Source organism: Empedobacter sp. 225-1 (assembly GCF_030328185.1).
GTDB classification, from domain to species: domain Bacteria; phylum Bacteroidota; class Bacteroidia; order Flavobacteriales; family Weeksellaceae; genus Empedobacter; species Empedobacter stercoris.
The window spans coordinates 1-57,671 of record NZ_JACALO010000014.1 but is presented as its reverse complement, the minus strand read 5'-3'; the positions used below and the strand labels follow the sequence as shown (position 1 = coordinate 57,671).

The following is a 57,671-nucleotide window of genomic DNA, read 5'->3' as shown; positions in this document are numbered from 1 at the left end:
AAAAGTATGTTCGCATGTAGTGGTGCTTAATCAAGGAAAAATGTTGTATGCCGGTTCTGTAGACCAAATGAATTCGAGTTTTGGAAGTATTGAAGTTGCTGCACAAAATATGGAAAGTTTAGAATACGCCTTAAAAACTTTCTCTTTTGTTTCGAAAGTAACCAAAGAAAATAACAAACTTTTAGCTGTGCTTGCAGAAGAAAAAGAACCTGCAGAAATTAACAAAATGCTTTATGAACAAGGAATTGTCGTGAATCATTTAGTCAAACGCAAAGAATCTTTAGAGCAACAATTTTTCCAACTTATCCAAAAACAAAATTAACATGATCAGATTATTCAACATAGAATGGAACAAATTATTCTACAACAAAGGAACGAGAATCTTCATCATTTTATATTTCTTGATGATTCTTTTAATGGGAATTACACTACCTAATTTCAAACCAATGATGAATGGAGTTGAAATAGATTTCATTAAACTTGGTGCATTAGAGTTCCCAGTAATTTGGCACAATATCACATGGTTAGTTGCATTCGGAAAATTCTTTTTAGCCATTATTGTTATTAATAATATTACCAATGAATATTCTTTCGGTACATTCAAACAAAACACAATAGACGGTTTATCTAAAACAGAATTTATCAATTCAAAAGTCTTAATGAATGTTCTTATTTCATTGATTTCAACTTTTTTAGTTGGTGTATTGGTTTTTGGATTAGGCTCTTATTTTAGCGAAAAATTTGATTTCGTGAACGGTATTGAGTTTTTAGGTGGATATTTTATTGAAATCTTCGCTTATATCGTATTTGCCATGTTTTTATCATTTTTATTAAAGAAAAGTGCTTTTGCAATTTTATCTTTAATTGTATTAAACATCGTAGAATCTGTTGTAAAAGCTATCGAATTTTTAGTTCGATTTGGAAAACAACCACCAAGTAATCCTGAAGAAATAAAGCTATTATCAAATTATTTACCTTTAAATTCAAACGGAAAAATCATCGATTATCCTTCAGTAGATATACAACAAGCCTTGATGAAAAGTAAATTATTTGTTCCAGATTCTATTCAATGGGAATATTTTGGAATCAATGTTTTTTACATCATTTTATTTTTAGGTTTATCCTTATTGATTATTAAAAAAAGAGATTTGTAAATCATTTCTTAACTCAAAAATTCAAAAATCCTATTCAACTCGAATAGGATTTTTTATTTCACTTCGCACTTCCACTTTTTAAGTTGTTTGTTTATCTTTGCAACTATGCAAATGACAAATTTCGAGGAGCTAAAAGCTCTTTTAAAATCAACACCAAAGAAAATTGCAATTTTACCGCACAAAAATCCTGATGGAGATGCGATAGGTTCTACTTTGGCTATGTATCATTATTTAAAACAATTGGGGCATACTTGTAACATTGTTTCGCCAAATGATTTTCCGAAGTTCCTAAAATGGATGCCTTCAGCGAAGGAGATTGTGATTGCAGATTATAAACCAAAAGTTGCTGAAGCAATTATACATCAAGCAGAATTAATTTTTATCTTAGACTTTAATACGGTTAAACGAATTGACGATTTAGGAAACTGGGTTGAACGTTCGAAAGCACCAAAAATATTAATCGATCATCACCGAGAACCCGATACGTTTGATTTTATGTATTCGGATATTGAAATGCCTGCGACTTGTCAAATGGTCTACAATTTTATCGAAGCAATGAATGATTTAGACAAAATCAATAAAGGTATAGCTGAATGTATTTATACTGGAATAATGACTGATACAGGTGGTTTCCGTTTTCGTAATACATCTGCAAATACGCACAGAATTGTCGCTGAATTAATCGATAAAGGTGTTGAAGTTGACAAAGTAGCTTCGTATGTAAATGATTCGCAAACACAAGGTCGTTTAAAATTATTGTCTTTGACGTTAAATAATCTCACTTTTTTACCAGAACATCGTACAGCTTTTATGTTCTTAAAACGTGAAGATTTGTTGCAAAATGGTTTTCAGAAAGGAGATACAGAAGGCTTTGTTAATTATGGGTTAAGTGTAGAAAATTTTATTTTCTCAGTTATTTTTATCGAAGATACACATCATAATTTCATTAAGATTTCGTTACGTTCGAAAGGAGATTTTGATGTCAATGAATTTTCTCGCAAACATTTTAATGGTGGAGGACACATGAATGCAGCCGGAGGTAGATCTGATTTAAACATGGAAGAAACGATTGCATATTTCCAATCACTTTTAACAGAATACCAAGAAAAATTAGCCAATATCGTGATTTAATGAAAAAAGTTATTTTATTCACTTTCACCATCTTCGCATTGATGAGTTGTGATCAAAAAGTGATACAATATCCTGTTTCCTATTCCAACGACGATTTTATGAAGCGTTCGCAAGAACGTGGAAAATTATTGCATCAAGAAGAATTGCAATGGTTTGATGAGTATATGAAAACATCTGACTTAAAATTTGTAAAAACTAATTCTGGATTTTGGATTTCGAACAATGGACAACGAACTCCTTTAACAGCAAATAACGGAGATTATATCGAATTTGAATACCAAGTAACTGATCTTGATAATCACATTTTATATTCTTACAACGAAAATAAAATTCAGAAAATAATTTTAGGAAAAGCTGATATTGCAAGAGGACTGCATGCTGGTTTGCAATTAATCCAAGAAGGTGAAAATGCAAAATTATTGTTACCTTCGTTTTTAGCTTATGGAGGTTATGGTGATACTCAAAAAATAGCGCCAGACACTCCTATAATTATGGATGTAAAAGTCTTAAAAATTAAAAAACACTAAAAAATAGCGCCAGACACTCCTATAATTATGGATGTAAAAGTCTTAAAAATTAAAAAACACTAATAGACACAAAAAAGACGATAAAGTAAAATGAGAAAAATATTATTAATCTTAACGATCATCACTACCCTTGTTAGTTGTGGCGTTAAAATTCCAAAATCGATGAGTAAAGAAGAATTTAAAAGTTTAGAAGACGGATTGTATGCAAAAATGACAACCAATCATGGTGCAATGACAATCAAATTATACGAAGAACAAGCGCCAATGACAGTTGCAAACTTTGTTGGGTTAGCTGAAGGAACAAAAGAAAATAAAGCAAAGGCAAAAGGAGTTCCTTTTTACGATGGAATTATTTTTCACCGTGTAATTAAGGATTTCATGATTCAAGGAGGTGATCCAGATGGAAGAGGAACAGGAGGACCTGGTTACGATTTCGAAGATGAGTTTGACGCAACTTTAAAACACGATAAAAAAGGAGTTTTATCTATGGCAAATTCAGGACCAGCAACAAACGGATCTCAATTTTTTATTACAGAAGTTCCAACTCCATGGTTAGACGGTCGTCACACTGTTTTTGGACAAGTTGTTGAAGGTTTAGAAGTTGTTGATTCTATTGCAAATGTAGAAAAAACAAGAGACGATAAACCAGTTGTTCCAGTTACTATTGAGAAAGTAGAAATCGCTCGCAAAGGTGATAAATATGCAAAATATAATGGTGCTGAAGCATTTGATGCTGCAAAAGCAAATCATGCAAAAAAACAAGCAGAAGCAGAAGCTAAATTAAAAGCAGAAAAAGACGCAGAAATTGCTCGTCAAAAGGAATTAGAAGCGAAAGCATTGTCTACTCCATCTGGTTTAAAATACGTTATTTTAGAAGAAGGAAATGGAGCTAAACCTGTTCAAGGAGATCCAATTCAAGTTCACTACACTTTACGTTTAAACGATGGTGAAAAATTAGATTCGTCATTTGATCGCAATCAACCATTAGACGCAACAGTTGGAGTTACAGGATTAATCCAAGGTTGGATGGAAGCTTTAACAATGTTCAATAGAGGTGCAAAAGTATTCTTAATCATTCCTGCAGAATTAGGTTATGGTGCAAGAGGTGCTGGAGGAGTTGTTCCACCAAACGCAACTTTATACTTTGACATGGAAGTATTAGATAAATAAACATCCACTTATTATAAGTAGAAAAGCCACTCAACCGAGTGGCTTTCTTATTTAACAAAAATTATGATTACTTAAAATTAATTTTTCCTCCTGCTAATTTTTTCTGATTTTTTTGTTCAGGATCACCATAAACATCAATTACACCACCCGCTCTTGTTTTTGCATCAACAGATTTTGTAGAAGTTGTTTCGATAAAACCACCTGCATTAGTTGTAAGCGTTGAGTGTTCTGCTGATAAAGTTTTTGAGTAATATTTTCCTCCTGAATTAGCAACAACCGTCTGAAATTCTGCATTTCCAGTTAAAATAACTTCTGCACCGGAATTAATTTTAACTTCTAATTTATTGATATCAACTGGTAATTTAATCGAAGAACCTTCGTTAGAAGTTAGATTTAAAGATTGAGATTTCAATTTGTCGTCAGAATAAATGCGAGAACCTTGACTGGCTTGAATTTCGTACAACGATTTATAGTAAACCTTTACCGTCGCTTCACCTCCCTGCATCAACTTAGTTCCTGTCATTTTAATTTTCAGTTCACCTTTGTTGTTTTCTACTTGCACATCACTCGCATTCACTCCGTCAACTTCGACTAAATTTTTATCAGAAGAAATTAATTCAACAGGTATTTTATCATAAACCTTTAAGATATTAAAATCCCCAATATTTATTTCTTCTTGTGCAAATACAAACGAAGAACCGAATAAAGCTATTGCTGATAATACTATATTTTTCATAAAAAAAGTTTTCTAATTTGGTCTTGATATTTACACAAATTTCAAACCAAACTAGAAAACTTATTAATTTTATGCTTTATTGTAACTTCTATTTTGCTTCTTCAGCAGTTAACTCTGCAATACGAACAATAATTTCAGTTGCTTTTTCCATAGATTCTACAGGAACATATTCATACGGTCCGTGGAAGTTATGACCACCAGCAAAAATATTAGGACAAGGTAAGCCCATAAAAGACAAACGTGCACCATCTGTACCACCACGAATAGGTTTGATATTTGGAGTAACACCACTATCTTTAAGCGCTTGTTCTGCAATTTCAACAGATTGGAATTTTTCTTTTACTTTCTCAATCATATTAAAATATTGATCAGAAACCTCTGCTGTAATCACTTCGTGATCAAAACGTTCTTGAATATCTGCTGCAATCTGCAAGAATAAAGCTTTTCGCGCTTCATATTGCTCCATATCGTGGTCACGGATGATATACACCATTTTTGCTTCAGAAACATTTCCAGTTATTTTAGCTAAATGGAAAAACCCTTCACGTCCGTCAGTTAATTCAGGCACTTCATCACTTGGTAATTGTGCAGCAAATTCCATTGCAATATTAGATGCATTGATCATTTTATCTTTTGCATAACCTGGGTGAACAGATTTCCCCTTTATTGTAACAATACCAGAAGCAGCATTAAAGTTTTCGTACTCTAATTCTCCTATTTCAGAACCATCCATTGTGTATCCCCACTCTGCTCCAAATTTTTCTACATTAAAGAAATCAGCACCACGACCAACTTCTTCATCTGGTGTAAATCCTATTGCAATACGTCCATGTTTAATTTCTGGATGAGCGATCAAATATTCTGCAGCTGTTACAATTTCTGCAACACCAGCCTTATCATCAGCACCTAACAAAGTTGTTCCGTCTGTAGTGATGATGGTTTGACCTTTATATTGAGTTAATTCAGGAAATTCGTTTGGAGATAAAATCATTGATTCGTTCAATTTGATATCTCCTCCATCATAGTTTTCCCAAATTTGAGGTTGTACATTTTCTCCTGAAAAATCTGGTGAAGTATCCATATGCGAAACAAATCCAATTGTAGGCACTTCGTAATCTACTGTAGAAGGCACATAACCGAAAACATAGCCATTTTCATCAATCGAAACATCTTCTAAACCGATTTGTTTTAATTCGTCTACTAAATAATTTGCTAAATCCCATTGACGATCTGTACTTGGAAATTTATCTAAGAAAGCCTCACTTTCAGTATAAGTTTTAACATATTTCAAAAAGCGTGTTACCAACTTTTCTCTCCATTCTGTTTGCATTGCGTTTTAATTTTTGTCAAAATTACTAAATTATCTACCTTTAAGGCGCAAATAAACCAAAAAAATGAGTGCAACTACTTTTAAGATTATTGAATGTCCACGTGATGCCATGCAAGGACGCAAAGATTTTATTCCAACCGATACTAAAATAGATTACTTAAATCGTTTATTGACTGTTGGTTTTGAAGCCATTGATTGTGGAAGTTTTGTTTCTCCTAAAGCAATCCCGCAAATGGCAGATACAAAAGAGGTTTTGGACCATATTGATAAAACAAATTCGAAGTCTAAATTGTCTGTTGTTGTCGCAAATAGAAGTGGCGCGATGAAAGCTGCGGAACACGAAAAAGTAGATATTATTGGATTTCCATTTTCTATTTCAGAAAATTTTCAACAATTTAACACCAACAAAAGTCGCGAAGAAGCTTTTGAAATGATACAAGAAATCAATCAAATTGCAAATAAAAATGATAAACATATGTTAATTTATCTGTCTATGGCATTTGGTAATCCTTATGGCGAAGTATGGAATGGAGAAATTGTGAAAGATTGGTCGAAAAAAATGGCTGATATCGGAATTTCATCTATTAATCTTTCAGACACAATAGGCGTTGCAGATGAAAAAACAATTGTTGATTTGTTCCAAAATTTAATTCCACATTATCCAGAAATTGAATTCGGTGCTCATTTTCATACTGTTTATACCGATTGGCATACAAAAGTGAAAGCAGCTTATAACAATGGTTGTCGTCGTTTTGATGGTGCTATAAAAGGTTTAGGCGGATGTCCAATGTCGAAAAGTGATATGGTTGGTAATATGCCAACCGAAAAGTTGATTAGCTTTGCGAATGAACACAAAGAAAAGCATGGATTAAATCTTTTTGATTTTGAATCGGCTTGGAATGTTTCATTAAAAACATTTGGATTAATTTAGTCTTAACAATAAACTAAAAAATCAATTCTTTTGTTAAAGGAAATTAAAATATGTTGGACTTTAACAAAAAAAGTTAAATTTGCTCATTGATAAGTTTTTTATCAAGCATATAATATTAAAATGAAATTAAAGTATATGAAATTTAAATCGAGTATGATGTTGTTAATTGCAACATTATTGACGGTAAATACTTTTGCACAAACAGCAAAATCAACACCACAACGTCTGGCTAAAGTAGATGGTATTGCTGCTGTTGTAGGAGATCAGATTGTTTTAGAGTCTGATGTAGATCGTGATTACTTAATGTCAAAACAACAAGGAATGCAAGTTGAAAACAAATGTGATTTCTTAAACGACATTATGTTAGACAAAATGTTGGTTGATCGTGCAAAACAAGATACTTTAATTAAAGTGACTCAAGACGAAGTAACACGTCAGTTAAATGGTCAAATCGAAGGTTTGATTGCACAAGCTGGAGGTGAAAAACAAATTTTAGACTATTTCGGATTCCGCACAATGGCGGAAATGAAAAACGAAACTAAATATATCGTTGAAGATAATATTTATGCGCGTCAGAAAAGAGAAATGGTTGTAAAAGGTGCAGATGCTACACCAGAAGAAGTACGTTTGTTTTTCGAAAAACACCAAGGGGAATTACCTGATGTTAAGGACGAACTTTCTATTAGCCATATTGTGATGTATCCTCAGATTTCAGAAGAAAATCAACAAAAAATCATTGATCAATTAAAAGAAATCAAAAAAGAAATTGAAGAAGGTGCTTCATTTGCAACAAAAGCAATTTTATATTCAGAAGATCCAGGTTCTTCGAGCAATGGTGGTGAATACAAAAAGGTTTCTCGTGGTAAAATGGTAAAAGAGTTTGATGCAGTAGCGTTTAACTTACAAGAAGGTGAAATTTCTGATCCATTCAAAACTGATTTTGGATACCATATTATCAAATTAGAAAAACGTCGTGGTCAAGAATTAGACTTACGTCACATTTTAATTACATTGAAACCTACTGAAGAAGAAATCAAAACAGCTAACAATAAATTAGACTCAATTCGAGTATTAATTAATGATGGTAAAATGACTTTCAAAGATGCAGCACTAAGATTTTCTGATGATAAATACACAAAATTTAACTCAGGAAATATCATGAACCAAAACTCTGGCGATGATCGTTTCGAGAAAATGGCTTTACCATTACCAATGTTTACAGCTGTTGCGACATTAAACGAAGGAGATATCTCACAAGTTTTCGAAGATGATTTCGACAATAGAAAAGCGTTAAGAATCTTAAAGGTTAACAAATTCTATCCAGAACATAAAATTAATTATGAAGATGATTATTATCGAATTCAAAAATTTGCTGTTCAAGACAAAGAACGTACATTATTGATGGATTGGGTAAAACGTCAAGTTGGTGATGCTTATGTAAAAATTGGAAAAGAATATCAAAGTTGTGAATTTCCGATTGATTGGGAAAAGAAAAACTTAAAATAAAACAAAAAACCTCTCAAAATTGAGAGGTTTTTTTGTTAGGTTTAAATTCTAAATATTTTATTTTGTAATTCGCAGCTGAGATAGCCAAATTAATTTATTTGGATCAAACCCTTCTTTCTTTGCTGAATCTAAAAATCGATCTTTTACTTTATCCGATATTTCTTTTTTACGCGATAAAATCCATAGCTTTTTATAATCTTCGTTTGCTACTAATGCATTATTATAATGGTTACAATATGTACAGCAGATTGTGGATTGGGTAGCAGAGTTGCGGGTGATTCATCAAAAAAAGGAAAACAAAATGTTTCCCTTTATATTTCAATTTTCCCTCAAAAAAAAAATTATAAAAATACTTTTGATTAAATCATGAGCATTATTCGTATGTAAAATTATTTTTTATCTACTCCGATCGAAAAAGATTCTCTCATTTTTTGACGAGATTCATCTTGTAATTTTTTGAATTCTTCTTGACTTATTTCTTTCCCATTTATAGGCTTTACTTTTGAAAGTTTCTTTGGTTTCAAATTAATTTTATCAGCTTCATAGGTCATAATCGAGCTAAATTTATTTCCCATTTCGCTTACCGTTTTTAGAATCAGACCTGGCAAACCGTTTACTTGATTTGGTCCTGCATCAACCTTAATATCTGGCGCAAACCAAGCTGCAATCTGCTTATTTTCATCATTTCCAACAGCTTTCACTACTTTGTATCCCAAAATTGTATCTTCAATATCTGTAATTTTCCATTGATAATCTTTGTGTGGCGTCACAACGATATAATTTTGTTTGTCTAAAACGACTTCTTGACGAAACTCTTTTTTATTTATTTCATTAGTCAAAGCTTTATACTCTCCTCCAATATTAAACGTAAAAGATCCCATTGTTGCATTTTGATCATTATTAATGGTTTCTATTTTTTTGTAAACGGACTGATGATCACTATATTCTAATTGATAATAAATATTTGGAGACCCTCCAATTTTTATTGTACCTCCTCCTTTTTGTGCTTGCTCTCTTTCAAACTCCTTTATTTTTTCTTCATCATGCTTTATATCATATTTATAATCGACAATAAGCTTTTCTTGCCCAAAACCAAAATTCGAAAAAAGTAAAAATCCAGCTAGTAATAATTGTTTCATTATATTGTAGTTTTTAATTAATACTCTAAAATAATTTTTATTTTTTAATTCTACAATAATAGAACATATAATTAACACAATATTGTGAAAAGAAAAAAATCCAACCGAAGTTGGATTTTTTCTATATAAATTAAAATATGTTTTAAATTATCTCAAAGTGTTTCAGTGCATTCCATATTCCGTGATTATCTGCAGAAGTTGTATAATAATCAGCCGCTTCACGAACATTCTCTTTCGCATCGCCCATTGCTACGCCTATTTTACAACCTTTCAACATACTAATATCGTTACCACCATCACCAAAAGCCATTGTTTTAGTTAAATCTAAATTATCGCGTTCAGCCATTCGCTCTATTCCACGCATTTTACTAATATCTTTCGGGTTTATATCAGCAAAATATTCTATCCAACGTGTACTAAGACTATTTTTCATAATATTATTCATCAAATAGGCTTCTTGTTCTTCATCGACAAAAAAGTTCATTTGCATGATATTATCTTTTGGTAAAGTTCGCGGATCAACAACTTCAGGAACTTCCATTCCAAAATAAGCAAACGATTTTTCTACATTTTCATTCACACGATTGATACTGAACGCATCTTTGGTCATGTATGAAAAGGAAAAAGGATTTTCTTCGTCATATTTCAACAAAGCCTCTATATCATTGGGATTGATATAATCTACAAAAAAAGTTTCACTTTTTTCATTCGAACACATTCCACCATTGTTATTGATATAACCGTCAAAACCATAGGTGAAAATATGATCCGGCATATCTGCCATATTTCGTCCTGTAGCAATGTATATTTTTTTGTTTTTCTGTTTCAATAATTTTAAGGCTTCGATTGTAGAATCACTTATTTCATGGTTTTCAAAACCTTGCAAAGTCCCATCAAAATCGAAGAAAAAAGAGTCTATCATAATTTAGTTTTATCTCATACAAATTTAAAAAAGCAACCTTTAATTGGTTGCTTTTGTAGTTTATTTTAATGCTAATTTAATAATTTCTATTGCTTTATTGGTGTCTTCTTCAGAAATATTGAGATGTGGACGCATTCGCACCGAGTTTTCTCCACAAGGGAGAATAATCAGATGATTTTCGAAACATGTTTTAATAAACGCTGAACGATCTAAGTCCGAATTAAAATCAAATGCGATAAATAATCCTAATCCTCGAACCGAATGGATTTTCTTCGTTTCTTTTGCAATCTCATTCAACTTCGATAAAATATATTTTCCTTTTTCTGCTGCATTTTCTACTAATTTTTCTTGTTCTATCACTTCTAAAATTAACTTAAAACGCAACATATCAATGTAATTCCCTCCAAAAGTTGAATTGATACGACTTGATTCTTTAAAAACATTATTTGGAATTTGATCCAACTTTTCTTTGTTGGCTAATATGCCACAAACTTGTGTTTTCTTACCAAACGAGATAACATCTGGAACTACATCATAATGCTGAAAAGCCCACATTTTACCTGTCATTCCCATCCCTGTTTGGACTTCGTCAAAAATCAATAAAATCTCTTCTCTATCACAGATTGCTCTTAATTTTTGAAAGAATTCTTTTCTGAAATAATTATCTCCTCCTTCACCTTGAATAGGTTCTATGATAATACACGCAATTTTATTTTTTCGTTGTTCCAAAGCTGTTTCTATCTGCGCTATCGCTCTATTTTCTGACTCAACAACTTTACCAAGATTATCTTCTGTAACTGGGTAAATACGTTTTGGATTCTCAATTCTTGGCCAATCAAACTTCGGAAAGTACTCATATTTACGAGGATCTTTGGTATTTGTTAAAGATAAAGTATAACCGGAACGCCCATGAAAAGCTTGCTTGAAATGAATTACTTCGCCTGCCTCCTTCTCTATTCCTTTCGAAAAGTTAAGTCTTGTTTTCCAATCAAATGCAGTTTTTAGTGCATTTTCAACTGCCAACGTTCCTCCCGAAATAAAGAATAAATACTGTAATTCTTTTGGCATTGCAACACGCTCAAACGTATCAATTAAATCGGCATAATCTTTTGTATAAATATCTGACATTGCAGGTTTATTGACTGCATTTCGTCCTAAAAAATCAATTTTAGCCATTAAATGTGGGTGATTATACCCAATTGCAGTCGAAGCAAACATCGAAAATAAATCCAAATATTCTACTCCATTTTCATCCACCACATAAGAACCATGCGATTTGTCCATGTCCATTACAATTGGATATCCGTCTGCTAATATATGTTTTGCTAATCTTTCGTGTACTGTACTCATTTTTTTTTAATTTAAAAGTCAAACTTAATTCCTTGCGCTAACGGCACTTCTGTCGAATAATTAATGGTATTCGTTTGTCGTCGCATATACGCTTTCCAAGCATCTGATCCAGACTCGCGGCCACCACCTGTTTCCTTCTCACCACCGAAAGCACCTCCAATTTCGGCACCAGACGTACCAATATTTACATTTGCAATTCCACAATCAGAACCTTGTTGACTTAAAAATAATTCAGCTTCACGAAGATTATTTGTCATGATTGAAGATGATAAACCTTGAGCCACATTATTCTGAATTTCAATTGCATTTAACACATCTCCCGAATATTTGATTAAGTATAAAATCGGTGCAAAAGTTTCATGTTGTACTATTTCAAAATGATTATCAACCTCAGCAATAACGGGTTTCACATAACAACCACTCTCAAAACCATTTCCTTCTAAAACACCTCCTTCAACGATGATTTTCCCACCTTCTTGGTTGATTTTTTCTATTGCTTTCGAATACATCTCTACAGCTTGTTGATCAATTAATGGTCCAACATGATTCGATGTATCCAAAGGATTTCCAATTTTAATTTGTTTGTAAGCATTTACTAATGATTCTTTTACTTTATCATAAATCGACTCATGAACAATTAGACGCCTTGTCGTTGTACAACGTTGTCCTGCCGTACCAACAGCTCCAAATACAGCCGAAGTCAGCATAATCTTAAGGTCAGCATCTGGTGTAACAATAATCGCATTGTTTCCACCTAATTCTAAAATTGTTTTACCTAAACGAGCAGCAACCACTTTGTTCACTTCAATTCCCATTCGCGTAGAACCTGTTGCAGAAACCAATGCTACACGACGATCTGCTGCAATCAATTCACCGATTGATTTATCACCCATCACCAAAGAAGAAACGCCTTCTGAAATATCATTACTTTTTAAAACTTCTGCTAAAATGTGTTGACATGCAACTGCACACAAAGGTGTTTTCTCGCTCGGTTTCCAAACGACAACGTCTCCACAAACCAATGCCAAACATGTATTCCAAGCCCAGACAGCTACTGGGAAATTAAAAGCTGAAATCACACCAACAATTCCAAGTGGATGATATTGATCGTACATACGATGCAATGGTCGTTCTGAATGAATAGTCGAACCATACAATTGACGTGATAACCCAACAGCAAAATCACAGATATCAATCATTTCCTGCACTTCTCCTAAACCTTCTTGATATGATTTCCCCATTTCATACGAAACCAATTTTCCCAAAGAAGCCTTTTTCTCACGAAGTTTATCCCCAAACTGACGAACTATCTCCCCTCTTTTTGGAGCAGGAATCATTCGCCATTCTTTAAAAGCAGCTTGAGCTTTCGTGATAACTTCTTCGTAATCATCTTTTGTAGATGATGCTACTTTTCCTATTAATTTTCCGTCTACTGGCGAGTAAGAAGAAAGCTCTTCACCTTTTCCAAACCAAGTACTTCCTGTCGATGTTCCGAGATTTTCGGAAGAAATACCCAATTCTTTTAATTCGTTTTCTATCATTTTTTTGTGTTATTTTGTGGTTTTAACTTTTACCTAAATTAGTCAAAAGTTTCATAATCTAAAATTTTTAATAAATATTATTCAGAATAATTTTTAATTTACTGAATAATCTTTAGATTTAATAAAATAAAACCGCATAAAATGAATTTAACTACAGATTATTTTAAGATTGATGATTTGTTAACTGAAGAACATAAATTAATTCGTCAATCTGTTCGAGATTTTGTGGACAACGAAATAAAACCTGTTATAGATGATGCTGCACAACATCATAAAGATATCCCTGATTTAATGAAAAAATTAGGTGCAATTGGTGCATTAGGTCCATACATACCAGAAGAATATGGAGGCGCTGGTTTAGATCAAATGTCCTATGGATTAATCATGCAAGAATTAGAACGTGGCGATTCCGCTGTACGATCTGCTGCATCTGTGCAATCTTCTTTGGTCATGTATCCTATTTATGCATTTGGTTCTGAAGAACAAAAACGCAAGTATTTACCAAAATTAGCTTCTGGAGAATTCATCGGAAGTTTTGGATTAACAGAACCTAATCACGGCTCTAATCCAGGCGGAATGGAAACTCGTCTAACAAAAAATGGTGATCATTATGTGTTAAATGGAGCAAAAATGTGGATTACAAATTCGCCAATTTGTGATATTGCTGTTGTTTGGGCAAGAGATGAAGAAGGAAAAATAAGAGGTGTAATTGTAGAACGCGGAATGCCAGGTTTTACAACACCAGAAACATTAAACAAATGGTCATTAAGAGCTTCTAAAACAGGAGAGTTAGTTTTTGAGAATGTAAAAATAGAAGAAAGCCATATTTTACCAGAAGTGAATAGTTTACGTGGCCCTTTATCATGTTTAAACTCGGCTCGATACGGAATATCTTGGGGTGTAATTGGCGCTGCAATTGATTGTTACGAATCTGCTTTAAACTATTCATTACAAAGAACTCAATTTGGAAAACCGATTGCTTCTTATCAATTACAGCAAAAAAAATTAGCCGAATTTATTACAGAAATTACAAAAGCTCAGTTGTTATGTTGGCGATTAGGTACATTGAAAAATGAAAACAAAGCAACGCCAGAACAAATTTCTATGGCAAAGCGTAACAATGTAAAAATGGCTTTGGACATTGCAAGAGAGTCTCGTCAAATCATTGGTGCAATGGGAATTGTTGGTGATTTCCCTATGATGCGACATGCTGCAAACTTAGAATCTGTTATTACGTACGAAGGTACGCACGATGTTCACTTATTGATTACTGGTGCAGATATCACAGGAATTAATGCATTTGTGTAAGAATATTTTTCATACTAATAGATAATTTTATAGGTTTACAATTCGTTTGTAAACCTTTTTTAATTATCACACATGAAATCGAAATCAATTTTATTTATTATGTTTTGTATTCAAGCGATTGCTTTGAATGCACAAGAAACCTACAAAATTACCTATGAACGATTTTCAAATGGTAAAAAAGTAATCGAAAGCAATCCAATACAAGTATTAGCTAATACGAAAGAAACCATTATTGGTAAGCAAGAAAGCTTTCATCACACGACAAACTATCCTGATGAAATGGTTTATTACACCAAAACAAATCCTTCTGTTATTTCATTGGTGACACAATTTGATTCGGTTCATTCTATTATCTCTAATGATTCAATTGCTCTAAATAAATCGGTTTTTACAATTACAAAAGAAACCAAACGTATTTTAGGTTTGCGTTGTAAGAAAGCAACAACCTCTATCAACTCAAACACTATCGATGTTTGGTTTGTCGATAATATGGACATCAATGCTGCGCCAACAATAGTGGGACTGAGTTTGGGATTTGTGTTAGAGTTTACACGTAATAATAATATGACCATTCGAGCATCGAAAATAGAACGTCAAAAAGAACCTATTCCAAGCCAATATATTGCAAAAGAATTACTACATGAACCTGTCGATATCTTAACTTATAAAGATATTATCTGGAAAAGTAAGTTTGTAGACATTCCACTTTTAACCAATCAACAGATAAATTTCAGCAATAACTTCCTATCAAACGATTCGATTTATCGCTTTGTTAATGGAACTGTTGTGGTCAGAAAAATAAAACTTCCATTAATTAAAGAAGGAAGTCAAATTTTCTTAAATGTTACACAACAATCAAATGGAGATGCTTATGACCGTACAGGTTCGGTTTTTTTGATCCCGCGCGATTCTAAAATCACGTTTATGGATGCTTTGCAAAAAGGAATCAATCAATTGCCTGTATACACTGCGCCAAACAACAAGAAGTATCAAGGTTATTTTTTAACAGAAAATTATACACCAACTATTGAATTGATGCGATTCTTTACACCTTTTGGCATTAATAAATTTAATCACATACAACTGAAAGGTCAATCATGGGAAACAGAAGCAAGGTACCGTCAAGAGATCACAGAATTGCAACGATTATTGTCTAATCAAGAGGTTTTAGTTGGATTTTTTATCGGAAATTATGATCAAGGTGGGCATACAATTTCAGCCAATATCACAGTTCATCCTTCCAATTCTTCAACTCTTCCAAACAAAAAAGTGCAACCTATTTTCAACACAACAAACATCATGGAAATGGCAGGTCAAGAATACCCTTCTTTGTTTGATAATCCGAATGGTTTTACAGTTGAATTTACTCTGAAAGAAGATTATAACAATGCAAAATTACGCTTTACAACGACTGGACATGGTGGTTGGGAAAACGGAGACGAATTTGTACCAAAGGAAAATAGTGTTTTTCTTGATGGACAAAATGTGTTCAATATCATTCCTTGGCGACAAGATTGTGGGTCGTATCGTGCTTACAATCCTGCTTCGGGAAACTTTGACAATGGGTTATCTTCCTCTGATTACAGCCGTTCTAATTGGTGTCCAGGCACAGTTACAAACCCATTTTTTATAGATTTAGGGAACTTAAAAGCGGGAAAACACAGCTTGCAGGTTAAGATTCCTCAAGGAAAACCAGAAGGAAACGCGTTTAGTTATTGGAATGTTTCGGGGGTTCTTTTAGGAGAATAAACTGATAGTGATTTGAAACCTGCGCTACTTTTACCAAAAACCTGCGCAGAAGTTTACCAAAACCTGCGCAGGTTTTTACATGAACATCAAAAGCCCTGTAAATACAGGGCTTTTGATTCTATAAAATTTATGATATTTAACTAAAAACTACATGTTTCTTCTGTACTGACCACCTACTTTGAATAAAGCATCTGTAATCTGCCCAAGAGAACAAACTTTGGTCACATCCATCAACGCTTCAAATATATTACCGTTCTGAATAGCGATTTGTTGTACTTTCTCTAACCATACTTTTGCTTGTTCTTCTTTCGATTGATGCAAGCGTTCTTTCGTTTTAATTTGGAATTGTTTTTCCTCTTCTGTTGCACGAATAACCTCTGCCGGAACCACTGTTGGCGAACCTTTAGAACTTAAGAACGTGTTTACACCAATAATTGGGAACGTTCCGTTGTGTTTCAACGTTTCGTAATACAACGATTCTTCTTGTATTTTAGAACGTTGATACATCGTTTCCATCGCGCCTAAAACACCTCCACGCTCTGTAATACGATCAAACTCTTGTAAAACCGCTTCTTCCACTAAGTCGGTTAACTCTTCGATAATGAACGAACCTTGAATTGGATTTTCGTTTTTCGCTAAACCTAATTCTTTGTTGATAATCAACTGAATAGCCATTGCTCTACGTACCGATTCTTCTGTTGGCGTTGTAATCGCCTCATCGTACGCATTGGTATGCAACGAGTTACAGTTGTCGTAAATCGCATATAATGCTTGCAACGTTGTACGAATATCGTTGAAATCAATTTCTTGTGCGTGTAACGAACGACCAGATGTTTGAATATGATACTTCAACATTTGCGCTCTTTCGTTCGCTCCGTATTTATTCTTCAAGGCTTTTGCCCAAATTTTACGCGCCACACGACCAATTACTGAATATTCTGGATCGATACCATTTGAGAAGAAAAACGATAAGTTTGGTCCAAACGCATTGATATCCATTCCGCGAGATAAATAATATTCCACATACGTAAATCCATTTGCCAACGTAAACGCCAATTGTGTAATTGGATTCGCTCCTGCCTCTGCAATATGGTAACCCGAAATAGAAACCGAATAGAAGTTACGAACATTTTGATTGATGAAATACTCTTGAACATCTCCCATCAAACGCAACGCAAACTCAGTACTGAAGATACATGTGTTTTGTGCTTGATCTTCTTTTAAAATATCTGCCTGAACCGTTCCACGAACTTGTGCCAACGTGTTTTTCTTAATTTCAGCATACACCTCTGCAGGTAAAACTTGATCTCCAGTTACACCTAACAACATCAATCCTAAACCATCGTTCCCTTCTGGTAAATCGCCATTGTAACGTGGTCTTTCTAAGCCTTTGTCTTCGTAAATAGCTTTAATTTTCGCTTCCGTTTCTGCTTCTAAACCATTTTCCTTGATGTATTTCTCACAGTTTTGATCGATAGCCGCATTCATAAAGAACCCTAACAACATAGGTGCAGGACCGTTAATGGTCATCGAAACCGATGTCATAGCATGTGATAAATCGAAACCAGAATACAATTTTTTTGCATCATCTAAACAACAAATCGAAACACCTGCATTACCAATCTTACCGTAAATATCAGGACGATGCCCTGGATCGTTTCCGTATAAAGTCACCGAGTCAAAAGCTGTTGACAAACGCTTCGCTGGCATGCCTTTCGACACATAATGAAAACGTCTGTTAGTACGTTCTGGTCCACCTTCACCTGCAAACATACGCGTTGGATCTTCTCCTTCGCGTTTAAACGGATATAATCCCGACGTAAATGGAAACTCTCCTGGTACGTTTTCTTGTAAAACCCAACGTAAAATATCGCCCCAAGCTTCGTACTTTGGCAACGCAATTTTAGGGATTTGTAAGTGCGATAACGACTCAGAATGTGTCTGAATTTTAATCTCTTTATCGCGAACTTTAAACGTATAAACCGGATTTTTATATTTATTTACCTTTTCATCCCAAGTTGTAATAACTTCCCAGTTGAAAGGATCTAAGTTCATTTTATATTTATCAAATTCTGCTAAAAGAACTTTTACTAAATCAGCGTTGTCTGTCCCAGTAACTTCGACTCCATGCGGAGTGACAGTAGGCATTTTACCAGAAAGCGTTTCGATTGTTTTGAAAAAACCGTACAACTTCTGTGCAACTTCTTTTTGAGAAACTACTTTTGCATCGTAACCTCTATTATTTTCAGCAATTTCAGATAAATAACGAGTACGAGCAGGCGGAATCACAAAGATTTTCTCTGACATCTCCTTTGTAATTTCAAAAGTAGATTTCAAATCAGCTCCCGTTTTTTCAACCACTTTATCAATAATAGACTTGTATAATTGATTCGTTCCTGGATCGTTAAATTGAGAGGCTATTGTTCCAAAAACTGGCATTTCATCAGGATTTACATCCCACAGATTATGATTGCGTTGGTATTGTTTTTTCACATCGCGTAACGCATCTAAAGCACCACGTTTATCAAATTTATTGATCGCAACAATGTCAGCAAAATCTAACATGTCGATTTTTTCTAACTGCGTTGCAGCACCAAATTCTGGTGTCATGATGTACAATGATGCATCCGAATGATCTAAAATTTCGGTGTCCGATTGTCCAATTCCTGAAGTTTCTAAAATAATCAAATCATATTGCGCCGCTTTCAAAACCTGAATCGCTTCCTCTACATATTTAGACAAAGCTAAGTTTGATTGACGAGTTGCTAACGAACGCATGTACACACGAGGGTTGTTAATTGAATTCATACGAATACGATCGCCTAACAACGCTCCTCCTGTCTTCTTTTTTGAAGGATCAACTGAAACCAACGCAATTGATTTCTCTGGAAAATCAATTAAAAAACGACGCACTAATTCATCAACCATAGAAGATTTCCCTGCTCCACCTGTTCCAGTAATTCCTAAAACTGGTGCCGATTTATCTGCTACTTTATCATAGTCAAAGGCTTTTAAAAAGTCCTCTTCGCGATTTTCTGCTAACGAAATTAAACGAGCAATCGTTGTGATGTCTTTATCTTGTAACGATTGATACACATCTTTTCCGTTTGGTAACTCTAAAGCAGCTGTAGGGAAATCAGATTTCTCAACCATATCGTTAATCATTCCTTGCAAACCTAATTCGCGCCCGTCATCTGGAGAATAGATACGTGTAATTCCGTAATTCATCAATTCCTTGATTTCCGAAGGTAAGATAACTCCACCTCCACCACCAACGATGCGGATATGACCTGCTCCTCTTTCTTGAAGCAAATCGTACATATACTTAAAATATTCGTTATGACCACCCTGATATGATGTCATAGCAATTGCATTTGCATCTTCTTGAATGGCTGTATTTACAACATCTTCAACAGATTTATCGTGACCTAAATGTATAACCTCGCAACCTGTTGCTTGGATAATACGACGCATGATATTAATAGCAGCATCGTGCCCATCAAACAAAGCAGCAGCAGTTACAATACGCACTTTGTTTTTAGGATGATAAGCCTCTTGTATAGGATGTACAAACTTTTCTTTCTTTTCTTCTTGAGTAATTTGTGACATTTATTTGTGATTTTGATTTTTAATGACTCTTGCTAAGATACTATAATTTTTAAACTAAAAATATACCTATAAATTATCATATCAAGTAAAATAAACAAATAACATTGACAGGTTCATAAATTTTCTTTTGATTTTATTGCAATATATCATTAACTTTAAAAGCACTAAACTGAGTTATATGAATACTTATACTTTGAAAAACCTTTCTGAATTTTCTGAATTGAATGAACAAATGATTACATTATGGAATAAGAAGTATAAGCTTTTTACGGAAGAAAAAATTAATCAAAATACTTTATTTGATCACGAAAATTTAAAGAAATTAATGCTGATCTCTTTTCTTAATGAATCAAATAAAAAAAATACGATTGAGAAATTGAGTTTAAAGACAATTTCCGAATTACAAGTTATTTGTGAATTTGAGATACAAACTTATCTTCAAAATAATAAAAATTATCGTCCATTAATTAAACTAATGGTTTGTTCGTGTTTTTCGTATGATGCGAAGTTTTTTGATACAGTCTTAACCATTTGCTTCAAAAAATTAGGCATTGGGATTTGTTGTAACGACATTGTATTTCCTTTTTTGAGTCTTATGTCAGAAATACTTGCAAAGTATTCAATACAAGAATCATTGATTTCATTTTCTAATAATTTAATTCGAAAACATCTTTTTTATCTTATTAAATCAATAAATCAAACAGAAACGAATAATCGCAAATGGATGTTGTTTTTACCACAAGATGAATTTCATGATTTAGAACTGTTATATTCTTATTTATTTTTAAAAATAAACAATGAAAAAGGAATTTATTTAGGTGAAAATCAAAGTTTAAAATCTATTATAGAATGTTTGGAACATCTAAACATCACCCATATCGTTATTTACATCAGTGAAAATTATAATATAAATACGCTAACAGATTATATCATCACTATCAAAAAAAAATATCCTACAATCACTATTTTTTTAACAAGCTATAAACCTTTAAAAGAGAAAATAACAGATAAAATCCCATATATTAATATCAATTCTCCTCAGATGTTTAATGCATATCTAAAAAAAATTATGATGATGTAATTGGCTATTTTATTTTCCAATCAATTGGCTGAATATTTTTAGCTTCTAAAAATGAATTGGTTTTAGAAAAAGGTTTACTTCCCCAAAACCCTCTGTAAGCTCCTAATGGAGACGGATGTGCAGATTCGATCACAAAATGTTTAAAACGATCTATTTTTGCACCTTTTTTTTGTGCATAGGCTCCCCATAATATAAACACTACGTTGTCTTTTTTATCTGAAAGCTGTTGTATCACAGCATCTGTAAACTTTTCCCAACCTTTCTTTTGATGTGATCCAGGATTTGATGCTTCAACGGTTAATGTTGCATTCAATAAAAGAACACCTTGTTTTGCCCAAGGTTCTAAATTACCTGAAGTAGCAATTTCAATGTCCAAATCATTCTTTAATTCTTTGTAAATATTGCGTAAGCTTGGAGGTAATTTAATTCCATCTGCAACAGAAAAAGACAATCCATTCGCCTGTCCTTCCCCATGATAGGGATCTTGCCCAATTAAAACGACTTTAACATTGTCAAATGATGTATTATCAAAAGCAGAAAATATTTTGGATGCGGGAGGGTAAATTGTTTTTGTTTGGTATTCATCTCTAACAAAATCAATCAATTTTATAAAATAATCTTTCTCAAATTCATCCTTCAATACTTCTTTCCAAGTCGCATCAATCTTCACATCCATTTTTCACTTTTATTACGGAAACAAAATTATGCGTAAATTTGTATCAATGCAAATATCAGAACAAACTTTAAAGGATTTAGAATTTAATGCGGTACAAAAAGAAATCGCAGAATTTGCTTATACAGAAAAGGTTGAAGAATTTATTCATCAATTAAAACCTTATGAAGATCACCAAATTTTGGTGCAGGACCTTCAGACGACAAATGAATATTTGAAAACATTTGAAACGGGAAATCGTTTTCCTTTTTCAGAATATTATATTTTAGATGAAAATCTGAGTCGATTAGAAATCGAAAATTATTATTTGCCAGCCGAAGAATTTTTCAAAATCAAGGCCAATACACTTCAAGTAAAAGAAATCTTGAAATATTTGACGCTTTTTCATGAGTACACACCTGTTTTATTCGAGAAAGCTTCGACGATTAACTACGAAAAAAATATCGTAAAATTAATTGATCAAGTATTCAATAAATTTGGAGAAATAAAAGATGATGCAAGTCCAGCTTTAAAAATTGTACGTGATAGACTTCGTCATTTAAATGGTCGTATTACCGAATTATTTAACAAGTCGATGAGTTATCATTCTGATTATCTGGATGATATTCGTGAATCTGTTATTGGAAATCGTCGAGTTTTAGCTGTAAAATCTGCGTTAAGAAAACGTGTAAAAGGTCAATTTTTAGGAACATCAAAAACAGGATCAATTACATTTATTGAGCCAGAGAGTGTCCTAAATCCTCGTCGCGAATGGGAAGAATTTAAAGAAGAAGAAAAACATTTGATTATTCAAATTTTATTGGATTTAACTGCTCAAATTGCGGAATACAAACCTCATCTTGAAGAATATCAAACGTTTTTGGAATACATTGATTTTACACAAGCTAAAGCAAATTATGCGTATTTAATCAATGGTATTTTACCCGAAATTTCAGAAAAGAGAATCATTAAATTAGTGGATGCGTTTCATCCGGTTTTGTATTTAAACAATAAAAGAAAAACACAAAAAACAATTCCACAAAGTTTAGAAATAAACGAAGATTGCCGAATCATTATTATTTCTGGACCAAATGCAGGGGGAAAATCCATCACATTAAAAACAATTGGTTTATTGCAATTGATGATTCAAAGTGGAGTTTTAGTTCCTGTAAAAGAAGAAAGTCAATTTGGATTTTTTGATCAAATTTTTACCGATATTGGGGATAATCAGTCGATTGAAAATCATTTATCAACCTACAGTTATCGTCTAAAACAAATGTCGTATTTTTTGAAAAATGCAGATGACAAAACATTATTATTGGTTGATGAATTTGGTACGGGCTCTGACCCTGAATTAGGTGGTGCATTAGCAGAAGTATTCTTTGAAGAGTTTTATGAACGAAATTCTTTTGGCGTTTTTACAACGCATTACACCAATATCAAATTGAGTGCTGAAAGCTTACCAGAAGCGATAAATGCTTGTATGTTGTTTGATAAAAAAACGCTCGAACCACTTTATCGTTTAGAAATTGGGCAAGCTGGAAGTTCGTTTACATTTGAAGTAGCAGAGAAAAATAAAATTCCTTACCGTTTGATTAATCGTGCGAAGAAAAAAGTTGAAAGTGAAAAAGTAAGTTTAGATAAAACTATTTTAAAACTTCAACAAGAAAAATTCGAAATTCAAAAAACGAAAGATCATGTTGAAGAGTTACGCGAAACGAATATTGAACATAATGAAAAATTAGAACTAACGAACGAAAAAATTCAGCAAAAATTATATGATTTCCAACAATTATATGATCGTGAACAAAAACGTTTGAAATTGGGTGAACGTATTTCGGACATGGCTGATTCTTACTTAAAAACGAAGAATAAAAAACAAATGATTGCCAATTTCTTGAAGTTGATTGAAATGGAAAATTCGAAAAAGACGAAAGAAGTTCAACAGTTAAAGAAAATCGAAAAAATTGTAGAGAAAGAAGTTAAGCGAGAATTAAAAGAAAATTCAGAAACAATTTCTCAACAAAAACAAGTCATTGAACAGAAAGAAAAAGCTGAAACGAAGAAAAAAATTGAGGCATTGAAAGTTGGTGATCGTGTCAAAATTCATGGTTCATCGAGTGTTGGAACGATAGATAAATTGAAAAAAGATACCGTTTTTGTAAATTACGGCTTATTTACAACTCAAATCAATGTCAATGAAGTATATAAAATTTAGTTTTTTCATTTTATTATTAAGTTTTCAGTCTTGTTTATGGCAAGAAGATGACAGCAAACATTATTCTTGTTCTTTTACAGTTGATGTAACAGATTGGAACAAAACCTTGAATAATTGCAAGTATACCGTCACTATCAACAATAGAGGAATGATGAATGAGAAAGGTATTTTTCAATTTAAATTTAAAAATGCTTCAAAAATTTATTCGAAACATTCGGCTATATATACAATTCAAGAAGGGATTAATACTATTCCGATAGAAATAAGTAATTGTAATTTTGCAGATGAAATAATTGATGTTTGTTTTATGCAATATAAATAAGGACTTCTAAATTGAAGTCCTCATTCTTTTAATCTTTCTCTACGCCTTGATTTATTATTCCTCCAGATTTTCCCATTGATTTCTCTATCTCCTTGTCATATTCTTCCTTGGTTACTTTCTTCGATTTATTTGGTATTTCTATTTTCCCTGCGTATGGTTTTAAATGAATTGCCGTAAAACTAACATTTGTATCCATATCACTTATAAATGGTAATTTGAATTTAATTTTTAAAATTAACCCCGGTAATCCGTTAAAACGAGAAGGTCCGTCACGAAAAGGTAAATCTGGTGCGTACCACGCTTCCACAGTTTGTGTAGAATTGGTATATATTGCTTTTCTGACTTTGTAACCTAAGATTGTTGATTCTTCTTTACTCAATATCCAAGGGAAAGACTGAATTGAATCTTTAATAAACAACTTCGGTTTCATTATACTATTTTCATATAACTCTTTTGCATTGAAATCTTTAAAAATAGTTGCGCTTATATTAGTTGTCAATCCAAAAGAAGTTCCTCGATTTTGTTCATTATTGATCCGTTCAATTTCTGTGTAATTTGATTTTAAATTATTCACAACCAACTCAAAATAATAGCGTTTATTCTCAGAATTAGAAAGCATTTCCTCTTGTTTTACAGATAATTGCTTTAAATTACTTTTGTCAAACTCTTGACGAACTTCATACTCTACACGAATGGCATCTTGCGAAACTCCAATTATTGGCAGAAGAATAAATAAATATTTTAGCATTTTTGTATCATTTTAGCTCTACTAATATAGAAATAAAATTTAAATCATTTTAAATAATCTTCAACATAAGGAATATCATTCTTTAAGGTAAAAAATCTCCGTAAATTAGCGTAAAGATAAGATGAACGCTTGATTTCATTAGGAGTTTAGTAGAATTTGATTTAATGATTTTTATTAATTCTATGTTATAAATAATATTTATAGTTTAATCTATAATTGAAATTAAAAATCTATTGACTATTGAAATTATCGGCCTAAATTTGCATCAGTAAAAGAGATAAAAACTTTAATTAGTTTTATCAAATTTAGAATTATTAAACAAAATATAAAAACTAAAATTATGTCATTAGTAGGAAAAAAAGCGCCTTTATTTACAGCGCCAGCAGTAATTGATGGAGACGAAATCGTAGAAAACTTTTCAATGCCAATCGGAGAGAAAAATATCGTTTTATTTTTCTACCCAAAAGACTTCACATTTGTTTGTCCAACAGAATTACACGCTTTCCAAGCTAAATTAGCTGAATTCGAAAAAAGAGATGCTGTTGTAATCGCTGCTTCTTGTGATTCAGAAGAAACTCACTTAGCATGGTTAAACACTGCTAAAGATAACGGAGGTATCGAAGGTGTTACTTACCCAATCGTTGCAGATTTAGCTAAAACTATTGCTATGGACTATGGTGTATTAGCAGGTGAGTATGTGTACAACGAAGAAAACGATTCATTAAAATTTGAAGGAGCTCCAGTTGCTTACCGTGGTACTTTCATCATCGACAAAAATGGAGTTGTTCGTCACGAAACAATCAACGATTTACCATTAGGTCGTAACATCGATGAGTATGTACGTTTATTAGACGCAATTTTACACGTTGAGAAATACGGTGAAGTTTGTCCAGCTAACTGGGAAGAAGGAAAAGATGCTATGAACGCTACTAAAGATGGTGTAGCTTCTTACTTAGCTTCTCACTAAAAAATAACTTGGAATCTTAGAATTCCAAAATTCACGGAGAGGCTGTCTAAATTTTGACAGAAGATTTTTAACTGATTTATTTTCAATGTAAAATCACTAAGTTAATACCTTAGACAGCCTTTTTTATATCCAATTTTTAACACTTTAAAAATTAAAAAAATGTTTGCAGAATTAGAACAAGATAACTTAGCACAAGTAGTTGCTGATAACAATATCGTAATTGTACAATATGGTGCTGGATGGTGCGGAAACTGCCGTTTGGTAAAACCAAAATTCAAAAAATTAGCTGCTGAATACGAAGGTCAAGCAGAATTTTTATATGTTGATGCTGAGAAATTAGTAGAATCAAGAAAATTGGCTGAAGTTCCAAATTTACCAACTTTCGCTGTTTTCAAAGGAGGAGTTAATGTAGGACAAGTAACTGCATCTAAAATTGATGCTGTAAAAGAATTGATCAATGAAGCTGCCGGTATTTAAAAATTTAGCAAAAAACGTTTCGATTGAAGCAATGGAAACGGCTTTAGAAGTTTTAGAAGTTTATGCTGATTCTCCAGCGGTTAAAGAGCCAGAGCAAGAAGTAATCGGTGAAATGATTTCTAACATTTGTGGAGCAATGGAAATGAAACAAATGATGGAAGAAGAAGGAATGGACGAGCGTACTGCTGCCAATACTTTCATGCAACGTGTGATGGGTTCTATCGATAAATAAGATATTACACACTTTATATAAAAAAAGGATTTCGAATGAAATCCTTTTTTTTATTTATTTTGTCCAGAACTAAAATAAGTTGACACTAAATCAACTTATTTTTTTAGAATTTGTTTTGTAGTAACATTTCCTTTATTGTCGATTAATTTTAAAATATAATTTCCTTTTGAGAAATTTCTAATATCGATTTTAGTTGTTATCGAAGATTGATGGATTAATTTTCCACTGATATCATAAATTTCTACTTTCGATAAAATATTATCCGATTTAATGTAAACAAAATCTGTCGTTGGATTTGGGTAAATTTCTACTGATGAATTATTAATATAATTCTGTGATGTAGATAATTTTGCATCTTTGATAATAACAATTTTATTGTCTGAAGTGTTAAATGCATAGCATCCTTTTCCACAGTTAATTATAGATCCTGTGTAACCAAAAGCTTGAGAAATTGGTAAATTATCAGCCAATAAAAATGTTTCGGCATTGAATCGTTTGAAAGAGATATTACCATTCCAATCGTAACTTGCAAAACATGCTTGATCTGTATTTTCATCGTAAACAACAGGTCCAATTACATTAGGAAATTGACCTATAACAAATGGTTGAGTTGTTACATCTACAACTTTTCCGTCGTACGAATACATTTTGTTGTTAAAATAGCTAAAATTTAAGTTAAATCCTGATAAAACACTTCCCGAAAGGCTTACATTTGAAACACCTCCGTTATTAACAGATAGTCTTCTTATCCCGTATTCTGTCGATTCGTTGTTATAACCGATTAAAGAATTTGCACTCGTAAACTCGATAACGTTACTTCCTGAATGACCTGGAGTTGTTGTAGGTCTCATTACATTATCATCGTAAATTGCTACTCCTCCATGTCTTGGTGTTACGGATTTATAACGTCGAGAAACCGCTATAGTATTGGCTTTACCTGGCATAACTTCTATATCCTCTACATAAAATGACCCCAGAAAAGAATCTGCTCCTAAACTAAATTGCAAATCTGCTTTTTGATTTGGAACATCAAATCTTCTAACGATAGAAGCTCCATCAAAACCTGCGTAAATATATTTACCATCATCAGAAATAGCCAAAACAGTAGGTTCACTTCCCATGAAAACAGTTTTTTCTAATTGAAAAGTTTCTAAATTCACAATTCCAATACTATTGCCATTTGATCCGTTTGCGCTGGAAATACTTGCATAGATTTTATTTGATACTTTGTCGTAAACAATATCATTTGCAGTTACATCAACTGTATATACGTTTAGTTGAGAAAAGCTACAAATAGATGTAGAGATAAATAAAAAGGATAAAAATTTTTTCATAAGCAATTTTATCTTATACAATTAGTTGTTTTTAATTATTTCCAAATATATACTAAATAACTAATCATTTAACAAAAAAAGCAGTTATTCCACTGCTTCTTCTATTTCTTCATTCATATTATTTTCTAATTCACTTAAAGCTAAATTTAATGAAATCTCCGTGCAATACTTTGAACCTAAATCCAATCCTTTTTGAAGAAATTCTTCAGCTTTTTCTTTCTCGCCCGTAAAATAATAATAGTTATAAAACAATCCGTATCCATCTGGGTTTCCTAAATCAAGTACGCGTTGTGCCAATTGCTCTAACTCTTTATTGGGTTCCAATTTCAACTCTTCTGTAGCTGATAAAGTCTCAAAAATACCACCTGATTGTTCAGCAAATTTATACGCAAATACTATTTTACAACTTTCGTCAAAACCATCTTTACAAAGTTTAGCATTTGCTGTTTCGTTTTCTTTTAACTTTCGATTCAAACCTTCTTCATCAAAATCAAACAAATAACTTGCATTATTTTTAAAATTAATGTCATAATTTTGAGCCATCCAACCTGCTCGTTGTGCTAATTTAGCCTCTGTTTGCGGTTTATTTTCGAAAGATTTTAGATTAGATTTGTATACTTTTTTATCAACCCAATCTGAAATTCCTTTTAATTGATTCTTTTCTTTTTTGAAGATAAAAACTGTTTTCTCTACAAAAATCACTACTGAATCGTTGCGCTCAAAAAACTCGTACCCTTCTTCGTCAAATTCAGTGATTGTTACTTTTCCTTTTCCATCAAATTTTAATGGATTGTATAATTCATCCTTTGACTTTGTTGTAAAAACACCTTCTAATGTATTGGTAACTTGTTGAGCAAAAAGAGTTGACACTGCAAAAAGAGCTGTCAAAAGAAATATCTTTTTCATTTATAAAATTCTCAAAATTAATAATTGAATCAAAAATAAAGTTTTTAAATTTTAGAAAACTCACTAATTATAGTTAAAATAAAAAAAGTCGCTCCAAAATAGAGCGACTTCAATTATTAAATATCGAATTGAATGGTTATTTTTCCCATTCTTCTTTTATTTGGCGTGATTGATAATCAGCAACCATTTCTGCTTCATAATCAATTTTTTCTCCTTTTGAGAATCGTCTTATTGCACTATCAAATAAGGAGTAAACTACTGGTACAATGATTAATGTAAGGAATAATGACGAAACTAATCCACCAATAATTACCCATGCTAATCCGTTATTCATCTCTGCTCCTGCCCCTTCTGCTAAAGCGATTGGAATCATACCAAACACCATGGCAATGGTTGTCATTAAAATTGGACGAAGACGCGCATGATTGGCTTGTACCAATGCATCATGAGTTGTTTCTCCTGCTTCTTTCCTATGGTTTGTAAAATCGACCAATAAAATAGCATTCTTACACACTAAACCGATTAACATAATCATTCCGAGAATCGTAAAAATATTCAACGAATTATTCGTTAAAGCTAAAATCAAGAAAACTCCGATTAATGATAATGGAATAGAGAATAATACTACGAATGGATAAACAAATGAGTCGTACAAGGCTACCATGACCAAATAAACTAAAATAATTGCAGCCAATAATGCGTAACCTAATGTACCAAAACCTTCGTCTTGCATTTCTTTGTCTCCACCCCAAACATATGAAACTCCTGTAGGTCGTTTGTTATCTATTTTGTTTAATTTTTCTGTAAATTCATTTATAATATCGCCTGAAGTACGACCAACAGCCTGAGATTGAACTGTAACAGAAGGTGTTTTATCACGACGTTCTAAGAAACTTGGTCCAGAACTTTGCGTCACTGTTGCAAATTGATCCAAACGAATTTGTTGACCTTTATCATTCACAAAAATCAAACTACGAACATCATCAATATTCGAACGATTGAAATCATTGTATTGAATATTAATGTCATATTCGTATTCACCTGCTCTAAATTTACCATCGGTATTTCCAGAAAAAGCCGTTTGCATGGTTAATCCAACCGTTTGCAAATTCAATCCTAATAGAGCCATTTTATCGCGGTCAACTTGGACATTAATTTCAGGATTTCCAGTTTCAGTTGTTAATTTCACTTCCGAAGAACCTTTGATTTGTTCTAATTCTTGTTTGGCTAATTCGGCAAATATCATTGCACTTTCTACATTAGATCCTGTAACCACCAAAGCAATAGGCGCTTCTTCTGCACTAACAATACCTACTGGAACGGTTTTTACTTTTACTCCAACCAATTCTTTTTCTAATTCACGCTTTATTTTTGCAGCATAAATAAACGAATTGTCTTCACGTTCTGATTTATCATTCAAAATAACATCAATCTCCGCTTTGTAAGCTGTTGCTTGTGCTGCTCCGAACCCTTCAGAACTTTGACCAACAGTTGTAATCATATCGACTACTTCTTTTTTATTGCGTAAAAATTTCTCTGCTTTTTGCGTAACAAAATTTGATTCTTCGATTGTTGCATCTTTAGGTAATTCCATTTGCACCAAGAATTCTCCTTTATCCGTTTTAGGAAAAAACTCATTCCCAACATATTTTCCTCCAATTAAAACGCCAACAACTGCAAACAAAACAACAAAAACTCCAACAAAAACTCCAATACGTCGAGTAGTCGTTTTAAGACACCACTCTAACATATCTGAAATGAAGTGTGTAAATTTTGTTAACTGTTTTTCGAACCAAAGAATAAATTTTTCGAAAATATTTTTTCCTGTAATATGCTCTAATTTTCCGAAACGAGAAGACAACCAAGGGACAATTGTAAATGACGATAACAAGGATAATAAGGTTGCTATAACAACTGTCACACAAAATTGTGCAATAATATTCGCTACCAAACCTGTACTCATCGCAATTGGTAAGAATACAACTACAATGACCAATGTAATGGCTGTTACTGTAAATCCGATTTCTTTTGAACCATCATAAGATGCTCTAATCTTCGATTTTCCCATTTCCATGTGACGGTAAATATTCTCTAAAACAACAATGGCATCATCCACCAAAATCCCTACAACAAGAGATAAACCAAGTAAAGACATCAAGTTTAGCGTATATCCCATCAAGTACATTCCGATAAACGTTGCAATTAACGAAGCTGGAATAGAAACCATTACAATAAAGGCATTTCGAATACTATGTAAAAACAAAAACATTACAACTGCAACCAAAACAACTGCTAAAAGCAAATCGAAAATAACATGATTTGCAGCTGCTAATGTAAAGTCAGAAGTATCATTTACAATCTGAATTTTCAATCCTTCTTTCTTATAATCTGTTTCAACTTTTTGGATCGTCTCCTTCATTAATTCAGAAACCGCAACTGCATTTGCGTCAGACTGTTTTACAACCTGAACAATAATCGCTGAACTTTGATTAACTCGTGCTATTTTCTCAACTTCTTTTTGAGAATCTTGTACAAAAGCAACTTCTGATAAACGAACTTGAATTCCATTATTCGAAGAAATAACTAAATTATTTAATTCTTCTACCGATTTATATTTACCAGAAAGACGGATAATTGTCGAATTTTCACGCGTTTTTACACTTCCTGTTGGAAAATCTAAATTAGATGTCAAAATTGCTTGTTGAATTTGAGGGACAGATAAACCATAACCTTTCAATTTCAAAGGATCTAAACTGACTTGAATTTCACGTTCTTGACCACCAATCAAATTTATTTGTGCGACACCTGTCACACGAGACAAAACTGGTTCTATTTTTTTATCTAATAAATCGTACAAATCTTTTTCTGTCAACTTATCAGATGTCACACCGGCAGTAATAATCGGTAAATCACTTAACGAGAATTTCGTCAAAGAAGGTGGATCAACATCGTCTGGTAAATCTTTTTCGATTGCATTAATCTTACGTTGCGCATCATTCAATGCTAAATCTGCATTCGCGTCAGAATTCAACGTTACCATTACAACTGATAAACTTTCGTAGGATTTCGATTCTACTTTTTTTACATTTTCTAAGGCTGCAACGGCATCCTCTATCTTTTTGGTAACAGAGTTTTCAACTTCGTTTGGGGAAGCTCCAGGATAAATTGTTGAAATTGTTACGACATTCGTTTCAAATTTTGGGATTAATTCGTATCCCATCTGTGTGTAACTAAACAATCCTCCCAAGGTTAAAATCGTGAATAACACGATAATCATTGTGGGACGTTTAATTGATATTTCTGCTATTTTCATGGAAAAATTATCTTACTTTACAACATTCACTTTCGTTCCATCTTTCAGATTAATCTGACCACTTGTCACAATTTCAGCTCCTTCTTTTACTCCACTGATAATTTCAACTTCAGTTCCTACCGTTTTTCCAATGACAACTTTCGTTAGTTTTGCGATATTATTTTCAACGACAAAAACTTGTCCAGAACTAATCCCATTTACAAAAGCATTGGATGGGATAACCAAAACATTTTTACCTGCATTAACATCATCTTTTGTGGAAAAAATTGCTGTTCCATACATACCAGCTTTTAATCCCGAATTATTCGAAACTTGAATTTCTACTGGAAAATTTAACGAAGCATCTGCTTTAGGGGCAATAAAAGAAATTTTTCCTGCAAATTCTTGATCTGGAAAAACACTTGCTAACACTTTGATTGTTTGACCAACTTTTAAATTCACAACTTCAGCTTCTGTAACTGTAACTTGTAATTTTAATTTTGATACATTTACAATATCAAACATTTGTGAACCTGGTGCTACAACAGAACCTGGTTCGATGTAACGTTTATTAATTACACCAGAAATTGTTGCTTTTACATTGGTATCGCGCACACGTAAATTTTGAGCAGAAACAGCTGCTCTCGCATTTTTTAATTGTAAACGCGAGTGATCCAATTGTTGCTTTGTTACTCCGCCTGTTTTGTATGCATTTTCGTAACGCTCATTGTCCATTATAGCATTTTGTAAATTATTTTGTGCTTGTGTCACATCAACTTCAATTGCATCTTTTTTAATTGTTGCCAATGTTTGTCCAACAGAAACATAGCTCCCCTCATCAACCAAAACACGCACAATTCGTCCTGAAATTTCAGACGGGAAACTCATTTCTTGAAACGGTGCAAATGTTCCGTTTGATGTATAATCTGTATTCAAGCTTTCGTATTTCGCTTTGACAGTATTCACCACCACCTCATCGGCACTTTCATTTACAATCGCAACCTCTTCTTCTTGCTTCGCTTTGTTATTTTTGATGATGTAAACTGCTCCTCCAATCAAGCCAGCAGCAATTAATATATAAAGTAAAGTTTTTACTGATTTCATAAATCGGTTCTATTATTGAATTAATGTGTTTAAATCTCCTTTGGCTTTTATTAAAGCTATTTCGGCAATTTTATATTCTAATAAAGCATTTGAATAATTATTTCGAGCAGCTGTTAACGCATTTTCGGCATCTAATATTTCTGTCAAATTTGCCAAACCTTGCTGATAATTATTTTGTGTATTTGATAAAACTTTCTCAGCTAACATTACATTTTCTTCTTGAATATCAACACTTTTTAACGTATTTTCAATTTGAGCTTTAGCATTCTGATATTCTAAACTTAACCCCAGTTTCATATCATTCATTTGTTGTTCAATATCGAGTAAATCAATTTCTGCTTGATTTATTTTAGCTTTTGTAGCTCCTCCAGAAAAAATTGGAACTTTTACACTCAATCCAATTGAAGCTAAATCTGACCAAAAATAATCTTTAGACGTTAAAAATTTATCACCCATTCCTGCGACACCATAATTAGCTGCTAAACCAACGGTTGGATAAAGATTTGCACGTTCCGCATCTTTCGCAAAACCTAATAATTCTTTTTGTTTGGATAAAAGTTTGAACGCTGTTCTATTTTCGACTTCAACCTGATGATCTAATAAAACTAAATTTGGGGTAATTGTTTCTTCTTTCAAATGAATTGGCTCATCGATTGGATAACCCATATAAAATTTCAACGCATTTTTGTTGATTTCCACAGCATTTACCAATTGTTGACGTGAAGAGGAAATATTATTTAATTGAACCACAATTCGATCCAAATCAATTGGTTTTGCCAATCCATTTTCCACCAAACTTTTAATAACATTGCGAACTTTATTCGTGTTCTCATAACTTTTATCAATCGTTTTTAATTTTTCTTCTTGAATAAAAACTTGATAATACGCATTTGCTACACGCTCTATAATTTGTTCCTCCGTTAACTCTGCATTGATTTGGTAAAATTCTCGTGTAGATTTCGCCGCTTTAAGTCCTGTAAAAACACGCTGATCAAATAATGTTTGATATACATTAACACCGATATTCGAAACCCAAGGCCTACTCATTTCACCTTTCATTTGTTGCCCCGCAAAGGACAAAACCATTTGCTGTAAAATTGGACTATACTGAATTGCGGCATCAGCACTCACTTGTGGCAAAGCTCCAGCTCTTGCTTCGTCTATTTTGAATTCCGCTTTATTTATTGCTAAATCTGCTCGTTTTGCATCCGCTTTGTTTTCTAATGCAAATTTTATAGCATCTTTTAGTGCAATAATTTCTTGTGCATTTACGGTATTCATTACTGCTATAATCGCTATGGAAAGTAATAATTTGAACCTCTTCATCAATTTATTTCTTATTAAAAAGTGTATTGAGTATAATCTGTTTTCGATCCGAAAGAATTCGTTTAAAATCATCGTCACTTAATTTCAAGTCTAACTGAAGAAGTGGACGAATAGTAAACGGATAATTAATTAACGAAATCATATTCAATAAAAACTGAATTGGTTCCATTTTTTCTATTGTTCCTTTTTCCATTTCTTCTTCTAATCGTTCATAAAAAACTTGGACAACCTCATCCAAATTATCTTTCATTAATTTAGAACACATCGTCTTATTTTTATTCATTTCGGTAACGATATAGGTTTCCAAATAAGGGAATTTTATAGATGTAGCAATTGAATCTTCGATAAACTCTCCTATCATCTCTTTTATATCACGATTTCGATCTAAAATTGCACGCGATTTTTCATTACTCACAACTGTTGCTTCTTCATAAATAATGCTAATCAAATTGTTACGCGATCTAAAATAGTAATTGATCAACGTACGATTCACCTTCGCTTCATCCGCTATTTCTTGTGTAGTAGCATGAAATCTACCTTCACCAAAAAACATCCTTTTTGCTGTTTCTTTGATTAATTCTTCCGTATCATCTTTCATATCTATGTGCTATTTTATTTTTGACAAATTTGTCAAACAAAATTATTAATATATTTTGTTAATCCAAAAAGTTAAACATTATTTTTATAAAACTTTTGATAAAAATGGATGGATTACCGATTTGATTATCCGTAAATTTGCGCGATGAAAGAACAATATGATTTGATAATTGTCGGTGCTGGACCTATTGGTTTAGCTTGTGCAATAGAAGCGAAAAGAAACAATCTTTCTTATTTAATTTTAGAAAAAGGAGCCTTAACAAATAGCTTGTACAATTATCCTTTGTACATGACTTTTTTTTCGACTGCCGAACGATTAGAAATTGGTGATATCCCGTTCAATTGTATTGCACCAAAACCTGGTCGACAAGAAGCGTTGGAATACTATCGAAACATTCATAAGTATTTTAAATTTAATTTAAATCTTTATGAAGAAGTCTTAGCTATCACTAAAGTTGAAACTTCAAATTTTGTAATTAACACCTCAAAAAATAGCTATTCTGCAAAAAATGTAGTGCTTGCAACTGGGTTTTATGACATCCCTAATATGATGCAAATAGAAGGCGAAGATTTGCCAAAAGTGCATCATTATTATAAAGAGGCGCATCCGTATTCTTTTCAGAATGTTGTCGTTGTTGGAGCAAATAATTCATCCGTAGATGCCGCTTTAGAATGTTACCGAAAGGGTGCAAATGTAACCATGGTAATTCGAGGAGATAGTTTTACAAATCGTTTAAAATATTGGGTTCGACCTGATATTGAAAATCGTATCACGGAAGGAAGTATCAAAGCATATTTCAACTCGAATATCACCTCTATCCATGAAAATCAGGTTAATATTAAAACACCACAAGGAGATATTTCAATAGAAAATGATACCGTTTTAGCCTTAACGGGTTATCATCCTAACTTCAAATTTCTCGAAAATTGTGGAATTACATTAAGTCATGATGAATTAAAAACACCTACATATAATCCCCAAACAATGGAAACTAATGTAGATGATTTATATTTGGCAGGAGTTGTTTGTGGAGGAATGTTGACGAATATTTGGTTTATCGAAAACTCGCGCGTACATGCACAACAAATTGTGGAGGCTATTTTAGCAAAAAATAATGAATAAAATATTCTGAATAAAATCAGAACATAAAATACAAATTACATGAAAGACCTTTTCGGACAAGCAATTTTAGATTATCAAACCAATCAATCGCCCGAAGATTTGTATACTGAAACATCTATTTCAGAATTAGATGTTATGCCAATTGATTATCTCTTTCGAGGTTACGATGAGATGCCGGTTTTAGAACAAAAAGCGTTGGATTTAGCGAATGGAAAAATCCTTGATGTTGGTTGTGGTGCGGGTTCTCATTCACTTTACTTACAAGAAAAAGAGAAAGAAGTTAGTGCAATTGATATTTCTCCCAAAGCAATAGAAGCCTGTTTATTGAGAGGTATCCAAAATGTAAAAGTTCAAAATTTTCTTGAATTAGATGAAACTGAAAAATTTGATACCATTTTATTTTTAATGAACGGAACAGGGATTTTTCAGAACCTTGTATTAATCAATGTTTTCTTGGATAAAATAAAAAAAATATTGAACGAAAATGGTCAAGTTTTGATTGATGGAACGGATATTATTTACATGTTTGATGAAGATGAAGATGGCGGAAAATGGATTCCAAGCAATGGAAATTATTATGGCGAGTTAGATTTCACCGTTCATTATAAAGGCGAACAAGAAGAACCTATTCAGTGGTTGTATTTGGATTTTGACACGTTAAAAAATGCGTGTGAATATCATCAACTATCTTGTACAAAAATCAAAACTGATGGTGATTCTTATTTAGCAAAAATATCATTATAAACAATTCAAACTATCAAAATACAAACTCACTAATTCATCAGAATTAGTGAGTTTTTTTATTATTAGAAATTAAAATTTAATCGATTATTAAGCAGTATTTTATCCATTAAAAAACATTAAATTAGTAAAAATTAAACGCAATTTATGGAAGAACACTTGCCAAAACTCATTATTGATTTAGGATTAATTCTTTGTGTTGGTGCTGTGACAACGCTTATTTTTAAACGCATCAATCAACCACTTGTCTTGGGATATATTATTGCAGGTTTTTTGGTTGGGCCACATTTCGAATATATTCCTACAGTTGCAGAAGAACATAACGTTGAAATTTGGGCAAAAATTGGTGTGATATTTTTACTTTTTAGTCTTGGACTCGAATTTAGTTTCAAAAAATTACTCAACGTTGGTGGATCAGCTTCCGTCACAGCAATTGTCGAAATTGTATGTATTGTAACTGTTGGTTATTTTGTTGGGCGATTAATGAACTGGTCAACAATGGACAGTATTTTTCTTGGTGGTTTATTAGCAAGTTCTTCTACAACAATTATTATCAGAGCGTTTGAAGAATTAGGTTTGAAACGAAAAAAGTTTGCAAATGTCGTTTTCGGAATTCTGATTGTAGAAGATATTGTTGTCATTTTATTAATGGTTATGCTTTCTACAATGGCCGTTAGCCAACATTTTGACGGAAGCGATTTGATCAATTCTTTTGTTAAATTAGGATTCTTTTTAGCAATATGGTTTATTGGTGGAATTTTTATCATTCCTACCTTTTTACGTTCAATCAAAAATTATTTAGATGACGAAACTTTATTAATTATTTCAATTGGATTATGTCTTGGGATGGTTTATATTGCAGATAGATCAGGTTTTTCGATAGAATTAGGTGCTTTCGTAATGGGATCTATTTTAGCAGAAACTATTTATGCTGAAAAAATCGAACTTAATTTTCAATCCGTAAAAAATCTTTTCGCTACAATTTTTTTCATTTCAATCGGAATGATGATCGATCCTGTTTCGATGTACGAACATAAATGGTCAATTTTAATTGTGACATTGTTGACTATTTTCGGAAAATTAATTTTCACTACTTTAGGTGCAATCCTTTCGGGACAACCCTTAAAACAATCTGTTCAATTAGGGATGAGTATGGCTCAAATTGGAGAGTTTGCCTTTATTGTTGCTGGTTTAGGACTTTCTCTTGGTGTTACAAGTGATTTTCTGTTTCCTGTAGCTGTTGGTGTTTCTGCTATAACAACGTTTACAACTCCATATTTAATCAAATCTTCGGACAAAGTTTATTTAATTTTAGAGAAAATCTTACCTCAAAAATTTATAATTGGAATTGAAAAATATTCAACAGATACGCAACATATTCAAAATGAAAATAAATGGAATAAAATTATTAAGCAAACGTTCAGTACAATTTTTATCAATGGAATAATTATTATTGCAATTACACTTATTATAAAAAGCTATTTTTTACTCTTTTTAATGGATTGGTTTACGTATTTTGGAGCAAGTTTAGTTAGTCTTATTCTAACTTTTGTATTATGTATTCCTTTTATTTGGGCAATTATTGGCTATCGTCCTAAGAGAGAAATTATACGCGAATTTTGGGATGAATCTAACTATAATCGCGCTCCCATCATTGCAATTATTTTTATTCGATTAGTGTTGGTTATTGTTGCTGTTATTTTTATTTACAATCAATTTTTAACCAGTACGCTTGCTTCTATTATTTTAGCAATTGGTTTATTGATTATGATGTATTTTTTGTCAAAATTTTTCAATCAATTCTATAATTATATTCAAACAAAATTTATTTATAATTTAAATGAACGAGAAATTTTAAGCAAAAGAATTCAAGAAAAAAAGAAGAAAGAGAAGTTTCAATATACATGGGATAATACACATATTTCGGATATGATTGTTCCACAAAATGCAAACTTTGTTGGTGTTCGATTAGGAGAATTAGATTGGCGAACAAAATTTCAGATTAATATAGCTTATATCAAACGAGGAGATAGAATTATACAAACACCAAATTCTGAATCTGTTTTATATCCTTTTGATAAAATTGGGATTATTGGAACAGATGAATATATTCAACGATTTGAAAAATATTTGGACATTATTGGAGAAACACCTTCAGAAAATAATGATTTAAAAAATACTGATAATTTCACATTGGATAAAGTCGTAATTCCTTCAGATTTTTGTGCATTGGAGCACAAGACAATTGGTTGGGTGAAAGATACTGCAAAAGGAATTGTTGTTTCTATAGAACGAAATGGTAAAATGATTCATAATCCCGATCGAAATGTTGCCATCGAATTAGGTGACTATTTAACGATTGTTGCGGATAAAAAAAACTTAAAAAAATTTATTCAAACCTACCATTTAAAATAAAGCGAGTAATTTTGCAAGATGCAGCGTAAGATTATTCATATCGATATGGACGCATTTTTTGCTTCTGTTGAACAGCGAGATTTTCCAGAATTAAGAGGAAAATGCATTGCTGTCGGCGGAAATGAAGAACGTGGAGTTATTGCGACTGCAAGCTACGAAGCCAGAAAATATGGAGTTGGTTCTGCAATGTCTTCTGTGGTTGCAAAACGAAAATGTCCTCATTTAATTTTTGTTAAACCTCGATTTCAAGTTTATAAAGAAGTTTCAAATCAAATTCGTGAAATATTTCTTGAATACACCGATTTGGTTGAACCATTATCATTAGACGAAGCATTTTTGGATGTTACACAAAATCATAAAAACATTGATATTGCAACTGAAATTGCGAATGAAATTAAACAAAAAATCAAACAACGAACAAATCTAACTGCTTCTGCTGGTGTTTCTTTTAATAAATTTTTAGCTAAAATTGCTTCTGATTACAACAAACCTGATGGACTATTTGTGATTACGCCAAAAATGGCTGAAGGTTTTATTGAACAACTTCCGATCAAAAAATTTCATGGAATAGGAAAAGTGACCGCAGAACGAATGCGCATGATGGGAATACATACAGGTTTGGATTTAAAAAAACTTGAATTAGAAAAACTCTTACGAGAATTTGGTAAATCGGGGCAATACTATTATAATATTGTAAGAGGATTAGATTTGAGGGAAGTTAATCCGACCAGAATTCGAAAATCATCAGGCTCTGAAACTACATTTAATAAAGATTTGGAGAATTTAGAGGAGTTACAAGTTGCTTTATTTCCGTTAATAGAAGACGTTTGGAATTGGTCACTAAAAACAGTTGTTTACGGAAGAACAATTACGATAAAAATAAAATACAGTGATTTTACAGTTTCAACTAAAAGTAGATCTGCTTCATTTTCAATAAAAAATAAAAACCTTTTCGATCAAATCTGTTATGATTTATTGGCAGAAGGATATTCATCCGACAAAACTGTTCGGTTATTAGGAGTATCAATTTCTAACCTTGAGAATAACCATAAAAAAATCGGAACTCAACTTGAAATTCCTTTTAAAGAAATTTTCTAATTAACCTTTTTCATTTTACATTTCCGAAATAATAAAATAAAACAAACTGATTTATAATTACTTAAATAAAAATCAATCGTATAAAAAAAGCTAAGTTTTTAAACTCAGCTTTATAGTTTATTCTAAAATTTATTCTTTTAAACTTTTGGTTCTTGTTGACTCAAACAATGAAAAGATCCTAATCCCCAAATAATATCTGTAGAATCAATTCCTACAACTTGACGATTTGGAAAACATTTCTGAATAATGTCTAATGCAATTGCATCCTTTGCACAACGATAGGTTGGTACAATAACCGATTTATTTGCAATATAGAAATTTGCATACGAAGCAGGTAAACGCTCACCTTCGCAATAAACAGCATCTGGCATAGGAATTTCGATAATATTTAAAGGACGACCGTCTGCTAATTTCATTTCTTGTAATTGACGAAGATTTACTTGTAATAATTCGTAATTATCATCCGTTTCATCTGTCTCAACAACTGCCAAAACAGTATCTTCGTTTACAAAACGAATGGTATCATCAATATGTCCATCTGTATCATCACCAACAATACCGTCTTCAACCCAAAGGATTTGCGAAACTCCGTAATAATTACGTAAGAACTCTTCAATTTGTTCTTGATTATACGTTGGGTTACGATTTTTATTTAATAAACAAGATTTTGATGTCATCAATGTCTCTTTTCCATTAAACTCAACCGCTCCACCTTCCATAATAATTCCTGGATGAAAAACAGGTAGATTGAAAGTTGCTCCAATTTTTGTAGGTACGACATCATCATTATCAAATGGTGGATATTTTCCTCCCCAAGCATTAAATCCCCAATCTACAATTACTTTTGGGTGATCTGTATTATTTCTATTCAACAAGAAAGCAGGGCCATGATCTCGACACCATGCATCATTTGTTTCGTTAAAATAAAATTCAATTTGTGCTAAATCTGCATTTGTTTTTTCGATAAAAGACAAAGCAAATGTTTTCATTTCTTCATCTTTTACATTGATACGAACTTTTTCACCTTTTGTTAGCTCGGCGATAAATTCAGCATATGCAGGATAAATCAAATGAATTCTATCTGGCCAAGATTCTTCTTTATGCGGCCAAGATAACCAAGTTGCTTCATGTTCTTCCCATTCAGCAGGAAAACGATATCCTAAATCTTTAGGAAATTGAGTTGTATCTATAGTGTTCAATTTTTGTTATTTTTCTAAAAGTTTAAACGTATTTTCTATATGCCCATTTGCTTTCCAATTATCATGACCTGGAATAACTTGATTAATTTTTGGGTGTTTCGTTACTAATTTCTGAACTGTTTTTGGCCATTCAGTAACATTAGCTTCACCAATATAACCTAAATTTTTTGCATCTGCTCCTTTGATCAAACAACCTCCATTCAAAACCTTATATTTCGGAAACCAAACCACAAGATTATCTGCTGTATGACCTTGTCCAAAATATTCGATGACAAATTTTTCTTTACCAAATCTATAGGTTTTACCTAATTCTATTTCAAATTTCGAAGTTGCTTTACCTTCCTTTTTTAAAATAGAATTAGTGAAAGATGAAGCGTATGTTGGGATATTCAAATCATTATAAAAGCTCAAATCTCCTGCTCTATCTTCGTGTGAATGTGTGACAAAAACAGCAATAACTGGTAAATGATATTTCTCTAATACAAGATCATTCATTGTTTGATACTGAGATTTTTGCCAAGGTACGTCAAACAAAACAATTCCTTTATCAGTGATCAAAAACATTCCATTCGCATTATAATCAATGCCTTGAAATGAATTAAACGTTTGATAAACGTAAAGATGAGAATTAATAGAATCTATTTGAATTGGTTTTATTTGACCAAATGCAAACGTTCCAATCAATGTGACAAGAGAAAATACTTTTTTCATGAATTATCTTAATCTTCGTCTAAAAAACGTTTTGTAATTGGCTGATATGAATCGATACGACGATCTCTTAAAAAAGGCCAATGTTTGCGGAAAAAGTCAGATTCGTTCAAATCTAATTCGACCACTTCTGTTTCTTCATTTTCGTGAGATGCCAAATACAACAATTTCCCTTGAGCGTTTGTTGCGAAAGATCCTCCCCAGAATTTCATTGCACCATCTTGCTCGAAACCAACACGATTTACCGAAATAACAGGAACACCATTTGCTACAGCATGTGAACGCTGAATAGTTTGCCAAGCGTTGTATTGATCTACGTTTGTTTCTTCATCCTGATCAGTTGCCCAACCAATTGCTGTTGGATAAAATAAAATTTCGGCACCTTTAAGAGCTGTTATACGAGCTGCTTCTGGATACCATTGATCCCAACAAATTAAAACACCAATTTTACCAAATTTAGTCTCAAAAACTTTGTAACCTAAATCACCTGGAGTAAAGTAAAATTTTTCATAAAAGGCTGGATCATCTGGAATATGCATTTTGCGGTATTTTCCTAAATATTCGCCATCAGCATCTAAAATTGCAGTGGTGTTGTGGTATAAACCTTGTGCACGTTTCTCGAATAAAGAAGCAATAATTACCACGCCTAATTCTTTTGCTACTACTGATAACGCATCTGTTGATGGACCAGGAATCGTTTCTGCTAAATCGAAGTTATCATAATCTTCGACATCACAAAAATATAATGAGGTAAACAATTCTTGCAAACATACAATTTGAGCGCCTTTAGCTGCTGCAACTTTTACTTGTTCGATTGCTTTGTTTAAATTTTCTTGTTTGTTATTAGTACAAGTCATTTGTACCATTCCAACTTTAACTTTTGCCATTTGATAAATAGGTCTAAAAATAAAAATGAATAATAAGTACAAAAATAAGGAAATAAGTAGGATATCATGTATTTGTCTTCATTTTTAAGGATATTATATGTAGAAAGAGAAATACATCAATTTCCTCTAAACTTATCTAATAATGCCAATTAGAGAACTTATTTAAGATAATTTTAAAGAAAATTTACCTAAACATTATAATTTTTAACAAGTCTTTATTAAACTGTAACTTTTAATTTTGTGAGGTAATAAATTTAAAAAATGAAAAAATTAATTGCTCTTGCTTGCCTTTTTAGCGGAATTTACCTATCTGCTCAAAGTCAAGAAAGTTATTTATTAGCAGAAAACACTGCGTCTTCAACTACTTCTATCACAACAAAAAAAGTGACCTATAGCGATCATTTAATCGCTGCCGAGTCCTTCAATGTTCCGCTTGTAAAGAGTTTTAGTGATATTGATGAATTAGTGAGTACAAAAAAATTAGTTGCAATTCCTGAAGAAGGAAATGGTTACACAATCGAAAAATTAACTCATAGCAAAGCATTTTTAAATACTAAAGCAAAAACTATTTTAGAAAAAATTGCTTCAAAATTTTTGGATGAAAACAATGCAACTATTGCGGTAACTTCTCTCACTCGATCAGAGGAAAGTCAAGCAAGTTTGAGACGAGTTAATAGCAATGCTGCAAAAGGAGAAAGCACACACAATTATGGTGCATCGTTCGATTTATCTTATACAAAATTCAATAATAAATATACGTACAGTAAAACACATCGCGACAACTTAGAAGCTATTCTAAAACAATTGCAAGATGAAGGAAAAATTTACTACATAAAAGAGTATAGACAACGTTGTTTTCATGTAACCGTTCGAAATCCAGAACAATTTAAATCGACAACCATGTAATTTATTAAAGTTCTTTTCTATTTTTGCAAGAGAGGATAAAATCATGAAACAATTTTTAATAGCGTTTTTTGTTTCCTATTCTTTTATTGGTTATGCTCAAAAGCGAGTAGTCATAGAACCTTCAAAAGAATATGTTCAACATCTGAATGCAGCAAAATCTCATAAACTTGACTTAATAGATGGAGATAAGATGTTAAATAAATATATCAACCAAGGTAAATTAGTCAAAATAAAACAACGTGGTTATGGCTGGCGTGTAGGCGATTTAACGCATAGTCATTCCTATCTTGTTCCAAAAGGTCGAGATATTTTGAGCAGTATTGCAAGAGATTTTGTAAAGACAACTGGACAAAATTTTTTTGTAGTTACTTCGATGACAAGAACTTTACATGATCAAAATCGATTGAGAGGAATCAATAAAAACGCATCATCCAACGACAGTTCGCATAATTTTGGTGCAGCTTTTGACATTTCTTATGTTAGATTTAATCATAAAATAAGTTCAAACGCTAAACTTGAAAAAGAATTAGAACAAATCCTTAAAACCTATGTCAAATTAGGTAAAATATATTACGTCAAAGAATCTAAAATTAAATGTTATCATATTATCGTTCGGAATTATTAATTCTGAACGATTTTTTATTTTAACTATTCACAACCTTCATAATTCCCTATATAAAGATTTCCATTAGCACTTATTTTTTACCATAATTTAATCTTTACTTATTATTGTGTTAATCCAAAACAACTAATAAATACTGAATTTTGCAGCATTACAAAACAAATTCACATCATGAAAAAAATAGTTTTATCGCTGGTATTTTTAGGAGGATTATTCACTTCTGTTCACGCCCAACAAATTGCAAAAGGAATCGTTTACGAAGATAAAAATCAAAACAATAAATTTGATAAATCTGAAAAACGCTTAGCTAACGTTCAAGTTAGTAACGGAAAACAGGTTGTTTCGACAAATGAAAAGGGAGAATACAACATTGAAATAGATGATGAAACCATTTTATTTGTTGTAAAACCTAACAATTATAAAGTTCCGACAAACGAATTTAACCAACCTCAATTTTTTTATATTAACAAACCAAACGGTTCGCCTCAATTAGAATTTGCAGGATCTGCACCAACTGGTAAAACGCCAAAAAGCATAGATTTCGCATTAATCTCGACACAAGAAAACGATAAATTTTCGGCTGTCATATTTGGAGATCCACAAGCTTACACACAAGAAGAAATCGAGTATTTTTCGAAAGGAATTATTGATGATGTAAAAGGAATCAAAGGAATGGAATTTGGGATTTCGTTGGGGGATTTAGTAGGTGATGATTTAGATCTTCATCCACCTTATATCAAGGCTGTATCGAAAGTTGGTTTGCCATGGTACAATGTAATGGGAAACCATGACATGAATTATGATGCAAAAGAAGATCGATATTCTGATGAAACATACGAGAAAAATTTTGGCCCAAACAACTATTCTTATACGATAGGTAAAGCGCATTTTATAGTATTAGATGATATTTTGTATCCAGATCCTCGTGATGGAAAAAGTTATTGGGGAGGATTTCGTCCTGATCAATTAGAATTTATCAAAAATGATTTAAAATTTGTTCCAAAAGATCACTTAATCGTTTTAGCCTTTCATATTCCTTTACGAAATATACGTCCTGAGGATAGAAATCAATTATTCGGCTTGTTGAAAGAATACCCAAATACGGTTTCAATGTCAGCACATACGCACTATCAAGAGCAAATTTATTATGCAAATAATGATGGTTGGCAACAAGAAAAACCTCATCATGAATATAATGTTGGAACTACTTCGGGCGATTGGTATTCTGGTCCAAAAGATGCAAAAGGAGTGCCGACTTCTACAATGCGAGATGGAACGCCAAAAGGTTATGCATTTTTACATGTAGATGGCAATCAATATAAATTTGACTATAAGGTAGCAAATGATAAAAAAGAGCGTCAAATAGATTTGTACCATACCCAAAAAGTAAAAGAAGGAAAGCGTAATCGTGCGTTTCTTTATGCTAACTTTTTTATGGGACACGAATCGAATACAGTTGAATATAGAGTGAATAATGGTGAATGGAAAAAAATGAAGTGGGATCCGACGGTTGATTATAATTACATGGAAACAATAGTAAGAATTGATAAGGCCGAAATTACTAATATAGGAAATAGACCTTCTGCTCCAGAAATTTCAACACATATTTGGTCGGTTCGTTTACCTAATAAATTACAAGTTGGCACACATCAAATAGAAGTTCGTGCAACAGATTTATACGGAAACACATTCATAGAAAAATCTTCTTTTGAAGTAATTAAATAACAAGTCTTTAGATATCTTGATAAGCCGCTTCGTTTGGAGTGGCTTTTTTTGATAAAAAAATATGAAATTTATTTACGTTAAATTAAAATCAACAAACCTTTACTTCAATGTAAAAACATCTTCAAACCCTCTATTTTAGTAATGTTAACTTAAAAATCTCTTAATCCTAAGTTAAACAACTTCACAAATAGATGAATTAGTTTTGTTAAAATTTTTAACACATAAACAATTTATTTCCATAGATATGAAGCAATTAAAATTACCACTACTCCTACTTGGTGGATTTTTAAGTTTACACGCCAATGCTAAAACTTACGATAATACAATTTCTCATCTATCTATTTCGCACTATCAAAACCCAATAAAAGGTCAAATCATTGATCAAAATGGGTTTGGTTTAGCTGATGTAGAGATAATCATCAAAGGAACTTCATACAAAACATTTACAGATGAAAATGGTTTTTTTGAATTTTTAGCGACAAATGTTGCACAGCCAACTTTAATCATTAATTCTTCTCAACACAAATATGTCGAATATTCGCCAAAAGATAGTTCTCAAGTAAAAGTAACTTTACAAGAAGAAGCCAACCAATTGAATGAGGTTATTGTAACGGCTTTGGGAATAAAACGTGAACAAAAAAAATTAGGATTTGCGCAACAAAATATAAGTTCGGAGGAACTTGCTACCGCGGAAGCAAATAACTGGTCTTCTGGATTAAAAGGAAAAGTTGCTGGTCTAAATATTATTTCGGGTGGTAATGGACCAATTAATTCACAACAAATTATTTTACGTGGAGCAAACTCTATTGATCAATCTAAAAACTATGCATTAATAGTAATTGATGGCGTTCCGATGAGTACTGAAATGACATCATCTGGAAATAGCACTGCTTATATGGGTGATGATTCTCCGATTGATTTTGGAAATGGAATTTCTGATATTAACCAATCTGACATCGAAAGTGTAACCGTTTTAAAAGGACCTGCCGCTGCTGCCTTATATGGAAATAAAGCTGCAAATGGAGCTTTAATCATCACAACTAAATCTGGTAAAAAAGGAAAAAAATTAGGCTTAGAATATAAATCAACTGTTGCAATAGATGTTATAAATAATTGGCCAGATTTTCAATACGAATATGGACAAGGAGCGGGAAAAAGTTTTGACAAAAATGGTAATCCATATTACTCGTACCAAGCTTCTGAGGATGGACCAAACACAGGAAGTACATCATCTGCTTTTGGACCAAAATTTGATGGTCAATATTTCTATCAATACGATCCAAATTTAGAAAAACAAGGCCTTGAACGAACGCTGTGGCGTCCATACAAAGACAACAGAAAAAGTTTTTGGGAAACAGGTTTTACGTTTAGCAATGCTGTAACTCTTTCGGGTGGTGATGACAAAGGAAGTATTAGAGCTTCTATTGGACATCAAAAAAATAGTTGGATTATGCCAAATACAGGCTACGAAAACTACACTGCTGCAATAAATGGTAATTATCAAGTAAGTGATCGCATCAAAGTATCGACTGCATTAAACTATACTCGTAAAACGAGTGACAACTTACCAGGAACGGGTTACAACAATGGTTCGATTGCATATTTCATGATTTTTCAAAATCCAAACGTAGATTTGAATTGGTACAAACCAATTTGGAAAAATAATTATGATGGTGTAAAAATAATTCGTCCTTTTAGTTCGTATATGGATAATCCTTACGCAATTGCTTACGAAGCGGTTAATCCTATGAGTAGCAATCAACTTGTCGGAAATATTAGAGCTGATTTCAAGTTGAGTAACAAGTTAAGTTTAATGTTACGTCCTGCCATTAATACCTATACACAATTGCGCGAACAAAAACGTCCGTTTGATATGAATCGTACACCAAATGGATATTACAAAAGACAAGATATTTCTAAGACAGAAACAAATATCGATTTCTTAATGAACTATACAGATAAGTGGGGTGATTTCGGTTTCAGTGCGAATATTGGAGGTAATAGAAAAAATTATGAATACAGAAATTTAACCGCATGGGTTGATGGATTAGCATCGCCTGGAGTGTACAAACTCGCAAATGGCTTAACTTCTCCTTTTGCAAGAACGTATGATTCAAATTTAAAAGAAAATTCATTATATGGTATGGCATCTTTTGGCTGGAAAGACATGATATTTGTCGATATCACAGGTCGTAATGATTGGAACTCTTCTGTAGCGTTAAAATACAGTTCTTTCTTTTACCCTTCTGTTTCATCAAGTTTTATTTTATCAGATCTATTCAAAATAAAAGGACCTGTCAACTATTTAAAATATCGATTATCATTTGCGAAAGTTGGTAACGGAGGTACAACAGGATGGACAAGTAGATATTATAGTCAAAGCGATTTTGCTGGATCTGCAGTTGTTCCAGGAAGATTATTTAATCCAGATATCAAACCAGAATCTACTACATCTTGGGAAACTGGTTTTGAAGCATTATTATTCAAGAAAAGATTAAGTATAGATTTTACACTTTACCAACAAAGTACAAAAAATCAAATCTTCGAATTACCAAATGATATCACAACTGGATACTCGAAAAGAGTTGTAAATGGTGGTGAAATTGAAAACCGAGGAATTGAGTTAGCTGCTTCATATACACCAATTAAAACAAATGATTTCAGCTGGAAAATGACTGGAACTTGGACTAAAAATGAAAACACAGTAAAATCTTTGGTAGAAGGAATTGAGGATGATCAAATGATTTTAGGACAATCAGGAACGGTTTATCAAATTGCGAAAGTCGGAGGTTCTTCTACTGCTTTGTATGGAGAAAAATTTGTTCGCAATGAAGCTGGACAAATTATCTATGATGCAAAAACTGGTGTTCCAATCAAAAATGGACTGAATGAATATGTTGGTGACGCTACACCAAAATGGAGAGCAGGATTCACAAACGAAATCAAATTTAAAACATTCCGATTCAGTTTTACTTTAGATGGTCAATATGGTGGAATTGTTTATTCTCAAACATATCACAAAATGATGGAACAAGGAAAATTAGCTGATTCTTTACCAGGTCGAGAAGATGGTTTTATCATTGGTGATGGAGTAGTTTTAAACCCTGATGGAACTTATTCTCAGAATACAACAAAAACTGATGTAGCGACTTATTATAAAGAATATAACCGAAGAGCAAACGTCGAATCTAACTCTTTCGATGCATCATATTTAAAATTAAGAGATGTTAGTTTAACGTTCGATTTCCCTAAACGATTATTATCTAAAACAGGTTTAGAAGCTTTATCTCTAACTGTATATGGCCGCGATTTATTTACTATTAGTGATTTCCCTTTATACGACCCTGAAACAGCATCATTAAACGGAAGTACATATGTTCCTGGAGTTGAAATGGGACAAATGCCTTCAACTGCAACGTACGGAATTACATTAAAAGCTTCGTTATAATTTACAACATTCAATTTATTAAAATGAAAAAGATTTCAATCAAACTATTTTTCGCCTTAACCATTATATCAACTACTTTCTCTTGTACAAATGATTTTGAGAAAGCTAACGAAGATCCTAACTTAATCACTGAAATAAATTCTGGTTCAGTTTTAAATCCTGTTATTTATGATTTAGCAGAAAACAACGTATTAAAAAACTACGATATCACAGCGCAATTAATGCAAGTTCATTTTCCTTATCCAAGTAATGCAATGGGACTTCATCGCTACGACGTAACCAATGGAACAGGTAATTCTACTTGGAATAATGCGTATAAAAATTTGGTAAATTTAGAAGAAATGCTAAAAGTTTCTCAAAAAGCAGGAGATGTAAATTACGAGGCAATCGCGCTTACATTACGTTCATTAGTTATTTCTAATTTAACTGATATGTTTGGTGACGTTCCTTTTTCTGAAGCTGCAAAAGCAGAAGAAGGAATTACAAAACCAAAATTTGATCGTCAAGAAGATATTTACAACCAATTAATAAACGATTTAGAACAAGCAAATCAGTTATATGTGACTAATTTGGGATTAAAATATGGTAGTGATATATTATTCCCAAGCAGTGAAAAAAATATCAATATTACACGTTGGAAAAAATTCACCAATTCATTAAAAATGAGATTATTGCTAAGAATCTCTAATCGTGACGCTTCTGCATTAACAGAGATCAAAAAAATGATCGACAATCCGACAACTTATCCAGTTTTCGAAACTGAATCTGAATCTGCTATCCTACAAATTTCTGGTTTAGCACCAAGTTTATCGCCTTGGCCAAGAGAACAAGATTATAGAGATAGTCGTACATTTACCGAATTTTTTGTAGATAAAATGAACGAAACAAACGATCCTCGTTTACCATTTTTAGTGAACAAAGCTTCTAATCTTGATGGTTCTTCATTAGGTTATAAGGGTGTTCCTGCTGCTTATGAAGGAAATAGTTCAGATTTTAAATTCAATCCTTCATCACCGAATAATGCAATTGTTGTTGCACCTATGAAAATTCCGTTGATGACTTATGCAGAAGTAGAATTTATTAAAGCCGAAATTGCTCAAAAAGGATTAGGTGGCGATGCAAAAACACATTATGAAAATGCTGTTAGAGCAGCTGTCGTTTTGTGGACAAACTCCGAGCCCACTACAGAATTCTTAGAACACGAAAAAATAAAATACAATAATTCTTTAGAACGTATTATCGAACAAAAATATTTTGCTTTGTTCTTTACTGATTACCAACAATGGTTTGAATATAAACGTACAGGATTCCCTACTCTACCAAAAACTTCAACGATGTTGAATGATCAGAAAATGCCTCGACGTTTACTTTATCCAACAAGTGTCAGAAATTACAACCCTGAAGGCTACCAACAGGCCATTCAACAAATGGGAGCTGACGATATCAATACGCGTGTTTGGTGGGATGTCAACTAATTGCAGTTACATTTCATATTTTATAGAAAACGACCTTGTTTGCAAGGTCGTTTTCGTTTTATTTGTACCTTACTTAAAAATTGTTAAACGATGCACATTGAAGAGTTAAGAGATTTTTGTTTAGGGTTACCTTTGGTAGAAGAAAAATTTCCTTTTGATCAAGCGACACTGGTTTTCTATATTGCGGGTAAAATGTTTTGTTTGTGTAATATTGATGAATTTGATTCAGTAAATATTAAATGTGATCCTGATAAAGCAATAGAATTAAGATCAATTTATGAAGCAGTAAATCCAGGATATCACATGAACAAAAAACATTGGAATACTGTAAAAATCAACCAAGATGTAAAAGATACTCAACTAAAACAATGGATAAAAGATTCATACAATTTAGTTATCTTAACTTTATCAAAATCTAAACGTCCAGAATTATTAAACGATTAATTTTTTAACCTTTTCTTTTGGAAATCTCTACAGATCTTTCCATCTTCGCAATTCAATGGGGTGCTAAAAATTGGCTGAGAATATACCCAAGAACATTTTGTTCTACACCTGATCCAGGTAATACTGGCGGAGGGATTGATGTTAGCAATAACTTCTATCTCCTCATCAACAAAAAAATTATGATGAAGGAAATTATTTTACAAACTACTTGGTTAGAATGGCTGGGTGTTACTTTTTCAATTTTTCAAGTCCTTTTGGCGAGATTTAATAATCCTAAAAATTATCTTTTCGGAATTGCTGGGATTATTTTGACACTTTTCGTCATGTTTAATTCGAAGCTATATGCCGAATTTACGTTAAATATTTATTATTTGATAATGAGTATTTATGGTTGGTTGTATTGGAAATACGGAAAACAAACTCACGAAATAGAAATTACAAAAACCAATAAAAAAGAATGGAAAATTGTTTCAGGAATCGTCTTAGGTAGTTTCGGAATATTTTATTTGGTATTAACGCATTTCACAGATTCGGATGTTCCTATTTGGGATTCTTTGGTTAGTGCATTTGCATGGGCAGGCATGTGGTTGATGGCAAAACGAAAACTCGAAAATTGGATTCTTCTTAACATTAGTAATATTATTTCTATCCCGTTGATGATTCACAAAGATTTGTACCTATACGCTGTTTTATCCTTGATTTTATTCTGCGTTGCCATTTCTGGATATTTTAATTGGAAGAAAATTTTAAACCAAAACAATGCATAATATCAATTCACTTCGAAAAGAATTATTGAATAAAGAAACGTTCAACCAAACGGTTCTCGATTATATTTACAATCAGAATTGGTTGAATATCTGGGTGCCAAAACAATACAACGGACTTGGGTTACCTTTTTCCGAAGGATTAAAAATTCTTCAATCAGTTGCTAAAATTGATGGAAGTTTAGGCTGGTTTGTTACCTTATGTAGTGGCGCAAATTATTTCTCAAGAAATCTTCAACCCAATATTGCATTTGATTTATTTTCTACTCAAAAAACTTGTTTCGGCGGTAGTGGTATGTTGGGAGGTACGGCAGAAAAGATAGGAGAAAATTATATCATAAATGGTTTGTGGCATTATGCAACTGGCGCACCTTACCTCACTCATTTTACGATAAATGCGAAAATTTTAGAGAAAGGAAAAGAAGTTCTTGATGAAAACAATGAGCCAAAATTCATCTCTTTCATTTTAGATAAATCACAAGTACAATTAATTTCGACATGGAAATCAATGGGGATGATTGCAACTTCCTCTCATAGTTTCGAGGTTAAAAATCAAGTCGTTCATCAAGATTATAGCTTTATTTACAATCATTTTTACAGTGATGATTTAGTCGAAAAAGTGCCATTTAGAATTTTTGCAGATTTAACTTTATTGGTTAATTATATCGGAATGGCGGAACATTTTATTGAAAAAAGTATAGAAATTATACCTTCAAATCAACTTTCTAACTTTGATAAATTTCTAAAAAACTGTACGTCAAAATCTAATGAATATGCTAAACATATAGAAGATTTATTAGCCAATAATTCTTTTATTTTAGATAAAATAGACACTGAAATTCATGCTTTTGGAATTGAGACCGTAGCACAGATTACACAACATATCATATCAATTTATCCACAGCTTGGTATAAAAGCCTCAAAATCAAATGAAGAAATTAATCAAATTTTTCGAGATTATTTTACAGCAACTCAACATCGAAATTTCAGACAAGTAATTTAAATATATCTCTCTATTTATCTATATTTGTCAATATTTTATTAGGCTGCGTAATTTAATGGATAGAATATCAGATTCCGGTTCTGACAGTATGAGTTCGAATCTCATCGTGGTCACAAAATAAAATTTCAAAACACATCTAATTCAAGTTTCAAGTTTTACCTTTGCCAAAATTTTTCAGTTTTGGAAATCGAAATTCTATTTTATCTGTGTACTGCTGCATTTTTTGCTGGCTTTATCGACTCTATTGTTGGTGGAGGTGGTTTAATCCAAACACCTTTATCGCTGGCTTTCTTACCAAATTTACCCGTTTCTACGGTTATCGGAACACTAAAAATTCCTGCATTTAGTGGAACAGCTTTAGCGACTTCTCAATATTTAAAGAAAGTAAAAATAGATTGGAAACTCTTTGCTATCATGGCAACTTGTGCCTTTATTTCTGCATTTTTAGGTTCGCAATTATTGACGGTTATTGACAACGATTTCATGAAACCTGTTTTACTTGTCATTTTAATCATTCTGGCTATTTATACCATTTTCAAAAAAGATTTTGGCCAAGCAACTGAACGCAAAATCCCCTATCATAACGCAATTATAAATGGTTGTATCGTAAGTATTGCTGTTGGTTTTTATGATGGTTTTATTGGTCCTGCTACGGGCACATTTTTTATTTTAGGATTTGTGACATTACTTGGAATGGACTTCCTGAAAGCAAATACTAATGCTAAACTGATTAACTTAGCTACCAACTTTGGTTCGATTTGTTTGTTTTTAATCAAAGGACAAATTATTTGGAAAATCGCTATACCAATGGCTGTTTGTAATGCTTTAGGTGGTTTTATTGGAGCAAAATTAGCCATCAACAAAGGAAACAAATTCATTCGTTGCATATTTATTTTGGTAATCCTACTCTCAATTTGTAGATTTGGTTACGAAGTAATTTTCAAGTAAATGAAGTCCATTTTATCCATCATTTTTGTTACGGTATGTTTAAATGTTTTAGCGCAGAAATTTGTGTTGAAAGATTCGCTTATAACCAATAACAAAACTGTAAATACAATTGATACCGATCTTAATAATTCGCTCTATTTGATTTCGGATACGAAAATTGAAAAAATATTTCAGTCGAATAAAAACAACATTGTTGATTTAAAAAATGTAATCACAACTGTTGACACAGGAAATCCGTTAAGAACTTATATCTATTCAAATTTTAATCAAATCACCATTTTGGATGAGAATCTTAACTCTATTCAAGATATGATTCAATTAAAATCGACCGATTATATGCCAATTGCATTAAAAGTGGTTGACAATCAATTTTGTTGGTTTTATGATATTATCGGAAATAAATTGGTTTATTTTAATTATCAATTGCAGAAACCTATTCTAATTTCAAAGCAGATTTATTTGAAAAATAACGATCAATCCATTGAAAAAATTCATGTATATAAAAATTTAGTTTACTTAAAAAGTCAACAAACAATTTACATCTATGATGATTATGGTAATTTTAAATCTAATTTTGAGATAAATATCAAAGATTCCGCTTACTATTTTTATAAAGATGTTATTTTTTACATAAAAGACAATATGCTAATTTCGAAAAATATCATCAATCAAAATTCAACTACACTTATAGAATTGAAAAACATTAAAAGTATGGCTTTTAACGAAACTAACTTTTATACGTTTGATGGAAATAGGGTAAAAAATTACGAAATATTAAAATAAAAACAACTAATAATCAATAATTTAAATCAAAACAACTGCTTGTAAGTTTCCTCAAATCAAAAGATTAATTTTAATTTCTTTTGAATAAAAACACATAAATCAATCGGAATAATTTTTTTCTAATAAAAGATTTTTCTATGAGTTAACAGCTTAGATTTTGTTTTGAAAATTAAGCTTTAGTATATTTGCAATCGTTAAAATAATTGGAAAATGCATATCGCGATCGCAGGAAATATTGGAGCAGGAAAAACTACTCTAACAAATCTTTTAGCAAAACAATACAACTGGACAGCTCAATTTGAAGATGTAGAAATGAATCCTTATTTGGATGATTTTTACAATGATATGGAAAAATGGGCGTTCAATTTGCAAATTTACTTTTTAGGAAGTCGTTTCAATCAAGTGAAAGAAATTAGAGAAAGTGGTAAAGATATTATCCAAGACCGTACTATTTATGAAGATGCGCATATTTTTGCGAGCAACTTAAATGATATGGGACTTTTGTCTACACGAGATTACAATAACTATTTGCGTGTTTTCAACTTAATGACAAGTTTTGTTGAAGCACCTGATTTATTAATTTACCTAAAAGCTTCTATTCCGACTTTGGTAGCTCAAATTCAGAAACGTGGCCGTGATTACGAAAACTCTATTAGTATTGATTATTTGAGTCGTTTGAATGATAAATATGACAAATGGATTTCGAATTACAAAGAAGGAAAAGTTTTAGTTATTGATGTAGATCATTTAGATTTTGTAGAAAACAAAGAAGATTTAGGTTTCATCTTCAACAAGATAGAAGGAGAAATTAATGGACTTTTTTAGTTCGTGAAAAATATAGTAACTTGCACGGCTTGATTAAAAAAATCAAGCCTTTTTTGTGAAAAAAAATTATGGAAAATAAAAATTTATTGAAGGGAGTTTTGTTTGTCGCTATGGGCGCAAGCTTCTACGGAATGCTTGCCACTTTTGTAAAAGTCGCTTACGATCAAGGCTACACGACAGCAGAAGTTACAGCTTCACAATTTGTTTTAGGAATTATATCCTTATTGATTATTAATTTGATTATGGCGAATAAAAATAACTCAATTCCAAAAGTAAAACCGAAAGATAAAAAACGGCTTATTTTAGCAGGAACATCGTTAGGTTTTACGAGTTTATTTTATTATTTATCAGTTCAATATATCAATGTATCAATTGCAATCGTACTGTTGATGCAAACAGTTTGGTTGAGTATTTTGGTGGAAAGTATATTGACTAAAAAATTTCCTTCGGCCAAAAAATTAATCGCTATGATTTTGGTATTAATTGGTACCGCAATGGCTACAAACTTAATTAACCAAGACGTAGAATTAAATCCAAAAGGATTATTCTGGGGGTTCTTAGCAGCTTGTTCATTTACCACAACCATGTTTACTTCAAATAGTATGGCGAATTATTTACCTCCTTACAAAAAAAGTTTGTATATGCTGTATGGAGGAGGAATAATTGTTGCATTATTTGTGTTTTTTAGCCAATTAGGACCTTATTATTCAGAGAGTTTAATGAGTTTATACCGTAATTTTTCTGATGATAAAACTGGAATACATCCTCTCAACCTGAAAATTTTCTATACATGGGGATTGTTTTTATCCTTATTTGGAACAGTTTTACCTCCTATTTTATTAAACAAAGGTTTTCCAAATACAGGTTTAGGATTAGGAAGTATTGTTGCTTCTATAGAATTACCCGTTTCTGTAACCATGGCATTCATCGTTTTACAAGAACAAGTTTTAGCCATTCAATGGACTGGAATTGCCGTTATTATTTTTGCAATTATTATCTCGAACATCAATTTCACTAAAAGTTAATTGATAATACACACGATTGTTGTCAAAAAATATATTTCAAGAAATGATGGTATTGAATATATATCAAACAAAAAAAGCTTCCAAAAGTAGACTGCCCCCAAAAGTTTGGACAGATTAAAAATTAATAATTATAAAAATGAGTTCGATATTGTATCGGGCTCATTTTATTTAAG

Annotated in this window: 50 protein-coding genes and 1 tRNA gene (1 of these 51 running past the window's edge); 32 read left to right on the top strand and 19 right to left on the bottom strand. The window is 32.2% G+C overall.

Features of this window, described 5'->3' with window-relative positions:
- The 5 genes from HX088_RS05950 to HX088_RS05930 all read left to right on the top strand — a co-directional run.
- Window positions 1–322, top strand: the end of a protein-coding gene (locus HX088_RS05950; RefSeq protein WP_171621677.1) for an ABC transporter ATP-binding protein. Its footprint begins 575 nt before the window's first position; 322 of the gene's 897 nt are visible here — the last part of the coding sequence; its start codon lies off the left edge, out of view; its stop codon occupies window positions 320–322.
- 1 nt (window position 323) lies between these two features.
- On the top strand, window positions 324–1,154 hold the full coding sequence (locus HX088_RS05945; protein WP_286483673.1) for an ABC transporter permease: 831 nt from the start codon (window positions 324–326) through the stop codon (window positions 1,152–1,154).
- Between the two features lie 105 nt (window positions 1,155–1,259).
- Window positions 1,260–2,285, top strand: coding sequence for a DHH family phosphoesterase (locus HX088_RS05940; RefSeq protein WP_286483672.1), 1,026 nt, complete (start codon window positions 1,260–1,262; stop codon window positions 2,283–2,285).
- Window positions 2,285–2,812: an FKBP-type peptidyl-prolyl cis-trans isomerase gene (locus HX088_RS05935; RefSeq protein ID WP_286483671.1), complete on the top strand. Its 528-nt coding sequence runs from the start codon at window positions 2,285–2,287 to the stop codon at window positions 2,810–2,812. The genes HX088_RS05940 and HX088_RS05935 overlap by 1 nt, the downstream gene beginning before the upstream one ends.
- 90 nt (window positions 2,813–2,902) lie before the next feature.
- Window positions 2,903–3,982: a peptidylprolyl isomerase gene (locus HX088_RS05930; protein WP_286483670.1), complete on the top strand. Its 1,080-nt coding sequence runs from the start codon at window positions 2,903–2,905 to the stop codon at window positions 3,980–3,982.
- A gap of 67 nt (window positions 3,983–4,049) precedes the next feature.
- On the opposite strand, the gene HX088_RS05925 is transcribed toward HX088_RS05930, so the two are convergent.
- Both HX088_RS05925 and pepT read right to left on the bottom strand, forming a co-directional pair.
- Window positions 4,050–4,718 (bottom strand): head GIN domain-containing protein, encoded by a 669-nt coding sequence (locus HX088_RS05925; protein WP_260543422.1) that lies wholly within the window; start codon window positions 4,716–4,718, stop codon window positions 4,050–4,052.
- An 88-nt stretch (window positions 4,719–4,806) separates the two neighbouring features.
- Window positions 4,807–6,048: a peptidase T gene (gene pepT / locus HX088_RS05920; RefSeq protein ID WP_188320161.1), complete on the bottom strand. Its 1,242-nt coding sequence runs from the start codon at window positions 6,046–6,048 to the stop codon at window positions 4,807–4,809.
- 64 nt (window positions 6,049–6,112) lie between these two features.
- Here pepT and HX088_RS05915 point away from each other — a divergent pair, with 64 nt between their 5' ends.
- Window positions 6,113–6,979 (top strand): hydroxymethylglutaryl-CoA lyase-like TIM-barrel protein, encoded by an 867-nt coding sequence (locus HX088_RS05915; protein WP_286483669.1) that lies wholly within the window; start codon window positions 6,113–6,115, stop codon window positions 6,977–6,979.
- A 135-nt stretch (window positions 6,980–7,114) separates the two neighbouring features.
- Complete coding sequence (locus HX088_RS05910; protein WP_225539005.1) at window positions 7,115–8,485, top strand: peptidylprolyl isomerase; 1,371 nt, start codon at window positions 7,115–7,117, stop codon at window positions 8,483–8,485.
- Window positions 8,486–8,542: 57 nt separating this feature from the next.
- On the opposite strand, the gene HX088_RS13915 is transcribed toward HX088_RS05910, so the two are convergent.
- The 5 genes from HX088_RS13915 to amaB all read right to left on the bottom strand — a co-directional run bounded on the left by HX088_RS13915 (window position 8,543) and on the right by amaB (window position 13,437).
- Window positions 8,543–8,734 carry a lipocalin family protein gene (locus HX088_RS13915; protein WP_353619284.1) on the bottom strand — a complete coding sequence of 64 codons (192 nt, stop codon included), beginning with the start codon at window positions 8,732–8,734 and terminating at the stop codon, window positions 8,543–8,545.
- A gap of 140 nt (window positions 8,735–8,874) precedes the next feature.
- Window positions 8,875–9,624: a GLPGLI family protein gene (locus tag HX088_RS05905; protein WP_286483668.1), complete on the bottom strand. Its 750-nt coding sequence runs from the start codon at window positions 9,622–9,624 to the stop codon at window positions 8,875–8,877.
- A 142-nt stretch (window positions 9,625–9,766) separates the two neighbouring features.
- On the bottom strand, window positions 9,767–10,546 hold the full coding sequence (locus HX088_RS05900; RefSeq protein ID WP_286483667.1) for a Cof-type HAD-IIB family hydrolase: 780 nt from the start codon (window positions 10,544–10,546) through the stop codon (window positions 9,767–9,769).
- Window positions 10,547–10,606: 60 nt separating this feature from the next.
- Window positions 10,607–11,896: an L-lysine 6-transaminase gene (gene lat, locus HX088_RS05895; protein WP_286483666.1), complete on the bottom strand. Its 1,290-nt coding sequence runs from the start codon at window positions 11,894–11,896 to the stop codon at window positions 10,607–10,609.
- An 11-nt stretch (window positions 11,897–11,907) separates the two neighbouring features.
- Window positions 11,908–13,437: an L-piperidine-6-carboxylate dehydrogenase gene (gene amaB, locus HX088_RS05890; RefSeq protein WP_286483665.1), complete on the bottom strand. Its 1,530-nt coding sequence runs from the start codon at window positions 13,435–13,437 to the stop codon at window positions 11,908–11,910.
- A 141-nt stretch (window positions 13,438–13,578) separates the two neighbouring features.
- Between amaB and HX088_RS05885 the strand changes: the two genes are divergently transcribed.
- Together HX088_RS05885 and HX088_RS05880 are read left to right on the top strand one after the other, a co-directional pair.
- A complete protein-coding gene (locus tag HX088_RS05885; protein ID WP_260543430.1) occupies window positions 13,579–14,745 on the top strand; it encodes an acyl-CoA dehydrogenase family protein in 1,167 nt (388 codons plus the stop codon).
- 72 nt (window positions 14,746–14,817) lie between these two features.
- Entirely contained in the window at window positions 14,818–16,494 is a 1,677-nt protein-coding gene (locus tag HX088_RS05880) for a PNGase F N-terminal domain-containing protein (RefSeq protein ID WP_286483664.1), read from the top strand.
- A gap of 147 nt (window positions 16,495–16,641) precedes the next feature.
- On the opposite strand, the gene HX088_RS05875 is transcribed toward HX088_RS05880, so the two are convergent.
- Window positions 16,642–20,103, bottom strand: a complete 3,462-nt coding sequence (locus HX088_RS05875; RefSeq protein ID WP_284583826.1) for a methylmalonyl-CoA mutase family protein — start codon at window positions 20,101–20,103, stop codon at window positions 16,642–16,644.
- A 178-nt stretch (window positions 20,104–20,281) separates the two neighbouring features.
- Between HX088_RS05875 and HX088_RS05870 the strand changes: the two genes are divergently transcribed.
- Window positions 20,282–21,184, top strand: a complete 903-nt coding sequence (locus HX088_RS05870; protein WP_171621664.1) for a hypothetical protein — start codon at window positions 20,282–20,284, stop codon at window positions 21,182–21,184.
- 4 nt (window positions 21,185–21,188) lie between these two features.
- On the opposite strand, the gene HX088_RS05865 is transcribed toward HX088_RS05870, so the two are convergent.
- Window positions 21,189–21,860, bottom strand: coding sequence for a uracil-DNA glycosylase (locus HX088_RS05865; RefSeq protein WP_188320167.1), 672 nt, complete (start codon window positions 21,858–21,860; stop codon window positions 21,189–21,191).
- Between the two features lie 46 nt (window positions 21,861–21,906).
- On the opposite strand from HX088_RS05865, the gene HX088_RS05860 reads away from it, so the two are divergent.
- Both HX088_RS05860 and HX088_RS05855 read left to right on the top strand, forming a co-directional pair.
- The gene (locus tag HX088_RS05860) at window positions 21,907–24,054 is read left to right on the top strand and encodes an endonuclease MutS2 (protein WP_286483663.1); all 2,148 of its coding nucleotides are present in this window, start codon (window positions 21,907–21,909) and stop codon (window positions 24,052–24,054) included.
- A complete protein-coding gene (locus tag HX088_RS05855) occupies window positions 24,035–24,376 on the top strand; it encodes a hypothetical protein (protein ID WP_171621661.1) in 342 nt (113 codons plus the stop codon). The genes HX088_RS05860 and HX088_RS05855 overlap by 20 nt, the downstream gene beginning before the upstream one ends.
- A 28-nt stretch (window positions 24,377–24,404) precedes the next feature.
- Here the strand turns inward: HX088_RS05855 and HX088_RS05850 are convergent, their stop codons facing one another.
- On the bottom strand, window positions 24,405–25,124 hold the full coding sequence (locus HX088_RS05850; RefSeq protein WP_188320169.1) for a GLPGLI family protein: 720 nt from the start codon (window positions 25,122–25,124) through the stop codon (window positions 24,405–24,407).
- 340 nt (window positions 25,125–25,464) lie between these two features.
- Between HX088_RS05850 and HX088_RS05845 the strand changes: the two genes are divergently transcribed.
- The 3 genes from HX088_RS05845 (at window position 25,465) to HX088_RS05835 (ending at window position 26,800) form a co-directional block, all read left to right on the top strand.
- Window positions 25,465–26,091: a peroxiredoxin gene (locus HX088_RS05845; protein ID WP_038336698.1), complete on the top strand. Its 627-nt coding sequence runs from the start codon at window positions 25,465–25,467 to the stop codon at window positions 26,089–26,091.
- A 159-nt stretch (window positions 26,092–26,250) separates the two neighbouring features.
- Window positions 26,251–26,568 (top strand): thioredoxin family protein, encoded by a 318-nt coding sequence (locus HX088_RS05840; RefSeq protein WP_135836238.1) that lies wholly within the window; start codon window positions 26,251–26,253, stop codon window positions 26,566–26,568.
- Complete coding sequence (locus HX088_RS05835; RefSeq protein WP_171621659.1) at window positions 26,549–26,800, top strand: DUF6952 family protein; 252 nt, start codon at window positions 26,549–26,551, stop codon at window positions 26,798–26,800. Before HX088_RS05840 ends, HX088_RS05835 begins: the two co-directional genes overlap by 20 nt.
- A gap of 95 nt (window positions 26,801–26,895) precedes the next feature.
- Here HX088_RS05835 and HX088_RS05830 read toward each other — a convergent pair whose 3' ends face one another.
- From HX088_RS05830 to HX088_RS05805, 6 genes are all read right to left on the bottom strand, one after another.
- Window positions 26,896–28,134 carry a T9SS type A sorting domain-containing protein gene (locus tag HX088_RS05830; protein WP_286483662.1) on the bottom strand — a complete coding sequence of 413 codons (1,239 nt, stop codon included), beginning with the start codon at window positions 28,132–28,134 and terminating at the stop codon, window positions 26,896–26,898.
- An 84-nt stretch (window positions 28,135–28,218) separates the two neighbouring features.
- Entirely contained in the window at window positions 28,219–29,040 is an 822-nt protein-coding gene (locus HX088_RS05825) for a hypothetical protein (RefSeq protein ID WP_171621655.1), read from the bottom strand.
- A gap of 136 nt (window positions 29,041–29,176) precedes the next feature.
- On the bottom strand, window positions 29,177–32,353 hold the full coding sequence (locus HX088_RS05820; protein WP_286483661.1) for an efflux RND transporter permease subunit: 3,177 nt from the start codon (window positions 32,351–32,353) through the stop codon (window positions 29,177–29,179).
- Between the two features lie 12 nt (window positions 32,354–32,365).
- A complete protein-coding gene (locus tag HX088_RS05815) occupies window positions 32,366–33,436 on the bottom strand; it encodes an efflux RND transporter periplasmic adaptor subunit (protein ID WP_286483660.1) in 1,071 nt (356 codons plus the stop codon).
- Window positions 33,437–33,448: 12 nt separating this feature from the next.
- Complete coding sequence (locus HX088_RS05810) at window positions 33,449–34,762, bottom strand: TolC family protein (protein ID WP_284583835.1); 1,314 nt, start codon at window positions 34,760–34,762, stop codon at window positions 33,449–33,451.
- A 4-nt stretch (window positions 34,763–34,766) separates the two neighbouring features.
- Window positions 34,767–35,360, bottom strand: coding sequence for a TetR/AcrR family transcriptional regulator (locus HX088_RS05805; RefSeq protein WP_286483659.1), 594 nt, complete (start codon window positions 35,358–35,360; stop codon window positions 34,767–34,769).
- Between the two features lie 144 nt (window positions 35,361–35,504).
- Between HX088_RS05805 and HX088_RS05800 the strand changes: the two genes are divergently transcribed.
- The 4 genes from HX088_RS05800 to dinB all read left to right on the top strand — a co-directional run bounded on the left by HX088_RS05800 (window position 35,505) and on the right by dinB (window position 40,736).
- Window positions 35,505–36,482 carry a YpdA family putative bacillithiol disulfide reductase gene (locus HX088_RS05800; protein ID WP_286483658.1) on the top strand — a complete coding sequence of 326 codons (978 nt, stop codon included), beginning with the start codon at window positions 35,505–35,507 and terminating at the stop codon, window positions 36,480–36,482.
- A gap of 39 nt (window positions 36,483–36,521) precedes the next feature.
- Entirely contained in the window at window positions 36,522–37,226 is a 705-nt protein-coding gene (locus HX088_RS05795) for a class I SAM-dependent methyltransferase (RefSeq protein ID WP_286483657.1), read from the top strand.
- A 144-nt stretch (window positions 37,227–37,370) separates the two neighbouring features.
- The gene (locus tag HX088_RS05790) at window positions 37,371–39,638 is read left to right on the top strand and encodes a cation:proton antiporter domain-containing protein (protein WP_286483656.1); all 2,268 of its coding nucleotides are present in this window, start codon (window positions 37,371–37,373) and stop codon (window positions 39,636–39,638) included.
- Window positions 39,639–39,656: 18 nt separating this feature from the next.
- The gene (dinB, locus tag HX088_RS05785; protein WP_284583838.1) at window positions 39,657–40,736 is read left to right on the top strand and encodes a DNA polymerase IV; all 1,080 of its coding nucleotides are present in this window, start codon (window positions 39,657–39,659) and stop codon (window positions 40,734–40,736) included.
- A 137-nt stretch (window positions 40,737–40,873) separates the two neighbouring features.
- Here the strand turns inward: dinB and HX088_RS05780 are convergent, their stop codons facing one another.
- Genes HX088_RS05780 through HX088_RS05770 form a run of 3 tightly spaced genes read right to left on the bottom strand, consistent with a single transcriptional unit; the run spans window position 40,874 to window position 43,530 of the window.
- Window positions 40,874–41,935, bottom strand: coding sequence for an agmatine deiminase family protein (locus HX088_RS05780; protein WP_225541613.1), 1,062 nt, complete (start codon window positions 41,933–41,935; stop codon window positions 40,874–40,876).
- 6 nt (window positions 41,936–41,941) lie between these two features.
- Window positions 41,942–42,646: an EBR family subclass B1 metallo-beta-lactamase gene (gene blaEBR / locus HX088_RS05775; RefSeq protein WP_286483655.1), complete on the bottom strand. Its 705-nt coding sequence runs from the start codon at window positions 42,644–42,646 to the stop codon at window positions 41,942–41,944.
- Window positions 42,647–42,654: 8 nt separating this feature from the next.
- Entirely contained in the window at window positions 42,655–43,530 is an 876-nt protein-coding gene (locus HX088_RS05770; protein WP_171621644.1) for a carbon-nitrogen hydrolase, read from the bottom strand.
- A 261-nt stretch (window positions 43,531–43,791) separates the two neighbouring features.
- Between HX088_RS05770 and HX088_RS05765 the strand changes: the two genes are divergently transcribed.
- The 13 genes from HX088_RS05765 to HX088_RS05705 all read left to right on the top strand — a co-directional run bounded on the left by HX088_RS05765 (window position 43,792) and on the right by HX088_RS05705 (window position 57,498).
- A complete protein-coding gene (locus tag HX088_RS05765) occupies window positions 43,792–44,436 on the top strand; it encodes a DUF5715 family protein (protein ID WP_286483654.1) in 645 nt (214 codons plus the stop codon).
- Window positions 44,437–44,479: 43 nt separating this feature from the next.
- Entirely contained in the window at window positions 44,480–45,061 is a 582-nt protein-coding gene (locus HX088_RS05760) for a DUF5715 family protein (RefSeq protein ID WP_188318974.1), read from the top strand.
- A gap of 168 nt (window positions 45,062–45,229) precedes the next feature.
- Window positions 45,230–46,783: a calcineurin-like phosphoesterase C-terminal domain-containing protein gene (locus HX088_RS05755; RefSeq protein ID WP_286483653.1), complete on the top strand. Its 1,554-nt coding sequence runs from the start codon at window positions 45,230–45,232 to the stop codon at window positions 46,781–46,783.
- A gap of 244 nt (window positions 46,784–47,027) precedes the next feature.
- Window positions 47,028–50,231 (top strand): SusC/RagA family TonB-linked outer membrane protein, encoded by a 3,204-nt coding sequence (locus HX088_RS05750; RefSeq protein WP_286483652.1) that lies wholly within the window; start codon window positions 47,028–47,030, stop codon window positions 50,229–50,231.
- Between the two features lie 23 nt (window positions 50,232–50,254).
- The gene (locus HX088_RS05745; protein ID WP_284583845.1) at window positions 50,255–51,706 is read left to right on the top strand and encodes a SusD/RagB family nutrient-binding outer membrane lipoprotein; all 1,452 of its coding nucleotides are present in this window, start codon (window positions 50,255–50,257) and stop codon (window positions 51,704–51,706) included.
- A gap of 90 nt (window positions 51,707–51,796) precedes the next feature.
- Complete coding sequence (locus HX088_RS05740; RefSeq protein WP_260543450.1) at window positions 51,797–52,150, top strand: MmcQ/YjbR family DNA-binding protein; 354 nt, start codon at window positions 51,797–51,799, stop codon at window positions 52,148–52,150.
- A gap of 179 nt (window positions 52,151–52,329) precedes the next feature.
- Window positions 52,330–52,917, top strand: coding sequence for a nicotinamide riboside transporter PnuC (gene pnuC / locus HX088_RS05735; RefSeq protein WP_171621637.1), 588 nt, complete (start codon window positions 52,330–52,332; stop codon window positions 52,915–52,917).
- Complete coding sequence (locus tag HX088_RS05730) at window positions 52,910–53,917, top strand: acyl-CoA dehydrogenase family protein (protein WP_260543452.1); 1,008 nt, start codon at window positions 52,910–52,912, stop codon at window positions 53,915–53,917. Before pnuC ends, HX088_RS05730 begins: the two co-directional genes overlap by 8 nt.
- Window positions 53,918–53,958: 41 nt before the next feature.
- Window positions 53,959–54,030: transfer RNA gene (locus tag HX088_RS05725), tRNA-Arg, on the top strand.
- A 67-nt stretch (window positions 54,031–54,097) separates the two neighbouring features.
- Window positions 54,098–54,865, top strand: coding sequence for a sulfite exporter TauE/SafE family protein (locus tag HX088_RS05720; RefSeq protein WP_286483651.1), 768 nt, complete (start codon window positions 54,098–54,100; stop codon window positions 54,863–54,865).
- Complete coding sequence (locus HX088_RS05715; RefSeq protein WP_286483650.1) at window positions 54,866–55,648, top strand: hypothetical protein; 783 nt, start codon at window positions 54,866–54,868, stop codon at window positions 55,646–55,648.
- Between the two features lie 210 nt (window positions 55,649–55,858).
- Window positions 55,859–56,473, top strand: a complete 615-nt coding sequence (locus tag HX088_RS05710; protein ID WP_225540069.1) for a deoxynucleoside kinase — start codon at window positions 55,859–55,861, stop codon at window positions 56,471–56,473.
- A gap of 68 nt (window positions 56,474–56,541) precedes the next feature.
- Entirely contained in the window at window positions 56,542–57,498 is a 957-nt protein-coding gene (locus tag HX088_RS05705; protein ID WP_225540071.1) for a DMT family transporter, read from the top strand.
- Window positions 57,499–57,671 lie beyond the last annotated feature (173 nt).

Excerpts from the sequence above, each read along its gene's own strand:
- HX088_RS05945 (WP_286483673.1), top strand. The coding sequence starts at position 324 with ATGATCAGATTATTCAACATAGAATGGAACAAATTATTCTACAACAAA.
- HX088_RS05940 (WP_286483672.1), top strand. The coding sequence starts at position 1,260 with ATGCAAATGACAAATTTCGAGGAGCTAAAAGCTCTTTTAAAATCAACA.
- HX088_RS05935 (WP_286483671.1), top strand. The coding sequence starts at position 2,285 with ATGAAAAAAGTTATTTTATTCACTTTCACCATCTTCGCATTGATGAGT.
- HX088_RS05930 (WP_286483670.1), top strand. The coding sequence starts at position 2,903 with ATGAGAAAAATATTATTAATCTTAACGATCATCACTACCCTTGTTAGT.
- HX088_RS05925 (WP_260543422.1), bottom strand. The coding sequence starts at position 4,718 with ATGAAAAATATAGTATTATCAGCAATAGCTTTATTCGGTTCTTCGTTT.
- pepT (WP_188320161.1), bottom strand. The coding sequence starts at position 6,048 with ATGCAAACAGAATGGAGAGAAAAGTTGGTAACACGCTTTTTGAAATAT.
- HX088_RS05915 (WP_286483669.1), top strand. The coding sequence starts at position 6,113 with ATGAGTGCAACTACTTTTAAGATTATTGAATGTCCACGTGATGCCATG.
- HX088_RS05910 (WP_225539005.1), top strand. The coding sequence starts at position 7,115 with ATGAAATTTAAATCGAGTATGATGTTGTTAATTGCAACATTATTGACG.
- HX088_RS05905 (WP_286483668.1), bottom strand. The coding sequence starts at position 9,624 with ATGAAACAATTATTACTAGCTGGATTTTTACTTTTTTCGAATTTTGGT.
- HX088_RS05900 (WP_286483667.1), bottom strand. The coding sequence starts at position 10,546 with ATGATAGACTCTTTTTTCTTCGATTTTGATGGGACTTTGCAAGGTTTT.
- lat (WP_286483666.1), bottom strand. The coding sequence starts at position 11,896 with ATGAGTACAGTACACGAAAGATTAGCAAAACATATATTAGCAGACGGA.
- amaB (WP_286483665.1), bottom strand. The coding sequence starts at position 13,437 with ATGATAGAAAACGAATTAAAAGAATTGGGTATTTCTTCCGAAAATCTC.
- HX088_RS05885 (WP_260543430.1), top strand. The coding sequence starts at position 13,579 with ATGAATTTAACTACAGATTATTTTAAGATTGATGATTTGTTAACTGAA.
- HX088_RS05880 (WP_286483664.1), top strand. The coding sequence starts at position 14,818 with ATGAAATCGAAATCAATTTTATTTATTATGTTTTGTATTCAAGCGATT.
- HX088_RS05875 (WP_284583826.1), bottom strand. The coding sequence starts at position 20,103 with ATGTCACAAATTACTCAAGAAGAAAAGAAAGAAAAGTTTGTACATCCT.
- HX088_RS05870 (WP_171621664.1), top strand. The coding sequence starts at position 20,282 with ATGAATACTTATACTTTGAAAAACCTTTCTGAATTTTCTGAATTGAAT.
- HX088_RS05865 (WP_188320167.1), bottom strand. The coding sequence starts at position 21,860 with ATGGATGTGAAGATTGATGCGACTTGGAAAGAAGTATTGAAGGATGAA.
- HX088_RS05860 (WP_286483663.1), top strand. The coding sequence starts at position 21,907 with ATGCAAATATCAGAACAAACTTTAAAGGATTTAGAATTTAATGCGGTA.
- HX088_RS05855 (WP_171621661.1), top strand. The coding sequence starts at position 24,035 with ATGAAGTATATAAAATTTAGTTTTTTCATTTTATTATTAAGTTTTCAG.
- HX088_RS05850 (WP_188320169.1), bottom strand. The coding sequence starts at position 25,124 with ATGCTAAAATATTTATTTATTCTTCTGCCAATAATTGGAGTTTCGCAA.
- HX088_RS05845 (WP_038336698.1), top strand. The coding sequence starts at position 25,465 with ATGTCATTAGTAGGAAAAAAAGCGCCTTTATTTACAGCGCCAGCAGTA.
- HX088_RS05840 (WP_135836238.1), top strand. The coding sequence starts at position 26,251 with ATGTTTGCAGAATTAGAACAAGATAACTTAGCACAAGTAGTTGCTGAT.
- HX088_RS05835 (WP_171621659.1), top strand. The coding sequence starts at position 26,549 with ATGAAGCTGCCGGTATTTAAAAATTTAGCAAAAAACGTTTCGATTGAA.
- HX088_RS05830 (WP_286483662.1), bottom strand. The coding sequence starts at position 28,134 with ATGAAAAAATTTTTATCCTTTTTATTTATCTCTACATCTATTTGTAGC.
- HX088_RS05825 (WP_171621655.1), bottom strand. The coding sequence starts at position 29,040 with ATGAAAAAGATATTTCTTTTGACAGCTCTTTTTGCAGTGTCAACTCTT.
- HX088_RS05820 (WP_286483661.1), bottom strand. The coding sequence starts at position 32,353 with ATGAAAATAGCAGAAATATCAATTAAACGTCCCACAATGATTATCGTG.
- HX088_RS05815 (WP_286483660.1), bottom strand. The coding sequence starts at position 33,436 with ATGAAATCAGTAAAAACTTTACTTTATATATTAATTGCTGCTGGCTTG.
- HX088_RS05810 (WP_284583835.1), bottom strand. The coding sequence starts at position 34,762 with ATGAAGAGGTTCAAATTATTACTTTCCATAGCGATTATAGCAGTAATG.
- HX088_RS05805 (WP_286483659.1), bottom strand. The coding sequence starts at position 35,360 with ATGAAAGATGATACGGAAGAATTAATCAAAGAAACAGCAAAAAGGATG.
- HX088_RS05800 (WP_286483658.1), top strand. The coding sequence starts at position 35,505 with ATGAAAGAACAATATGATTTGATAATTGTCGGTGCTGGACCTATTGGT.
- HX088_RS05795 (WP_286483657.1), top strand. The coding sequence starts at position 36,522 with ATGAAAGACCTTTTCGGACAAGCAATTTTAGATTATCAAACCAATCAA.
- HX088_RS05790 (WP_286483656.1), top strand. The coding sequence starts at position 37,371 with ATGGAAGAACACTTGCCAAAACTCATTATTGATTTAGGATTAATTCTT.
- dinB (WP_284583838.1), top strand. The coding sequence starts at position 39,657 with ATGCAGCGTAAGATTATTCATATCGATATGGACGCATTTTTTGCTTCT.
- blaEBR (WP_286483655.1), bottom strand. The coding sequence starts at position 42,646 with ATGAAAAAAGTATTTTCTCTTGTCACATTGATTGGAACGTTTGCATTT.
- HX088_RS05770 (WP_171621644.1), bottom strand. The coding sequence starts at position 43,530 with ATGGCAAAAGTTAAAGTTGGAATGGTACAAATGACTTGTACTAATAAC.
- HX088_RS05765 (WP_286483654.1), top strand. The coding sequence starts at position 43,792 with ATGAAAAAATTAATTGCTCTTGCTTGCCTTTTTAGCGGAATTTACCTA.
- HX088_RS05760 (WP_188318974.1), top strand. The coding sequence starts at position 44,480 with ATGAAACAATTTTTAATAGCGTTTTTTGTTTCCTATTCTTTTATTGGT.
- HX088_RS05755 (WP_286483653.1), top strand. The coding sequence starts at position 45,230 with ATGAAAAAAATAGTTTTATCGCTGGTATTTTTAGGAGGATTATTCACT.
- HX088_RS05750 (WP_286483652.1), top strand. The coding sequence starts at position 47,028 with ATGAAGCAATTAAAATTACCACTACTCCTACTTGGTGGATTTTTAAGT.
- HX088_RS05745 (WP_284583845.1), top strand. The coding sequence starts at position 50,255 with ATGAAAAAGATTTCAATCAAACTATTTTTCGCCTTAACCATTATATCA.
- HX088_RS05740 (WP_260543450.1), top strand. The coding sequence starts at position 51,797 with ATGCACATTGAAGAGTTAAGAGATTTTTGTTTAGGGTTACCTTTGGTA.
- pnuC (WP_171621637.1), top strand. The coding sequence starts at position 52,330 with ATGATGAAGGAAATTATTTTACAAACTACTTGGTTAGAATGGCTGGGT.
- HX088_RS05730 (WP_260543452.1), top strand. The coding sequence starts at position 52,910 with ATGCATAATATCAATTCACTTCGAAAAGAATTATTGAATAAAGAAACG.
- HX088_RS05715 (WP_286483650.1), top strand. The coding sequence starts at position 54,866 with ATGAAGTCCATTTTATCCATCATTTTTGTTACGGTATGTTTAAATGTT.
- HX088_RS05710 (WP_225540069.1), top strand. The coding sequence starts at position 55,859 with ATGCATATCGCGATCGCAGGAAATATTGGAGCAGGAAAAACTACTCTA.
- HX088_RS05705 (WP_225540071.1), top strand. The coding sequence starts at position 56,542 with ATGGAAAATAAAAATTTATTGAAGGGAGTTTTGTTTGTCGCTATGGGC.